The sequence below is a fragment of the Micromonospora saelicesensis genome (assembly GCF_900091575.1).
Taxonomy (GTDB): domain Bacteria; phylum Actinomycetota; class Actinomycetes; order Mycobacteriales; family Micromonosporaceae; genus Micromonospora; species Micromonospora saelicesensis.
Window position 1 is genome coordinate 1411706 of sequence record NZ_FMCR01000001.1, and the last position, 56965, is coordinate 1468670.

At 71.2% G+C, this 56965-nt stretch carries 51 protein-coding genes and 2 tRNA genes (1 of these 53 only partly in view); 17 read left to right on the top strand and 36 right to left on the bottom strand.

Annotation, left to right across the window (positions count from 1 at the left end):
- Both GA0070561_RS06690 and GA0070561_RS06695 read right to left on the bottom strand, forming a co-directional pair.
- Positions 1-181 carry the beginning of a glutamate-cysteine ligase family protein gene (locus GA0070561_RS06690; protein WP_091396391.1) on the bottom strand. Its footprint begins 1298 nt before the window's first position, so only the first 181 of its 1479 coding nucleotides appear in the window; its start codon is at positions 179-181; its stop codon lies off the left edge, out of view.
- Between the two features lie 311 nt (positions 182-492).
- The gene (locus GA0070561_RS06695; protein WP_091396394.1) at positions 493-1074 is read right to left on the bottom strand and encodes a YceI family protein; all 582 of its coding nucleotides are present in this window, start codon (positions 1072-1074) and stop codon (positions 493-495) included.
- A gap of 99 nt (positions 1075-1173) precedes the next feature.
- Between GA0070561_RS06695 and GA0070561_RS06700 the strand changes: the two genes are divergently transcribed.
- Positions 1174-1692: a MarR family winged helix-turn-helix transcriptional regulator gene (locus tag GA0070561_RS06700; protein WP_091396397.1), complete on the top strand. Its 519-nt coding sequence runs from the start codon at positions 1174-1176 to the stop codon at positions 1690-1692.
- A gap of 233 nt (positions 1693-1925) precedes the next feature.
- Here GA0070561_RS06700 and GA0070561_RS06705 read toward each other — a convergent pair whose 3' ends face one another.
- The 3 genes from GA0070561_RS06705 to GA0070561_RS06715 form a co-directional block, all read right to left on the bottom strand.
- Positions 1926-4577, bottom strand: coding sequence for an ATP-binding protein (locus GA0070561_RS06705; protein ID WP_091396400.1), 2652 nt, complete (start codon positions 4575-4577; stop codon positions 1926-1928).
- 133 nt (positions 4578-4710) lie between these two features.
- The gene (locus GA0070561_RS06710) at positions 4711-5859 is read right to left on the bottom strand and encodes an acyl-CoA dehydrogenase family protein (protein ID WP_091396403.1); all 1149 of its coding nucleotides are present in this window, start codon (positions 5857-5859) and stop codon (positions 4711-4713) included.
- A 78-nt stretch (positions 5860-5937) separates the two neighbouring features.
- Entirely contained in the window at positions 5938-7470 is a 1533-nt protein-coding gene (locus GA0070561_RS06715) for an acyl-CoA carboxylase subunit beta (RefSeq protein WP_091396407.1), read from the bottom strand.
- 168 nt (positions 7471-7638) lie between these two features.
- On the opposite strand from GA0070561_RS06715, the gene GA0070561_RS06720 reads away from it, so the two are divergent.
- Positions 7639-8199, top strand: a complete 561-nt coding sequence (locus GA0070561_RS06720) for a snapalysin family zinc-dependent metalloprotease (RefSeq protein WP_091396410.1) — start codon at positions 7639-7641, stop codon at positions 8197-8199.
- Between the two features lie 55 nt (positions 8200-8254).
- On the opposite strand, the gene GA0070561_RS06725 is transcribed toward GA0070561_RS06720, so the two are convergent.
- From GA0070561_RS06725 to GA0070561_RS06745, 5 genes are all read right to left on the bottom strand, one after another.
- Positions 8255-9175, bottom strand: coding sequence for a hydroxymethylglutaryl-CoA lyase (locus tag GA0070561_RS06725; protein ID WP_091396414.1), 921 nt, complete (start codon positions 9173-9175; stop codon positions 8255-8257).
- A 162-nt stretch (positions 9176-9337) separates the two neighbouring features.
- Positions 9338-10675 (bottom strand): acetyl-CoA carboxylase biotin carboxylase subunit, encoded by a 1338-nt coding sequence (locus GA0070561_RS06730; RefSeq protein ID WP_091396417.1) that lies wholly within the window; start codon positions 10673-10675, stop codon positions 9338-9340.
- 71 nt (positions 10676-10746) lie between these two features.
- Entirely contained in the window at positions 10747-11346 is a 600-nt protein-coding gene (locus GA0070561_RS06735) for a TetR/AcrR family transcriptional regulator (protein ID WP_030331931.1), read from the bottom strand.
- Between the two features lie 100 nt (positions 11347-11446).
- Entirely contained in the window at positions 11447-14329 is a 2883-nt protein-coding gene (locus tag GA0070561_RS06740) for a hypothetical protein (protein WP_091396421.1), read from the bottom strand.
- 2 nt (positions 14330-14331) lie between these two features.
- Positions 14332-16119: an HSP90 family protein gene (locus tag GA0070561_RS06745; RefSeq protein ID WP_091397520.1), complete on the bottom strand. Its 1788-nt coding sequence runs from the start codon at positions 16117-16119 to the stop codon at positions 14332-14334.
- Positions 16120-16239: 120 nt separating this feature from the next.
- Here GA0070561_RS06745 and GA0070561_RS06750 point away from each other — a divergent pair, with 120 nt between their 5' ends.
- Positions 16240-17463: an MFS transporter gene (locus GA0070561_RS06750; protein ID WP_091396424.1), complete on the top strand. Its 1224-nt coding sequence runs from the start codon at positions 16240-16242 to the stop codon at positions 17461-17463.
- On the opposite strand, the gene GA0070561_RS06755 is transcribed toward GA0070561_RS06750, so the two are convergent.
- Entirely contained in the window at positions 17460-18617 is a 1158-nt protein-coding gene (locus tag GA0070561_RS06755; protein WP_091397522.1) for an FAD-dependent oxidoreductase, read from the bottom strand. The genes GA0070561_RS06750 and GA0070561_RS06755 overlap by 4 nt on opposite strands.
- A 106-nt stretch (positions 18618-18723) precedes the next feature.
- Between GA0070561_RS06755 and GA0070561_RS06760 the strand changes: the two genes are divergently transcribed.
- The 3 genes from GA0070561_RS06760 (at position 18724) to GA0070561_RS06770 (ending at position 21111) form a co-directional block, all read left to right on the top strand.
- Entirely contained in the window at positions 18724-19305 is a 582-nt protein-coding gene (locus GA0070561_RS06760) for a TetR/AcrR family transcriptional regulator (protein WP_112639835.1), read from the top strand.
- Positions 19306-19375: 70 nt separating this feature from the next.
- Positions 19376-19924, top strand: coding sequence for a SigE family RNA polymerase sigma factor (locus tag GA0070561_RS06765; RefSeq protein WP_091396427.1), 549 nt, complete (start codon positions 19376-19378; stop codon positions 19922-19924).
- Positions 19921-21111 (top strand): hypothetical protein, encoded by a 1191-nt coding sequence (locus GA0070561_RS06770; protein WP_091396430.1) that lies wholly within the window; start codon positions 19921-19923, stop codon positions 21109-21111. The genes GA0070561_RS06765 and GA0070561_RS06770 overlap by 4 nt, the downstream gene beginning before the upstream one ends.
- Before the next feature lie 104 nt (positions 21112-21215).
- Here GA0070561_RS06770 and GA0070561_RS06775 read toward each other — a convergent pair whose 3' ends face one another.
- From GA0070561_RS06775 to GA0070561_RS06795, 5 genes are all read right to left on the bottom strand, one after another.
- Complete coding sequence (locus tag GA0070561_RS06775) at positions 21216-22118, bottom strand: sulfurtransferase (protein ID WP_091396434.1); 903 nt, start codon at positions 22116-22118, stop codon at positions 21216-21218.
- Between the two features lie 19 nt (positions 22119-22137).
- Positions 22138-22584 (bottom strand): imidazolonepropionase-like domain-containing protein, encoded by a 447-nt coding sequence (locus GA0070561_RS06780; RefSeq protein ID WP_091396437.1) that lies wholly within the window; start codon positions 22582-22584, stop codon positions 22138-22140.
- A 2-nt stretch (positions 22585-22586) separates the two neighbouring features.
- Positions 22587-23354, bottom strand: a complete 768-nt coding sequence (locus tag GA0070561_RS06785) for an SGNH/GDSL hydrolase family protein (RefSeq protein WP_091396442.1) — start codon at positions 23352-23354, stop codon at positions 22587-22589.
- A 158-nt stretch (positions 23355-23512) separates the two neighbouring features.
- On the bottom strand, positions 23513-24640 hold the full coding sequence (locus GA0070561_RS06790) for a hypothetical protein (RefSeq protein WP_091396446.1): 1128 nt from the start codon (positions 24638-24640) through the stop codon (positions 23513-23515).
- Complete coding sequence (locus GA0070561_RS06795; RefSeq protein ID WP_091396449.1) at positions 24637-25164, bottom strand: SigE family RNA polymerase sigma factor; 528 nt, start codon at positions 25162-25164, stop codon at positions 24637-24639. The genes GA0070561_RS06790 and GA0070561_RS06795 overlap by 4 nt, the downstream gene beginning before the upstream one ends.
- Before the next feature lie 162 nt (positions 25165-25326).
- Here GA0070561_RS06795 and GA0070561_RS06800 point away from each other — a divergent pair, with 162 nt between their 5' ends.
- From GA0070561_RS06800 to GA0070561_RS06815, 4 genes are read left to right on the top strand one after another with little or no spacing between them, the layout of a single operon-like run.
- Positions 25327-27096, top strand: coding sequence for a proline--tRNA ligase (locus tag GA0070561_RS06800; protein ID WP_091396452.1), 1770 nt, complete (start codon positions 25327-25329; stop codon positions 27094-27096).
- A gap of 57 nt (positions 27097-27153) precedes the next feature.
- Positions 27154-27579, top strand: coding sequence for a CBS domain-containing protein (locus tag GA0070561_RS06805; RefSeq protein ID WP_030487636.1), 426 nt, complete (start codon positions 27154-27156; stop codon positions 27577-27579).
- A 35-nt stretch (positions 27580-27614) separates the two neighbouring features.
- Positions 27615-28043 (top strand): SufE family protein, encoded by a 429-nt coding sequence (locus GA0070561_RS06810; protein ID WP_091396456.1) that lies wholly within the window; start codon positions 27615-27617, stop codon positions 28041-28043.
- 20 nt (positions 28044-28063) lie between these two features.
- A complete protein-coding gene (locus tag GA0070561_RS06815; RefSeq protein ID WP_091396458.1) occupies positions 28064-28705 on the top strand; it encodes a DsbA family oxidoreductase in 642 nt (213 codons plus the stop codon).
- Positions 28706-28779: 74 nt separating this feature from the next.
- Here the strand turns inward: GA0070561_RS06815 and GA0070561_RS06820 are convergent, their stop codons facing one another.
- The 6 genes from GA0070561_RS06820 to GA0070561_RS06845 form a co-directional block, all read right to left on the bottom strand.
- Positions 28780-29328, bottom strand: a complete 549-nt coding sequence (locus GA0070561_RS06820) for a YbaK/EbsC family protein (protein WP_091396461.1) — start codon at positions 29326-29328, stop codon at positions 28780-28782.
- A gap of 95 nt (positions 29329-29423) precedes the next feature.
- Positions 29424-29618: a hypothetical protein gene (locus GA0070561_RS06825; RefSeq protein WP_091396465.1), complete on the bottom strand. Its 195-nt coding sequence runs from the start codon at positions 29616-29618 to the stop codon at positions 29424-29426.
- A gap of 37 nt (positions 29619-29655) precedes the next feature.
- A complete protein-coding gene (locus GA0070561_RS06830) occupies positions 29656-30438 on the bottom strand; it encodes an SDR family oxidoreductase (RefSeq protein WP_091396468.1) in 783 nt (260 codons plus the stop codon).
- A gap of 72 nt (positions 30439-30510) precedes the next feature.
- Positions 30511-31164, bottom strand: a complete 654-nt coding sequence (locus tag GA0070561_RS06835; RefSeq protein WP_091396472.1) for a GAP family protein — start codon at positions 31162-31164, stop codon at positions 30511-30513.
- Positions 31165-31215: 51 nt separating this feature from the next.
- Complete coding sequence (locus tag GA0070561_RS06840) at positions 31216-32604, bottom strand: MFS transporter (RefSeq protein WP_091396475.1); 1389 nt, start codon at positions 32602-32604, stop codon at positions 31216-31218.
- A gap of 59 nt (positions 32605-32663) precedes the next feature.
- Positions 32664-32924 carry a hypothetical protein gene (locus tag GA0070561_RS06845; protein ID WP_091396501.1) on the bottom strand — a complete coding sequence of 87 codons (261 nt, stop codon included), beginning with the start codon at positions 32922-32924 and terminating at the stop codon, positions 32664-32666.
- A gap of 218 nt (positions 32925-33142) precedes the next feature.
- On the opposite strand from GA0070561_RS06845, the gene GA0070561_RS06850 reads away from it, so the two are divergent.
- Positions 33143-37615, top strand: coding sequence for a cation-translocating P-type ATPase (locus GA0070561_RS06850; protein WP_091396504.1), 4473 nt, complete (start codon positions 33143-33145; stop codon positions 37613-37615).
- A 98-nt stretch (positions 37616-37713) separates the two neighbouring features.
- On the opposite strand, the gene GA0070561_RS06855 is transcribed toward GA0070561_RS06850, so the two are convergent.
- Entirely contained in the window at positions 37714-38913 is a 1200-nt protein-coding gene (locus GA0070561_RS06855; RefSeq protein WP_091396507.1) for a DUF418 domain-containing protein, read from the bottom strand.
- Positions 38914-39021: 108 nt separating this feature from the next.
- On the opposite strand from GA0070561_RS06855, the gene GA0070561_RS06860 reads away from it, so the two are divergent.
- A complete protein-coding gene (locus GA0070561_RS06860) occupies positions 39022-39780 on the top strand; it encodes a TetR/AcrR family transcriptional regulator (protein WP_091396510.1) in 759 nt (252 codons plus the stop codon).
- A 97-nt stretch (positions 39781-39877) separates the two neighbouring features.
- On the top strand, positions 39878-40678 hold the full coding sequence (locus GA0070561_RS06865; RefSeq protein WP_091397524.1) for an MBL fold metallo-hydrolase: 801 nt from the start codon (positions 39878-39880) through the stop codon (positions 40676-40678).
- Positions 40679-40910: 232 nt separating this feature from the next.
- Here the strand turns inward: GA0070561_RS06865 and GA0070561_RS06870 are convergent, their stop codons facing one another.
- Entirely contained in the window at positions 40911-41330 is a 420-nt protein-coding gene (locus GA0070561_RS06870) for a CBS domain-containing protein (RefSeq protein WP_091396513.1), read from the bottom strand.
- Between the two features lie 154 nt (positions 41331-41484).
- Between GA0070561_RS06870 and GA0070561_RS06875 the strand changes: the two genes are divergently transcribed.
- Positions 41485-41790, top strand: coding sequence for a hypothetical protein (locus GA0070561_RS06875; protein ID WP_091396515.1), 306 nt, complete (start codon positions 41485-41487; stop codon positions 41788-41790).
- Between the two features lie 40 nt (positions 41791-41830).
- On the opposite strand, the gene GA0070561_RS06880 is transcribed toward GA0070561_RS06875, so the two are convergent.
- The 6 genes from GA0070561_RS06880 to gyrB form a co-directional block, all read right to left on the bottom strand.
- A tRNA-Ala gene (locus tag GA0070561_RS06880) sits at positions 41831-41906 on the bottom strand.
- A gap of 42 nt (positions 41907-41948) precedes the next feature.
- Positions 41949-42077: a DLW-39 family protein gene (locus tag GA0070561_RS34085; protein ID WP_209444550.1), complete on the bottom strand. Its 129-nt coding sequence runs from the start codon at positions 42075-42077 to the stop codon at positions 41949-41951.
- A 42-nt stretch (positions 42078-42119) separates the two neighbouring features.
- Positions 42120-42193 (bottom strand) — tRNA-Ile (locus tag GA0070561_RS06885).
- A 151-nt stretch (positions 42194-42344) separates the two neighbouring features.
- Positions 42345-43259: a DUF3566 domain-containing protein gene (locus GA0070561_RS06890; RefSeq protein ID WP_091396518.1), complete on the bottom strand. Its 915-nt coding sequence runs from the start codon at positions 43257-43259 to the stop codon at positions 42345-42347.
- A 4-nt stretch (positions 43260-43263) separates the two neighbouring features.
- Positions 43264-45786, bottom strand: coding sequence for a DNA gyrase subunit A (gyrA, locus tag GA0070561_RS06895; protein ID WP_091396521.1), 2523 nt, complete (start codon positions 45784-45786; stop codon positions 43264-43266).
- 130 nt (positions 45787-45916) lie between these two features.
- On the bottom strand, positions 45917-47863 hold the full coding sequence (gene gyrB / locus GA0070561_RS06900) for a DNA topoisomerase (ATP-hydrolyzing) subunit B (RefSeq protein WP_091396524.1): 1947 nt from the start codon (positions 47861-47863) through the stop codon (positions 45917-45919).
- A gap of 521 nt (positions 47864-48384) precedes the next feature.
- On the opposite strand from gyrB, the gene GA0070561_RS06905 reads away from it, so the two are divergent.
- A complete protein-coding gene (locus tag GA0070561_RS06905; protein WP_091396527.1) occupies positions 48385-48939 on the top strand; it encodes a hypothetical protein in 555 nt (184 codons plus the stop codon).
- On the opposite strand, the gene GA0070561_RS06910 is transcribed toward GA0070561_RS06905, so the two are convergent.
- Positions 48924-49412, bottom strand: a complete 489-nt coding sequence (locus GA0070561_RS06910; protein ID WP_091396530.1) for a MarR family winged helix-turn-helix transcriptional regulator — start codon at positions 49410-49412, stop codon at positions 48924-48926. The genes GA0070561_RS06905 and GA0070561_RS06910 overlap by 16 nt on opposite strands.
- Positions 49413-49537: 125 nt before the next feature.
- On the opposite strand from GA0070561_RS06910, the gene GA0070561_RS06915 reads away from it, so the two are divergent.
- On the top strand, positions 49538-49765 hold the full coding sequence (locus GA0070561_RS06915) for a hypothetical protein (protein WP_091396532.1): 228 nt from the start codon (positions 49538-49540) through the stop codon (positions 49763-49765).
- 9 nt (positions 49766-49774) lie between these two features.
- Here the strand turns inward: GA0070561_RS06915 and GA0070561_RS06920 are convergent, their stop codons facing one another.
- The 5 genes from GA0070561_RS06920 to dnaA form a co-directional block, all read right to left on the bottom strand.
- Positions 49775-50386, bottom strand: coding sequence for a DciA family protein (locus GA0070561_RS06920; protein ID WP_091396535.1), 612 nt, complete (start codon positions 50384-50386; stop codon positions 49775-49777).
- A complete protein-coding gene (gene recF / locus GA0070561_RS06925; protein WP_091396540.1) occupies positions 50376-51509 on the bottom strand; it encodes a DNA replication/repair protein RecF in 1134 nt (377 codons plus the stop codon). The genes GA0070561_RS06920 and recF overlap by 11 nt, the downstream gene beginning before the upstream one ends.
- A gap of 16 nt (positions 51510-51525) precedes the next feature.
- The gene (gene gnd / locus GA0070561_RS06930) at positions 51526-52398 is read right to left on the bottom strand and encodes a phosphogluconate dehydrogenase (NAD(+)-dependent, decarboxylating) (RefSeq protein WP_091396544.1); all 873 of its coding nucleotides are present in this window, start codon (positions 52396-52398) and stop codon (positions 51526-51528) included.
- 40 nt (positions 52399-52438) lie between these two features.
- Positions 52439-53572 carry a DNA polymerase III subunit beta gene (gene dnaN, locus GA0070561_RS06935; RefSeq protein WP_091396548.1) on the bottom strand — a complete coding sequence of 378 codons (1134 nt, stop codon included), beginning with the start codon at positions 53570-53572 and terminating at the stop codon, positions 52439-52441.
- 775 nt (positions 53573-54347) lie between these two features.
- Entirely contained in the window at positions 54348-56294 is a 1947-nt protein-coding gene (dnaA, locus tag GA0070561_RS06940; protein ID WP_425255882.1) for a chromosomal replication initiator protein DnaA, read from the bottom strand.
- Between the two features lie 508 nt (positions 56295-56802).
- On the opposite strand from dnaA, the gene rpmH reads away from it, so the two are divergent.
- Positions 56803-56940 carry a 50S ribosomal protein L34 gene (gene rpmH / locus GA0070561_RS06945; protein WP_007453904.1) on the top strand — a complete coding sequence of 46 codons (138 nt, stop codon included), beginning with the start codon at positions 56803-56805 and terminating at the stop codon, positions 56938-56940.
- Positions 56941-56965: the final 25 nt, after the last annotated feature.

Here is a 56965-nt window from a genome sequence, read left to right on the forward strand (position 1 = left end):
CCGGCTCGGCGGCCGAGTCGACCAGGTTGAGTTCGATCTCCAGGCCGGTCATCGGCCGGTCGGCGTCGAAGCCGAAGTCGTCCAGCATCAGGGCGAAGACGTCCAGGCACCGCCGCACCTTCTGCCGATATCGGACGCGATCATCCCGGGTGAAGGCGCCCTCTGAGACGTCCCTGCCCATGTGTCCTCCCGACGGCCGGCGCGGTCGGGATCCTGCCGTCCCGGAAGCGCTTTGTGAAGCATCCACGGTAAGAGCGCCCACCTGACCGGGGCCAGAGGGCCGACGGCGGTGATCCGACGTCGACCGGGGCGGACGCGCTCGTGGCGCCATCTGTACCCCGTCGTCGCGCGGCCGGACCCGATTGCGGTGCGAACAAGCCGTGACAATTACCACCAGTGGGAACGACGCAGGGCCCGCGCCGACGTGCGGCGCGGGCCCTGCGTACCGGATCGCCGGGAGGATTCCCCCTGCCCTCCGGCGATCCCCGGGGATCAGGCCTGGCGGACGGCCTCGCCCTCGATCTCGATCTTGATCTTGCGGCTGACCAGCACGCCCCCGGTCTCCAGGGCGACGTTCCAGGTCAGGCCGAACTCCTCGCGGTCGATCTCGGTGCTGGCGGAGAAGCCGAAGATGTCCTGGCCGAACGGGCTGCGGCCGACACCCTCGAACTCCACCTCCAGCTCGACCGGGCGGGTGACGTCCTTGATGGTCAGCTCACCGGTGAGCACGAACTCGCCGCCGCGACGGGACTTGACCCCGGTGCTGCGGAACTCGAGCGTCGGGAACTTCTCGGCGTCCAGGAACTCGGGGCTGCGCAGGTGCGCGTCCCGGTCGGCCTGGGTGGTGTCGACGCTGGCGGCCTGAATGGTCGCGACGACCGACGACTGCAGCGGGTCCTCGGCGACGGTGATGGTGGCGGTCGCCTCGTTGAACTCACCGCGAACCTTGCTCACCATCATGTGCCGGGCAACGAAGCCGACCCGCTTGTGCGCCACGTCGAGCGCATAGGTGCCGGCCGCCGGGATGGTGAGGCCGTCCCAGTCGCGGGTAACCGCATCGATGCTGCTGGTCATGCTGCTGTCCTCCAGGAGATTGTTTAGTAGCCCAACGACTGCTTGAGCAACTATAACCGCAACAACATTCCCCGTGTCAAGCACTGGTATGATGAACGGGTGACCAACGTCTTCGACGATCCCCGGATCACCGCCGTCGGCCTGCTCTTCGAGGCACACGCCGGGCTGTCAGCCCGGTTCAACGCCCAACTCGAGGAGCACGGCCTCTCCGCGGTCGAGTTCGAGGTCATCACCCGACTGGCCCGCTCGCCGGGCAACCAACTACGCATGACCGACCTTGCCGCACAGACCTCCCTGTCGACCAGCGGAGTGACCCGTGTGGTGGACCGGATGGAGCGCGACGGGTTGCTCACCCGCCGGGCCTGCCCGAACGACCGACGCAGCTCGTACGCGGTGGTCACCGCCTCCGGGATGCAGCGCCTGAACGAGACGCTGCCCGGGCATCTGCAGATGATCGAGCAGTGGTTCACCGGGCAGCTCGACCCCGAGGCGCTGGCGGCCCTCCTCGACGGGTTGCGGCGGGTCCGCGACGCCGCGCATCCGTGCGCCACCGCCGGCAGCGACGACGTCAGTCCGGAGCAGGTCGCCGCCACCGACAACGCCACCCGACGGCACTGATCAGCACCCGCCGTCGGGCGGCGGCAGCGGCAGAAAGACCGGCAGAACTGACCCAGCAAAGCTGGAGGATTCGGTCCCAAGCCGACTTTCTGCCACCGCACCGGTGGCAGGCTTCCTGCACCGGGGATCACCGGGGGGTGACGGCGCGGGCGATCAGCGAGGGGTAGCACCAAAGGGGGCTCTTCGCCCGCGCCACTCTCCCGTCGCGATCCGCTCGGGGAGAGCGCAGACCATTAAGCAGGTCCGCCTCGGGCGGCGATCAGCGCGTAGAGCAGGCCCGACTCCTGTGGCAACAGCGAGATGCCGCCCTCCGCACAGACCCGGTCCAGTCGATCGAGCACCGACGGGTCCGCAGTGCTGGCAGCCAGCCCGACCAGCGCCTCCACCACGTCGCGGCGATCCTGCCCCGCATGGTCGGCGGCGGCCGCGAACCACTCGGCAGCCAACTCCCGGTCGCCCCGGTGCAGCGCCAGGTTCCCCTCGATCAGCGCACAGAGCCCGGCCTCCGGCCCACCCCAGGCCAGCGCCGCGTCGTCCGAGCGCGGTCGCGGCACGGTCGGCTGCGCCGGCAGCGCCTCCACGCCCCCGGCGCGCAACTCGGTCAACACCTCCGTCGCCTCCGCGGCCCGCCCGTCCTGGGCGAGCGCCAGCCCGACGGTCCCGAGCACCCGACGGCGACGCCCTGGATCACCCAGCTCGGACAGGGCCGCGATCGCCCGCCGGCCACGATCGATGGCGTCCGCGTACAAGCCCTCCAGTCGGGCGACCTCGGCTCGATTGGCCCAGCCCAGCACCCGCAGTCGCTGCTCCCCACTCTCGGCGGCGAGTCGGTCCACCGCGGCTAGCCGGCGGCGGGCCGCAGCCAGATCGCCCACGCGGATCTCGTGCCAGGCGAGGCTGTTCTGGGCCACCGCCAGGTCCCGGGTCCGCCCGTTGCGGGCCGCCAACCGCAGCAGCGCCTCGGCCTGCTCGCGAGCCTCGTCCTGCCGCCCGACGGAGATCAGCAGGGTGCCGAGCACGTTTCGCGCCTCCAACTCCCCGGTGACGTCGCCGGCCTGCCGGAAGGTGTCCAACGCCGCACGGGCCGTCGACAACTCCTCGGCGCCCGCGCCGTGCTCCGCCGCCAGCCGGGCGACCCCGAGGGCCGCCCAGCCACGCAGAAGAGGATCGGCATCGGCGGTCCGCGGGTCCGCCAGCAGCCGCCGCAACCACTGCCGCCCGACGACGTCGCGTCCACGGAACCGCCACCACCGGGTCAGGCAGGCCGCCAGCCGCAGTGCGGTCAACGGGTCGTCGGTAGCCGCGTGGGCCAACGACGAGCTGATGTCACTGCTCATCTCGTCCAGCCGGTGCACCGCGTCGGGTAACCGTGGGCCGATCAGGTCGGTGGCGGTACGGGCCACGAGGCGCGCGATGACTTCCGCGTGCCGACGCCGGATGCAGGTCAGCTCACCTGCACCGGTCGCCTGCTCGACGGCGTAGTCACGGACCGCGTCGAGCAGCCGGAACCGGAACGACCCGGTTCCGCGTACGCTCAGCAGCCCCAACTCGACGAAGCGGTCCAACAGTGGAACCGGGTCGATCGCCACAGTGCCGTCCCGGTCGGCCTCGTCGGCGAGCATCTCCTCGGCCAACTCGACCGACCACCGGTTACCGAAGACGGCCAGCTGCCGCAGCGCGGCCTGTTCGTCCGACGCCAACAGGCGGTAGCTGAACGCCACCGCGTCCCGCAGGGTGACGGCGACCGAGACCGCCGCACGGGTGTCGGGTCCGCTCGTCCGGCTGCTGAGCGCCTCCGGTGCGTCCCAGGCCGGGTGGGCGGCCGCGTCGGCGGGAGTGGCCAGGTCGAGCACCCGGTCGCCGTACCGGTCGAGCAGTTCGGTGAGGTCGAGGAGACGGCCCCGGGCGGCCATCAGCTCGATGGCCAACGGCAGCCCGCCCAACCGGCGCACCAACGCGGCTAGCGCAGGCAGCTCAGCGGGGGTGGGTGGCTCCCGGCGGACCTGAGCGAGCCGGGCGGTGAACAACGCGACCGCCGGCCACGATTCGATCCCGGAGTGCTCAGCCTCCGGTGGGGGCACGTCGAGCGGCGCGACCGGCCAGACCCGCTCACCGGGCAACCCGACCGGGTGCCGCCCGGTGACCAGCACCCGCAGCGAGGGCAGTGCGCCGAGCAACCGGTGCACTGTCGCGGCCACCGGGCCCGGGGCGCGCTCCACCGCGTCCATCACCAGCAGCGTCGGCCGCCCGGCGAGCAGCGCCACGAGTTCGGACAGGCGCGCCACGCCGAGCATGGACATCGAGGCGGCGAGCACGTCCGGACCGTCCGCGCCCTCGCCCACCAGCACCCCGGCGACACCGGCCGGGTGAGCGGCGGCCACCCGGTGCGCCACCGACGTCGCCAGGGCGGTCTTGCCGACGCCGGCCAACCCGACGAGGCTCACCAACCTGGGTCCTCGCTCCGCGGTCAGCATTCCGGCCAGCTCGGTGAGGTCGCGCTCCCGGCCGATCAACGCGACCGGCGGCGGGAGCGCGACCGACGGTTGGGCGGGTGCGGCCGCCGACGTGGCGTTGCCGCCCACCGCGAACGTCGTCGAGGTGGCGTCCAGCGAGGCCGGTTCGGCGCCGGCGCCGCGGGCCGCGGCCAGGAACGCCGCCCGACTGGTGCCGGTCAGCGCCAGCGCCCCGGCGAGCAGCTCGACGGTGGTGCGTTGTGGCCGGACCGACCGGCCACGCTCCAGATCACGCACCGTCCGCACACCCACCCCGGCCCGGGACGCCAGCTCGGCCTGGGTGAGGCCGGCGGCGCGTCGATGCCCGCGGAGCAGCTCCGGCAGGGTGGTACGTCCAGCCGGGCTCCGCGACCAGTCATGATCCGGAGTCATGGGCACGAAGAGTACGGATGGACTCCGACGGTCGGCAGTCGAACGTCGGGCTACCGACGCCCGCTCGCCGAAACCCGACAGCCGTACGGACAGTCCGTCCGGGACGACCGGCCGATCAGTTCGGCTGGGCCACTCAGAGGCCCAGATCCCGAGCGATGATCATGCGCTGCACCTCACTGGTGCCCTCGCCGATCTCCAGGATCTTGGAGTCCCGCCAGAACCGGGCCACCGGGTACTCGTTCATGAAGCCGTACCCTCCGTGGATCTGGGTGGCCTCCCGGGCGTTGTCCACCGCGATCGTGCTGGCGTGGAGTTTGGCGATGGCGGCCTGCCGCTTGAACGGCTCGCCGGCCAGCATCCGCGCGGCGGCGTCGTAGTACGCCAGGCGAGCGGTGTGTGCCTTCAGCTCCATGTCGGCGATCTTGAACTGGATGGCCTGGTTGGCGCCGATCGGCCGACCGAAGGCGTGCCGCTCCTTCGCGTACTTGATCGACTCGTCGACGCAGCCCTGGGCGAGGCCGACGGCGAGCGCGGCGATGGCGATCCGCCCCTCGTCGAGGATCCGCAGGAACTGCGCGAACCCCCGACCCCGGGCACCGAGCAGGTTGGCGGCCGGCACCCGGCAGTCGTCGAAGGTCAGCTCGTGGGTGTCCGAGGCGGTCCAGCCCACCTTGGAGTAGCCGGGCGCGACGGTGAACCCGGGCGTGCCGGTCGGCACGATGATCGTCGACAACTCCTTGGAGCCGTCCGGGTTCGTGCCGGTCACCGCGGTGACCGTGACCATGGCCGTGATGTCGGTCCCCGAGTTGGTGATGAACGCCTTCGACCCGTTGATCACCCACTCGTCGCCGTCCAGCACCGCCCGGGTCTGCGTGCCGGCGGCGTCCGAGCCGGTGCCCGGCTCGGTGAGACCGAAGCCGGCCAGCGCCTCGCCGCTGAGCAGCCGGGGCAGCCAGGTCGCCTTCTGCTCCTCGGTGCCGAAGCGGTAGATCGGCATCGCGCCCAGTGAGACCGCCGCCTCCAACGTGATGGCCACGCTGGAGTCGACCCGGGCCAACTCCTCCAAGGCCAGGCAGAGGGCGAAGTAGTCGCCGCCCATGCCGCCGTGCTCCTCGGCGAAGGGCAGACCGAACAGGCCCATCTTGCCCATCTGCCGGATCACCTCGTACGGGAAGGTGTGCTGCTCGTAGTGCTCGGCGATGACCGGGGCGATCACCTCACGGGCGAATTCCCGCACGCTCTCGCGCAGCGCCGCTTGTTCGTCGGTGAGCCGGAAGTCCATCTCATCCTCCTGTAAGGACGGTCCGCCTCGGCGCTCGTGACGCCGGGGGCGGGTCGCTGTGCGGGCCTGAGTCGATGATCAGACCGGGGTGACGCCGTGCCGACGGCGGGAGAAGTGCCGATCCTTGGTACGCGCCGCCGCGAATCGACGGACCAGCTCGGTGCGCAGGTCGTGCGGCTCGACGATGGCGTCGACCACCAGCTCGCTGGCCAGCCGGACGACGTCGATGTCCTGCTCGTACTCGGCCCGCTTGGCGGCGACGAAGGCCGCCCGCTCGTCCTCGTCGGCAATCGCGGCGATCTTGTTGGCATAGACCGCGTTCACGGCAGCCTCGGCGCCCATCACGGCGATCTTCGCGGTCGGCAGCGCGATAGTGGCGTCCGGCTCGAACCCGGGGCCGGCCATCGCGTAGAGACCGGCGCCGTACGCCTTGCGGACCACCACGCAGATCTTCGGCACGGTCGCCTCGGAGATCGCGGTGATCATCTTGGCGCCGTGCCGGATGATGCCCTGCTTCTCCACCACGCTGCCGACCATGAAGCCGGGCACGTCGCTGAGGAACAGCAGCGGCACGTTGAACGCGTCGCAGAGCTGCACGAACCGGGTGGCCTTGTCGGCCGAGTCGACGAAGAGCACGCCGCCCTTGAACATCGAGTTGTTGCCGACCACGCCGACGACCTGACCGTCGAGACGGCCGAAGCCGATGGTCAACTCCTTGGCCCAGAGCGCCTGGATCTCGAAGAACGAACCCTCGTCGAGCAGGCCCTTGACGTACCGCCGCATGTCGAACGCCTGCCGCTCACTGGCCGGCACCAAGGCGGCCAGGTCGGCCTTCGCGGGCGCGGCGACCGCCGGTGCGGTCGGCGGCGCCTGCGTCCAGTTCGCCGGCAGGTACGACAGGTAGGTCTTCACGACGTCGAGCGCGTCGGCCTCGGTCTTGCAGAGGAAGTGCCCCACGCCGGATTCGGCGGTGTGCACCTTCGCCCCGCCCATCGCCTCCAGGGTGGTCTTCTCGCCGGTGACCATCTCGACCATCCGGTCGGAGCCGAGGTACATGCTGGCGTTGCCGTCGACCAGCGCCACCACGTCGCAGAACGCCGGGATGTACGCCCCACCGGCGGCGCTCGGGCCGAACAGCGCGCAGACCTGTGGGATCGAGCCCGAGGCGCGGACCTGGTTCCAGAAGATCTTGCCGGCGCCACGCCGACCGGGGAAGAGATCGACCTGGTCGGTGATCCGGGCGCCGGCCGAGTCGACCAGGTAGACCATCGGCACGCCGGCGCCGTACGCCCGCTCGATGATCCTGATGATCTTCTCGACGGTGCGGGCACCCCAGCTGCCGGCCTTGACGGTGGAGTCGTTGGCCATCAGGCAGACCTGTCGGCCGTCGATCGTGGCGGTGCCGGTCACCACGCCGTCGGCGGGCAACCCCTCGGCGAGCGCGTTGGCGTAGAGGCCGTCCTCGACGAACGAGCCCTCGTCGACCAGGAGCGCGACCCGCTCACGGGCGAAGAGCTTGCCCTTGGCCGCGTTGGCCGCGTGGTACTTGTCCGCGCCGCCGGACCGGGCCCGCTTGCGCAGCTGCTCCAGTGCCTCACCGTCGAGCGTCACGCCGACTCCTCCGCCATACTGACCTGAACGATCGTTAGGCTAGCGCATCGGCGCGGTTGTCGGCGACCTACGAGCGAACCAGACAGCGAAGCCGAGAGCAAGACATTGAAAAACGTGAATACATATCGCTAGGCTCCTGGCACCCCTCCTCCCAGATCGGAGTCAGCGATGACCTCACGACTCAACCGGCTCGCCGTCGCGTTGCTCGCGACGACACTCGCCACCCTCGGCATCACGGTCGCCAACCCGGCGCCCGCGTCCGCCGCCATGACCATCTGCTACAACACCAGCCAGGCGGGAAGCTACGCCAGCGTCGCCAACCAGGCCGCCTCGATCTGGAACAACGCCACCGTCAACCTGACGCTCTCCGCCAACTGCGGCTCCAACCTGCGCATCTACCGGATCACCGGCGGCGGCTCGTACGCCGTGCGGACCAGCCTCGGCAACGGCCGGGTCTACATCGACACCCAGCAGGCCGCCCAGTACAGCGTGCTGCGGATCATGACCCACGAGATCGGGCACATCCTCGGCCTGCCGGACAACTACAACGGAAACTGCGCCCTGCTGATGTCCGGCGGCAGCGCCGGCACCAGCTGCACCAACGCCTACCCGAGCTCCGCCGAGGCGAGCCGGGTGAGCAACCTCTTCGCCGGCACGTTCAGCGCCACCGACCGCAGCGCGGACATCTTCCGCGACAGTTGGCCGAGCGCGCTCACCTCCGTGAGCTGATCGACCTGGCACGTGGAAGGGGCCGGCGCACGCGCCGGCCCCTTTCGTCGCGCCCTCAGCCAGGCAGCGGCGTCAGCCGGGTACGCGGACCGGCCCGCAGCACACCGGACGGCAGCTTCTTGCCGAGCAACTCCTCGGCCAACTCCGCCACCTCGATGAGCGTTGGCAGGTCGATGCCGGTGTCGATGCCCATGTCGTGCAGCATGTGCACGGCCTCCTCGGTGGCCAGGTTGCCGCTCGCTCCCGGCGCGTACGGGCAGCCACCGAGGCCACCGACGCTGGCGTCGAACTCGGTCACCCCCAGCTCCAACGCGGTCAGCAGGTTGGCCAGTGCCGTACCCCGGGTGTTGTGGAAGTGCAGCAGGACCGGCACGTGCGCGTTGCGGTCACGTACCGCGGTCAGCAGCTCGCGGACCCGACGTGGGGTGCCCATGCCGGTGGTGTCGCCGAACGCGACCCGGTCCGCGCCGTCGCGGACGACCCGGTCCACGATCCCGGCCACCCGCTGCGGGTCGATGTCCCCCTCGTACGGGCAGCCAAAGCTGGTCGCCACGATCACCTCGACCCGCGCCGACGCACCGTGCAGCAGGTCGATCAGCTCGGCGATGTCGTCCAGCGACTCGTCGGTGGACCGGTTGACGTTGCGCCGGTTGTGGGTGTCGCTGGCCGAGACGACCACCTCGATCTCGGTGAATCCGGCGGCGAGGGCCCGCTGGGCGCCCCGGGTGTTCGGCACCAGCGCGGAGTACCGCACCCCGTCGGCCTTCATCGCCCGCTGCCACACCTCGTCGGCGTCGGCCATCTGCGGGATCGCCTTGGGGTGCACGAACGACACCGCCTCGATTCGGCGTACGCCGGTGCCCGAGAGGGCGTCGAGCAGCCGCACCTTGGCGTCGGTCGGGATCGGGTCCTCGTTCTGCAACCCGTCCCGGGGCCCAACCTCGCGGATCGAGACGGAATCTGGCAGGTCCGCCATAAGGGGTCACCTCACTGTGACGAAAGCAGTGCTTAGGGGGTCCTCCCAGCATGCCACCCCACTGTTGATCAAGAGGTTTGCGTCATCCGCGGCGCAAATCCTGACGCCAACCTCTTGATCAGCGGGGCGATCAACGCGGGGGCCGGGGGACGGGCTGGGTGGTCAGCGCATGCGGGAGACGATTCCCGTGTCGTAGGCACCGGAGAGGAACTCGTCGTTGGTCAGCAACTCGGCGAAGAAGGGAACGTTGTTCTTCGGACCCTCGATCTGGAAGGCCGCGACGGCTGCCTTCGCGCGATCGAGCGCCTCGTCGCGGGTCGCGCCGCTGACGATCAGCTTGGCCAGCAGGCTGTCGTAGAACGGGGTGACAGTGTTGCCCTCGGTGTAGCCGGAGTCCACCCGGACACCCTCGCCCGTCGGCTCCACCCACGTCCTGACCACACCCGGGCCGGGCAGGAAGCGCTTCGGGTCCTCGGCGTTGATCCGCATCTCGATGGCGTGCCCATTCGGGGTCAACGCGTCCGGGTCGAACGTCGGCGCCAACCCGGAGGCCACCCGCAACTGCTCCTCGACCAGGTCGATGCCGTAGACGTACTCGGTCACCGGGTGCTCCACCTGCAACCGCGTGTTCATCTCCAGGAAGAAGAACTCGCCGGTGGCTGGGTCGAGCAGGCACTCCACAGTGCCCGCGTTGCGATAGCCGACTGCCTCGCCGGCCCGCACCGCCGCCGCCAGCAGCCGGGATCGCAGCTCCGGCGAGACCGCCGGCGACGGGGACTCCTCGACCAACTTCTGGTTGCGCCGCTGCACCGAGCACTCCCGCTCGCCGAGCGCCACCACCCGGCCATCGGCCAGGCCGAGGATCTGCACCTCGACGTGCCGTACCCGGGGAAAGTACCGCTCGATCAACACCGAACCGTCGCCGAACATCCGCTCGGCGAACGCGCGCACCTTGTCGTACTCGGTGCGCAGCGCGGCCTCGTCGACCGCGACGCCCATGCCCATGCCGCCACCGCCGGCGGCGGCCTTGACCATCACCGGGTAGCCGATCTCGGCCGCGGCCGTCACCGCAGCGTCCAGGTCGGCGGCCGGGTCGGTGGTGCCCGGCGCGACCGGAACACCGGCCGCCGCCATCAGGTTCCGGGCGTTGATCTTGTCGCCCATCGCGCTGATCGCGTCCGCGTCGGGCCCGACCCAGATCAGGCCACTTGCCTCGACGGTACGGGCGAACTCGGCGTTCTCCGACAGGAAGCCGTACCCGGGGTGGATCGCCTGCGCGCCCGTCGACTTCGCGGCGGCGAGGATCGCCTCGGTGTTGCGGTAGCTCAGCGCCGGGTTCGGTGGACCGATGAGGACAGCCTCGTCCGCCTCCGCGACGAACGGCAGGTCGGCGTCGGCCTCCGAGTGCACCGCGATCACGCGGATGCCGAGCCGCTTGGCGGTCCGGATGATCCGGCGGGCGATCTCGCCCCGATTGGCGACCAGCAGTGACTCGATCATGTTTCCTCCCGGCGTCCGGATGGTGGGACGATGTCAGGGAATCATGACCGGCGCGGTTCTGACGAGTCGGCTCAGGCGAGCAGCGCGGCCAGGGTCGCGCCGCGCAGCAGCTCGGCGCGGCGTCGCCGGTCCACCTCACCACCGAGGAACGGCGTCGAGTTCATCAGGCCGAACGCGGCGTGCGCGAGCACCCGCGCCTCACCGTCGGGCATCCCCGGGTGCAGCGCGGTGAGCACTGTCACCCACTCCTCGACGTAGAGCCGTTGCAGGCGACGAATCCGACGCCGCGGCTCCTCGGGCAGGCGGTCCAGCTCGTGCAGGTGCAACGCGATCACCGCCGGGTTGGCCAGCGCGAACTCGACGTGGAAGTCGATCAGCGACTCCAGCACGCCACGCGGGTCGTCCGAGCGCCCGGCGGCGCGTTCCCGCCCACCGGCCAGCAACCCCTCACTGACCGGAATCAGCGCGGCGGCCAGCATGGCTTCCTTGCCGGCGAAGTGGTGGTAGAGCGCCGGACCGGTGACCCCGGCGGCCGCGCCGATGTCGTCCATCGACACGCCGTGATAGCCACGCGCCGCGAACAGACCTACCGCGATCTCCAGGATCTCGTCCTTGCGGGACCTGCGCCGGCCCGCACCCGCCGCACCCCGTGCCTGCTGCTCCACCGTCACCGGGCAAGCCTAGACCGCGAGGAGCCCGCGATGGTTGCCGGTCAGTTCCGTCCTCCCCGGGCCGGGCCGCCCCTGACCTGGCCAGGGGCGGCCGGCGAGGTCAGTCGTCCTCGTCCAGGTCGTGCTCCGCGCGCAACGCGGCGGCTTCCGTGGGCCGATCGAGCAGATCCAGCACCCGAGCCAGCAGCCAGGCCGTCTGGCGGACCTGCCGTGAGGCGGCCGGCAACCCACCAAGCACGCGACGCAGCAGCCGCTCCGCCTCGGCCGGCCGGTCCAGGCGCAGCAGCAACTCACCGATCAGGGCCTCCACCTGGGCGGCCTCGCCGAACGCCTCGATCGACCGCAACCGGTCCGGCACCCCGGTGAGCCGGCCCAGCGCCTCGTCCAGTCGGTCCGCCCCGGTGAGCACCCGCGCTCCGGCCTCGGCCGCCAGCGCCAGCTCGTACAGCACCGGCGGATCGGCCTGCCCGGCCAGCTTCGCCGCCAACCCGTCCACCACCTCGACGGCGCGCAACGCCGCGTCCCGGTCGTCGGCCCAGAACCAGGCGTACGTCTCCCGCCGGCGAGCACGCAGCTCGTCCAGCGGCAGGTCACCGAGCCGGTACGCCTCAGCCGCGGCGGCGAACCGCTCGCCCGCCGCCGCGTCCCGGTCGGCGTCGTAGAGGATCCCGCCGGCCTCCTCCAGCACCTGCGCCCGGTGCGGAAGGTTGTCCGGTCCGTCGAGGTTGCTGGCCAGCTGCTCCAACAGGCCCAACGCGGGATCGATCTCACCAAGTCCGGCGTAGACGCCGGCCAGCAGGTGCCGGCAGCGGTCGGCCTCCGCCTGGGCGCCCAGCCGGTCCAGACCGAGCACGGCCTCCTCGGCGACCTCGGCGGCTTCGGCGAGCCGGCCCACCATCCGGTACGCGTTCGCCAGCTCCCACCGCAGGAACGCGTCCCCCTCGGCGCCCCGCTCCACGCACAGCGTCACCGCCTCGACGAAGTCGTCCACCGCGTCCGGGGCCCGGCCGGCCGCCAGCAATGCCCGGGCCCGGGCGACCCGGACCGGCAGCTCCGCGTCCGCCGGTGCCGCCTCCAACGCCTCGTCGCAGGCGGCCACGGCGTCCGCCGGATCGTCGACCAGCCGCGCGTACGCCAGGCCGGCGCCCGTGACCACCTCGCCGACGCCCAGGTCCCGGCCGATCCGGCGTGCCTCGTCGACGGCGGCGCGTGCCTCGTCGACGCGGTCCAACTGTTCCAGCAGGTGCCCCCGGTGCAGTGCGATCCGGGCCGCCAGGTGCCGATCGCCGCCCGCGTCGGCCGGTACCCGGTCGAGCGCCGCGAGGGCGTCCGCCCAACGCTCGCGGTGCAGCAGCGCCAACGCCACCCGGTCGTGTCCGGCCGCCCGCTGCCCCGCGTCGCCGAGCCGGTCCAGGACCTCGGCCGCCTCTCGGGCCAGCAGCAGGCCTTCCTCGGTTTCCTCGTCGGACCGGGTCAACAACACGCCGAGCCGCCCGGCGACCGTCTGGGCGGCCACCTCCTCGCCCGCCTCCCGGTACAGCTCCACCGCCGCCCGATTCAGCTTGATCGCACCATCGATGTCGTCCTCGTCGCCACGCTCCGATGCGCGCAGCGCCAGCCGGTGCGCGGACGTGCGGGCGGGCAGCTCGGCGGAGCCGAACCGGTCGTCGAAGGCGACCAGCGCCGCCCGGAAGGTGGCCCGGTCGTGCCGGCCCCAGCTCTGCTCCGCGAGGTCCAGCAGATCGTCCGGGCCGGCGTCGGCGGGCACGGCCACGGCGGGTCGTTCACCCTTACCGCTTCGCACTCGCTCGGCTCGTTCGGTGGACGACGCTGGTGTGCCCGGCTCGTCCGTGACCGGACGGGTCGGGCGGGCCGGGCGGCGACGGACGCTCGCTGACAGCGGCACATGCTCCCCGCTCGCCTGCACTGCCAGCCGACGAGCGATCCACTCCGACTGCTGGCTCGTGCCGTTACGGGCGTCGAAGCGGGCGGCCAGACCGGCCGCCGTCTCGGCCAGCTCGTCCGCCAACGACGCCGCCGACACCTCGGCGGCCGGTCGGCCCTCGGCGGCCCGGCGGTACACGGTCGACGGGCCGGCCTGACGCAGCGCTGCGGAGGCCGCCGCCGCGAAGTGCATGGCGGCGGCCGGCGACGGCGGCCGGTCCAGCCAGTCCAGGTGCCGCTCGACCAGCTCGACCGCCCGCGCCTCGTTGCCGGTCAGCGTGCAGAACTCGACGTGGTCCGCGATGTCCCACAGGTCCGCGAGGTTGCCGCGCAGCCGGCGGTACGCCTCCCGGTGCGCGTCCCGCGCCTCCTCGGCCCGCCCGGTGCGCAGGTACGGCAGGAGCAGCGCGGTGAGGATCGCCTGCGGCTGCTCGGTGCAGGTGAGCCGACCGGCGAGTACCGGCTCGGCCAGCGCCACCGCCTCGGCGTCCCGGCCGGTGTCGGCGAGGTAGCTCACCTGGCTCGTCGGATCACAGCCGGCGCAGTCGGAGAGTTCGTCGCGAGGAGTGGTCTGCCAGAGCCGGTACCAGTGTGCGGCGGCCTCGACGTCGCCCACGTGCTCGGCAACCCGGAACCGGTGCTTGTGCACGGCCTGCAGGCTGTGCCCGCCGGCCCGGTAGCGCCGCTCCATGTCGTCCAGCACCGCGTACGTGCGGTCCAGTGGCACCTCGGGGAACTTCAGCAGACCGGACGCCATGTACTTGAAGTGCCACAGCAGCTGGTGCAGGTGGCGCTGATGGTAGGGCTGCGGGTCCCGGTCGAACTCGGACAGACACCAGGAGAAGGTCACGAAGGACTTGGCCGGCTCACCGCCGTAGATGTAGCCGGTGGTGGCCTGCATCCGCGTGACGAACGCGAGGTGCCGGTCGTCGGCGGCGTCCACCCGGCGGAGCAGCTGCTCCAGCGCGGCGATCTGCCCCGCCCCGTACGGCATGTCGGCGATGCCGCGCAGTACCCGCCACAGATCCTCGTCGCTCATGCTCACTCCCGTCCCGGGACAGCCCGGCCGAGCAGGCCGAGGAAGGAATCGTTCAGCAGCGCGGCGTCGGCCGCGCGGATCGGATGGTGGCCGAGCAGCAGCGCCTGCCCGTACAGCGCCTCGATGGCGAGACCGACCAGCTCCGGGTCGCTCAGCATGGTCACCCGTCGTACCAGCGGGTTGCGGTGGTTGAGCACCAACTGCGGACGGTCCGGCGGGGCGGTGGCGGCGAGAGCGTCGAGCACTCCACCCCACAGCTCGTCGGCCCGGTCCCGGCTGGCGGCGAGCTGGTCGTTGAACGCCGCCGACCGGCTGACCAGGTAGAGCGCTGGCAGCGAGACCGGGTCGTACGCCCGGATGACCACCTCGCAGCCGGAACGCTCGACGGCCCGCTGCGCCGCCGCGAGGAACGGTCGCAGCGCCAACTCCACCTGCGGGTCGAGCGCGTCGAACCGGGTGGTGAGGTCGCTCGGCTCCAGCCGCTCGATCAGCACCGAGCGGTCCACCACCGGCAGCCGCTCGATCAGTTCGGTGTCGTACGTGTAGCCGGCGTTGACCACCGCCAGGTCCTGCGCGGCGGCGACCGCGGCGAGCTGACGGAACTCGTCCAGGCTGGCCGCGTAGCGGACCACGCCGTAGCGTTCGCGGAACTCGGCGAGGGTGAGGGTGCCGACGTTGGTGTCCATGGGCCACCACCGGTCGACCAGCCGGAGCATCTCGTCGTCGTGCAGCGCCAGGGCCTTCACGCCGAGGTGGTGCACCTGGAGGAACTCGGCCAGCCGGTGCGGGTCGTGCCGGGCCAACCGGACCAGCCAGCCGCGCACCTGGTCGCCGAGCGCCTCCCGGGTCGCCGTCAGCAGGGTGTCCTCGTAGAGGGCCTCCCGGCTGGCGGTCGGGCGCAGCTCGGTCGCGTCCACCACGCAGTGCGCGAAGAACGCCCACTCCGGCAGCAGCCCGTCGGCGTTCTCGGTGAGCAGCATCCGCTTGAGGTAGACGCGATGCCCGGCCCGGGCCGCCGGGTTCACCGGCGTCGGCAGGATGACGGCGACACCGGTCAGCCCGGCCTCCGGCACGGCCAGCGGCAGGACGTCGAACGGGTCCACGCCGAGCGTCTCCCGGGCGTACCGGATCAGCGCCGCGCGGTCCAGTGGCGCACCCGGCGTGGTCGGCCAGGGCGGCTCTCCAGTGGTGGTGACGACGTCGCCGACGCGGACGGTGACCGGCAGCAGTGCGCCGAAGAGCCGGGCCAGGTCGGTGACGGTCGCTGTGGTGAACCACTGGTCCGCGTCGCGGCGGGGCACCAGCGTGACAGTGGTGCCCGGCTCGGCGCGGGCGGCCTCCGGCGGGGCCACCGTCACCGCGTAGCGGCCATCGGCGTACCCGGTCCAGCGAACCGTGGGATTGTCGCCGTGCCGGGTGAGCACCTGGATCTCGTCGGCCACCAGGAAGCAGGAGAGCAGACCGATGCCGAACTGGCCGAGGAACTCGTGCCGGGAGAAACCAAGCTCGTCGCGCTTCGAGCTGCGGCCGATGGTGGCCAGCAGCTCGTGCACCTGCGCCTCGGTCAGACCGATGCCGGTGTCGTGCACCCGTAGCGTGCCGTCGCCGGTGCTGTCCGGGGGTTCGATGCGTACCAGCGTCGGCGCGTCCGGCTCGGTCCTGCGTCGGGCGGTGATCGCGTCCACCGCGTTCTGGAGCAGCTCGCGGACGTAGACCCGCGGGCTGCCGTAGAGGTGATGACTGAGCAGGTCAACCACGCCACGTAGGTCGACCTGGAAAGTGTGATCCACGTCTGATGTCTCCCCGGTCCCGATGCCGGCGCTCACCGTACCGATGATCACCGACAGGCGCGGTCCCCTTCTGCCCGGCGGCTTGACCCTCGACCCGGTCGAACCGGCACGGTCGCCGGCATGACTTCCTCCGCTCTGGGCCGGGACTTCCAGCTCCTGTGGTCCGCGGCCGTCTCGTCCCGGTTCGGGGACGCGCTGCGTACCCCGGCACTTGCCCTGCTGGCCGCGACCGTGACCCGTGATCCGCGGATCATCGCGGCGGTCACCGTGGCCGGGCAGTTGCCGCCGCTGCTCTTCGGCCTGCTCGGCGGCGTGTACGCGGACCGCTGGGACCGCCGTCGGACGATGGCACTGGTCGACGGGATACGCGCGGCAGTGGTGGCGGCGCTGGCCGTGGTGGTCGCGCTCAACCGGGTCGGTGTCCTGGTGCTGCTGGTGGCGGCGTTTCTGCTCGCCACCCTGGGCACTCTCTTCGACTCCGCCTCGTTCGCGCTGCTCCCCGCGTTGGTGCCGCCGGACGCGCTGCCCCGGGCGAACGGCCGGCTCCAGGCGGGGTCGGCGGTGGCCGGTGGCTTCCTCGGAGCGCCCGCCGCCGGTGTCCTGTTCGCCGTCGCCCCGGCCCTCCCGTTCGCCCTCGACGCCGTCACCTTCGCGGCGGCCGCCCTGCTCGTGCTCGCCCTCAGCCCGCCTCCCGCCATCACCCCGGGGACTGCGCGGCGGCGCGGCTCGGTGTGGAGCGAGATCGTCGAGGGGTTGCGTTGGCTGCGGGCGCACCGGACCCTGTGGCGGGTCACGGTGCTCACCGCCGCGAGCAACCTGGCGATCAGCGGAATCATGGCGGTGCTGGTGCTCTACGCGCTGGACGTGCTGCGGGTGCCGCCGGCCGGGTACGGGTTGTTCGCGGCCGCCGCCATCGTCGGGGGCGTGGCGGGGGCGCTCGGGGCGGGGCGGCTCGCGGCCCGGCTCGGCACGGTGCCGGCGCTGCGTGTGGTGCTGGCCGTGGAGACCGTGGCGCTGACCGGCTTCGCGCTGGCTCGGCATCCGGTGTCGGGCGGGATCGCGCTGGCCGTCTTCGCCGCCGGCACCGTGGTGTGGAACAGCCTGTGGGCGTCGTACGGGCAGCGGCAGGTGCCGAGCGAACTGCTGGGCCGGGTCGGCGCGGCCCAGCGGATGGTCGGTCTGCTCACCGCACCGCTCGGGGCGGCGCTCGCCGGGTTGGCCGCCGCGGCGTACGGCACGGCGCCGGTGGCGGGCGCGGCGGCGGCGACGTTCGTGCTGGTGACCCTCGCCGCGTGGCGGACACTGCGACCGGCCGCGCCCGCTGTGTTGAGCCGTGCGGGCTAGCCCGGCGTCCGCTCCCGGTGCGACAGCCCGGACAGGCGCAGCGCGATGCGCCGACGGGCCGGTGGGACGGCACCGAGCAGCCGGAGCAGCACGTCCCGGGCGGGCCGACGAGCCGGGGAGACACCGGCCAACCTGGTCAGCCCGGCGGCGAAGCTCAGCACGTCCTCGGCCATCGGCCGCTGCCGGGCGGTGTAGTCGTCGAGCAGCGTCTCCGGGCCACCGTCGAGCACGTCCGCCACGGCGGTGCCGAGCGCGACCGCGTCGCAGATGCCGAGGTTCATGCCCTGCCCACCGGCCGGGCTGTGCACGTGCCCGGCGTCGCCGGCCAGCAGCACCGGTCCGAGTCGGAAGGTGTCGGCGATCCGGTGGTGCACCCGGAACCGGGAGCCCCAGAGCACCTCGGTCACCCGGTCGGGTCGTCGCGCCGGGCCGCGCTCGTCGAGCAGCGCCTGAAGGTAGGCCGCATCCGGTTCGGCCGGGGCGCTCGCCACGGCGGCGACCAACCGGACCACCCCACCGGGCAGTGGCGCCCAGACCAGCGGCCCGGGGCGGGCGAGGAAGAGCGCCGCCTCGTCGCGGGGCAGCACGCTGCGCACCCGCACGTCGGCGAGCACGAAGGACTCCTCGTCGCTGCCGCCGGTGAAGCCGATGCCGGCCAACTGCCGGACCGTGCTGTGCAGGCCGTCCGCACCAACCACGAACCGGGCCCGCAGCGCCTCGTCGTCGACCTGCGCGAGCATGCCGTCACCGGCGCGGCTCAGCCCGGTGAGCTGGCACGGCCGTCGTACCTGGACACCGAGTTCAGCCAACTTTTCGGTGAGCACGGCCTCGGTGACCGCCTGGGAGACCAGCAGCGCGTAGGGAAAACGGGACGGCAACTCGTGGAACGGCACCGACAGCAGCACCCGGTCCCGGTCGCGCACTGTGAAGCGCGGCGTTCGCACCGCCTGGGCGATCAGCGGCGCCGCGGCGTCGATCCGGTCCAGCACCTCCAGGGTGTACGCGTGCACGACGGCGGCGCGGGAGGTCGTCGGCGGCGCGGCCAACCGGTCCAGCACAGTCACCTCGATCCCGCGTCGGGCCAGCGTCAACGCGGTGGCGAGACCGGTGGGGCCAGCGCCCACCACCAGGACGTCGGTGCTCGTGGGCAGCATGGCCACCTCCAGACAACCGTTGCCAACATCTGTTGGCAAACATGTGTTGGCAACGCTAGGACCGTCCGGATTGCGTGTCAACACCTGTTGGCCTACGGTCGTTGGCATGACCCCGTCCGCGCAGTCGGCCCAACCCCGCCGCTCCGACGCCACCCGGGCGGCGATCCTGCGAGCGGCCCGGGAACGGTTCGCGGCGGACGGCTACGAGCGCGCCACTATCCGGGCCATCGCCGCCGACGCCCAGATCGACCCGTCGATGGTGATGCGCTACTACGGCAGCAAGGAAGGGCTCTTCGCGGCGGCGGCCGAGTTCGACCTGCGCCTGCCCGACCTGACCTCGGTGCCGCCCGCTCGACTCGGTGAGGTGCTGGTCCGGCACTTCCTCGCCCGCTGGGAGGGCGACGAGACCCTGGTGGCGCTGCTGCGGGCCGCCAGCACCAACCCCGGCGCGGCCGAACGCATGCGCGGCATCTTCGCCGACCAGCTCACCGCCGCCGTGGCCGCGTTCGGCACCGACCGGGCGCTGACCGCCCGACGGGCCGGCCTGGTGGCCAGTCAGGTCCTCGGCCTCGCCTTCACCCGGTACATCGTCCGCCTGCCGCCCATGGTGGACACTGCGCCGGACGAGCTGGTGGCCTGGATCGCGCCGACTCTCCAGCGCTATCTGACCGGAACGCCACCGAGCTGACCCAACCTTTTCCCACCTCCCGTGCGTCTGCCAGATGACGCGTACAGCGCGACGGCCGGGAGGGGGGCGGATGGTGCCGACGAGGGACGACGGACGCGACGGCTACCTCGCCTTCGTGGAGAACCACCAGCACCGGCTGCTCCGCGCGGCCTACCTGATCTGCGGCAACCGGCATCAGGCCGAAGACCTCCTCCAGGACGCGCTGCTGAAGCTGGCGCTGCGCTGGTCCTCGGTCCGCGACGGCGACCCCTCCGCGTACGTGCGCGCCATCCTCTACCGGGACTCCGTGTCGTGGTGGCGTCGTCGACGGCGGGAATGGCTCAGCGCCGCGCCGCCGGACCAGGTGGCCCACGACCGTGACGGCGCGCTACGGCTGACGATGCACGACGCGCTGGGCCTGCTGCCACCGCGGCAACGGGCCGTGCTGGTGTTGCGCTACTACGAGGATCTGACCGAGGTCGCCACCGCCGAGGCGCTCGGGGTGACCGTCGGCACCGTGAAGAGCCAGTGCCACGCGGCACTGCGCCGACTCCGCGAGGTGGCCCCGGACCTCGTCCGCGATGCCCGACCGAGCCAGGGCTCGGCCGATCTGGCCAGCGGCCTGGAGGTGAACCCGTGAACGAGCAGGAACTGCGTCGACTGTTGACCGTCACCGCCGAGGACGTGCTGCCCAGCCAGCCGGCCACCGCCGGATGGGAGCGGGCTCGGCGTACCCGGCGTACCCGGCGGGCCGTCGCAGTGGTCGCCGTGGCCGTGTTGCTGGCCGGTGGTGGCACGGTGGCCGCGCTGCGACCGCCCGCCGATCCAGCCCCGGTCCCTCCGGTCGGCCCGACGGTGACCCCGACCGACCCCACCCACGCGGGTCCGGTGCAGAAACCGCCCGCCGAGCTGACCTACCCGCCCGATCCGTTGGCCAAGCTCGGCGACCCGGCGACAGTGCCGCTCTCCGAGCGACCGGTCCAGCGGGCACTGGGGCTGTTCCAGCCGCTGGACGAGGAGTATCACGCGAACGGCCCGGTCCGGGTGCTCGGCAACGACGGCGTGGTGCGCAGCCTCGACGTGGTGACGCTGGCACCGACCCGGGACGCGGGCGGCAACGAGGCGCCCGCGCTGAAGCCGGGGGTGCTGTCGCCGGACGGCCGGTCGGCGGCATTCGCGCAGACCAAAGAGCTGATCATGATCGACCTCACCACGGCTGCCGTCCGCCGGATACCGCTCGACGGCTACCTGGAGCAGGTGGTGTGGGCGCACGACCGGGTGCTGGTCGGGGGCGACGACCGGACGTACGCGGTGGACCGGGCCACCGGGGCGGCCAGCACTATCGACGTGTCGACCTGGGAGTTGATCGCGCCCGACCCGGCCGCCGGGCGCGAGGCCCCGTTGATCGACATGTACGGCGAGGGGGCCAGCCTGAAGCTGCGCAGCCGGACCGCCCGGGAGGGCGAACTCCGCTCCGAACAACCGGTCAACACCTCGGGGCTGCCCTCGCCCTACCAGGTCAACGAGTTCTACGGCCGGGGCTGGCTGCACGGCGAGCGGCTGGCGCGGGCGGCCTGGATCACCAACAGCGAAATCGACGGTGCAGAGGGGGCGGCAGTGCTGGACGCGCGGACCGGCGCCGTGCTCCACCTGCTCGACCTGGGCCGGGACCGCAGCAAGGGCTGCTGTGTCGTGCTGGGCTGGGACAACAAGGGCGCGGTGCTGCTCCGGCTGGAACCGGCCGCCCTGGCGCGCTGGCACCCGGAGACCGGCGAGATCACCGGCATCGTCCGCGACCTGCGCGGCGTGTTCGCACTCGCTGGCTGACAAGGGTCTCGACGCGATCGACTCGGGTTCATTGATATCGCGGTGTCCCGGCGAGGGGGACAGCCCGACATCAGGGAACCCGAGTCGATCACACGAGGATCTGGTCAGACGGCCAGGCCGCCGGGCTGGTCACCCTTGACGACTGGTGCCCGGACCAGGTTGCCCCACTCGGTCCACGAGCCGTCGTAGTTACGCACCTGCGGGTAGCCCAACAGGTGCCGCAGCACGAACCAGGTGTGGCTGGACCGCTCGCCGATGCGGCAGTACGCGATCACGTCGTCGTCCGGGCTCAGCCCGAGCTGGTCGGCGTAGATCGCCTTCAGCTCGTCGGCGGACTTGAACGTGCCGTCCTCGTTGGCGGCGGACTTCCACGGCTTGCTGACCGCGCCCGGGATGTGCCCACCGCGCAGCGCACCCTCCTGCGGGTAGTCCGGCATGTGCAGCATCTCGCCGGTGTACTCACCCAGCGACCGGACGTCGACCAGCGGCCGGCCGGAGGCGACGTGCGCCATGACCTGCTCACGGAAGGCCCGCAGCGGCGCGTCGTCCCGCAGCGGCACCGGATAGTCGGCGCGCGGACGAGCCGGCTTGTCCCGGGTCACCTCGCGTCCCTCGGCGATCCACTTCTGCCGACCGCCGTCGAGCAGTCGCACATCGGCGTGACCGAAGAGCGTGAAGACCCAGAGGGCGTACGCGGCCCACCAGTTGAAGTTGTCGCCGTAGAAGACGACAGTGTCGCCCCGGCCGATGCCCTTCGCGGCACACATCTCGGCGAAGCTCTTGGCGTCCAGGTAGTCCCGGGTCACCTGATCGTTCAGCTCCAGGTGCCAGTCGACCTTGACCGCACCGGGAATGTGACCGGATTCGTAGAGCAGCACGTCCTCGTCGGACTCGACGACGACGAGGCCCTCATCGCCCAGATGCTCGGCCAGCCACTCGGTGGTGACCAGCCGCTGCGGGTCCGCGTACGACTGGAGGCGGGGATCGGGATCGTTCGGCACAGACATGATCCCCAAGGTACGCCGTTCAGGCGCGGCGGTGGGCGATCCGACCAGCGACCACGGTCACCAGGCAGGCCCCGTCGACGCCGTGCACCGCCAGGTCGGCCCGCCCGGCCGACCGCAGCGTGGGCGCCACGGCGGTGGCCAACACCAGCAGGTCGCCGCGCTCGGCGGCGGCCCGCAGGGCGGGGTCGGCCAGGTTTTCCGCCAGCACCGCCGTCACCCCGGTACGCAGCAGCGCGTGCACCCGCTCACGCGGGGTCGGCGCGGGCGGCAGCGGGCCGTCGTGCAGCAGACCCGGCCCCAGCGTTCCGGGCCAGCGGCGAACCCGGGCGTTGGCGTACGCCGAACTCAGCTCGGCCAGCGGGCCGACGGCCTCGATCCGGTCGCCACTGACCAGCACGGCGTGGTCGGGCAACGACTCGCCGTCGGGGTCGCGGCGCAGCAGGGCCGCCGTGTGCAGTGTGAGCATGCTCAGTCGACGAGCGGGCCGAGTTGCGGGCGCTTCGCCGTCACCGTGTCGCCGGACGACCGACCGGTCAACCGCCGCTTCACCCAGGGGGCCAGGTACTGACCGGCCCACCGCAGGTCGGAAGCGCGGGCGGCCAGCCACGGCGACGGCGCCGGGTGCGGCGGAACCATCAGCCACTCCTCGTCGCAACCAACCCCGAGGGCGTTCAACACCTGCCCGGCGACCCGTCGATGCCCGGCCGGGGAGAGGTGCAGCCGGTCGGTGCTCCAGAGCATGGGGTTGAGGAACGTGTCGTCGGCGTACAGGTCGACCATGATGGCGCCGTGCCGCTCGGCGGTCTCGCCGACCGCCTGGTTGAGTAGCTGCACCCGGGGGGCGACGAGGCGTTGGCCGGGCAGTCGGGCCATCACGTCCGCGAACCGGAAGAGGAGCACGTCCGCGCCGCCCGAGCGCAGTTGCCGGACCACCTCGTCGAAGCGGGCGACCAGCGTGTCCGGGTCGAAGGTGCGCCGCAGCACGTCGTTGCCACCGGCCGCGAAACTGATCAGGTCCGGCTTCATCGCCACGGCGGAGGGCACCTGCTCGGCGACCACGCTGGGGAAGAGCCGGCCCCGGATGGCCAGGTTCGCGTACCGGAAGTCGGGCCCCGCTTCGGCGGCGAGCCGGGTCGCGACCAGGTCCGCCCAGCCCCGGTAGGTGCCGTCCGGGTACGCGTCGTCCATACCCTCGGTGAAGCTGTCCCCGACCGCGACAAAACTGCCCCAGCGCACCCCGCGCCCCCTCACACCTTCGTTGCCTGCGGCGACCAGTCTGTCACCGGAGAGGCGACGCATGGTGCCCCGATCTGCCGACGTGTCACAGGTCATTGAGCGACGGCCGGGCGGAGCCTGGTCCAGGCTCCGCCCGGCCGTCAACGGCCGATCAGCCGTCAGGGCGCGTACGCGAGCAGCGCCAGCCCTCGGGTGTCGCGGGCCTCGACGACCTCGCCCAGCACCCCGAACCCGGCGTCGAGCACGACGATCCGATCCGCGTTCCGGACCAGGACCAACTTGTCGGAGGTGAAGAAGATGTTCCTGACTTCCCCGTTGACCGGCAGCTTCTTGACCTTGCTGGTGGCGACGTCGACGACCGCGTGGCTGTCGTCGCGACGAGACGGGTCGGTCCCCTTCCAACCCACCGCCACGTAGCGACCGTCCATGGACACGCTGCGGGCGCTCCAACCGTCGTACTTGTCGGCATCTTCGCTCGGCGGCTCGTAGGTGTAGTGGCGACGGCTTCCCGGGCCGGAGACGAACGGCCCCGACTCGTCCGCGGCAGCGAGGTAACGACCGTCGGCGGACCAGCACCGGTCCGTCTCCTGACCCGGATCACCATCAACAGGCTTACCGGTGACCACGTTCATCAGGACGGACGCCCCGTCGTTCTGCCGGACCATCAGGCGGTCACTGCCCATCCACACCAGTGCCCTGCTGCCGAGACAGCCGACCTCGGTGGCGAGCTTCCGCTTGCGCGTCCCGTCGATGGCGGCGGTCATCAGCGCACCGAAGCCCGCCGCATCGGCGTCCTCCACCCAGGCCAGCCGTTGCCCGTTCGGCGAGACGGTGATGGAGTTGCCGACGCACGGCTCACCGCCGAGCGGTATCCGGGCCACCGTGCGATCGGCTCCACGCTGGACGGCGTGGACGACTGCGTCCTTCGACGTGCGACCGAGGTAGTAGAGCGTGCCGGCCAACACCTTCGCCGTTGAATCATCCGGGCTTCCCGAAATGTCGGGAGACACGGTGGGCGACGGGTTCAGCGGGGAATCGGTCGGCGTGGGCGCCACGGTGACCGAAGGGGTGTCCGCCGGCAGCGGCGCGGGTCCGCTGGCATCCGGGCGGGTCACGAAGGCGGCACCGGTGGCAGCGCCGATCAACGCGAGGGCGGCGGCCGAGGTCGCCACCGCGCGCTGGATGCCGAGCCGGCGGGACGCTCGCAGGGTGCGGTCGCGAAGGTCGACGGGCTCGACCTCTGCAGCCAGGTCGGCCAGGTCGAGCCGGAGACGCTGGTCGTTCATCGGATGCTTCCTTCCAGGACGTACAGCTCGGCGAGCTCGGGCGCGACGGCACGTAACTTGGCCAGCGATTTGGCCGTCTGACTCTTCACCGTGCCGACGGTGACGCCGAGCAGGTCGGCGGTCTCCGCCTCGCTCCGGTCCTCGAAGAACCGCAACACCAGCACGGCACGTTGCTTCGGAGAAAGCCTCAGCAGTGCTGACTTGAGGGTGAGCCGCAGGCTGGTCTGCTGGGCGTGGTCGGACGCCGAGCCGCCTCCGCGTGGCTCGGGCAGGTCGCCCGGCATCGACTCGGGAACCCGACGGCGGCGCCACCAGGACACTTGCAGGTGGTACATGACCTTGCGGGTGTACGCCTCGGCGTTGCCGCTGCGGTGCAGGCGGTTCCACGAGCGGTGCGTACGAGCCAGGGCCGACTGGACCAGGTCTTCGGCCAGATGCTGGTCGCCGGTGAGGAGGTAGGCCGAGCGCAACAGCGCCGGCGTGCGAGTACGGACGAACGAGTCGAACTCCGTCAGAGGGTCCACACGAGCCGATCCTTCGGGTCATGGTGCGGCGAACTTGATGCCCTTCCAGACGTCGCGCTGGTCTCCGGTGGTTGCCGCCCGGTGCGCCAACTTCCGACAGTGACGCCCGCCTCGGAGCGAATTCGATCGCCGGGCCGGACGCGCCCGCTCTAGGCTGCGCGGATGCTGCTACGCATGTCGACCCTGTTGCTGCGGACCCTGCGCGAGGATCCGGCCGACGCGGAGGTGCCGAGCCACCGGCTGCTGCTGCGCGCCGGCTACATCCGTCGGGCCGCACCGGGCGGCTACACCTGGCTGCCGCTGGGCAAGCTGGTGCTGGATCGGATCACCGAGGTGGTGCGGGGCGAGCTGCTGGCGATCGGCGACCAGGAGGTGCACTTCCCGGCGCTGCTGCCCGCTGATCCGTACCGCACCAGCGGCCGGTGGACGGAGTACGGCGACGACATCTTCACCCTCGCCGACCGGCGCGGTGCCGAGCACCTGTTGGCGCCCACCCACGAGGAGATGGCGGCGCTGCTGGTCAAGGACCTGTTCAGCTCGTACCGGGACTTCCCGGTGACGCTGTTCCAGGTGCAGACGAAGTTCCGCGACGAGGCGCGGCCGCGTGCCGGCCTGCTGCGTGGCCGGGAGTTCCTGATGAAGGACGCGTACTCCTTCGACCTGGACGAGGCGGGGCTGCGGGAGGCGTACGGGCGGCATCGCGCCGCGTACCAGCGGATCTTCGACCGGTTGGGGCTGGACTACACGGTGGTGCGGGCGATGTCCGGCGCGATGGGCGGCTCCGCGTCGGAGGAGTTCCTGGCGGCGACGCCGGTCGGCGAGGACACCTTCGTCGGCTGCACCTCCTGCGACTTCGCGGCGAACACCGAGGCGGTGGCCACCCGGGTCCCGAGCGCCGGTGACCCGAGCACGCAGCCGGCCGTCGAGGTGCACGACACTCCGGAGACAGCGACGATCGCGAGCCTTGTGGAGTTGGCCAACGCGCGCCGGTTGGGCGGTCGGGACGGCTGGACCGCCGCGGACACCCTGAAGAACGTCGTGTTGTCAGTTCGTCAGCCGGGTGCCGACCGGGCCGAGCTCCTGGTCGTCGGGCTGCCCGGTGACCGGGAGGTCGACCTGAAGCGGGTCGGCGCCGCACTGCACCCGGCACAGGTGAGCGTCTTCGAGGAGTGGACCGAGCATCCGGAGCTGGTTCGCGGCTACATCGGCCCGCAACTGCTCGACAAGCTGGGCATCCGCTACCTGGTCGACCCTCGGGTGGTGACCGGGTCTGCCTGGCTGACCGGGGCGAACGAGCCGGGCCGACACGCGACCGACGTGGTGTGCGGACGGGACTTCACCCCCGACGGCACCATCGAGGCGGCCGACGTCCGCGCCGGCGACCCCTGCCCGGAATGCGAGGTGGGCGAGCTGACCATCCGGCGGGGGATCGAGATCGGGCACATCTTCCAGCTCGGCCGCCGCTTCACCGACGCCTTCGCTGTCGACGTGCTCGGGCCGGCCGGCAAGCCGGTCCGGCCGACCATGGGCTGCTACGGCATCGGGGTTTCCCGGGCGGTGGCCGCCATCGCCGAGCAGCACCACGACGACCGGGGACTGGTCTGGCCGGCGGCAGTCGCGCCGTGTGACGTACACCTGGTGGTTGCGGGCAAGGGCCCGCAGCTCGACGCGGCGCTGGAGCTCGGCGGGCGTCTCGCCGCCGCCGGCCTGCGGGTGCTGGTCGACGACCGCACGCACGTCTCGGCCGGGGTCAAGTTCACCGACGCCGAGCTGATCGGCATCCCCCGGGCCGTCGTGGTCGGCCGCCGGCTCGCCGAGGGGTACGTCGAGCTGCGCGAGCGGGCCGGCGACGGGCGCACCGAGTTGCCGCTGGACGGTCTGGTGGATCGACTCGTCCACGAGGTACGCCAGGAACGTGCGAGCCTGGTGTAGCTGTCGCGTCACAGGGTAGTGCAGTCGGATCGGGTGGAAACGTCTTCGGAGGCTCTCATGACCGGTTACCGGGTCAGTGACGTGATGACCAAGCAGGTCGTGTACCTGCCGGCCGAGACCACCCTGGACGAGGCGGCCAGGGTGATGAAGGAGGCCGACATCGGTGATGTGGTGGTCACCGACGGCGCGAGCCTCGCCGGCATGCTCACCGACCGGGACATCGTGGTGCGGGCCGTGGCGGAGAACAGCTCCCCCGCGGCCACCACCATCGGCTCGATCGTCACCCGCGAGGTCGTCATGATCGAGCAGCACTGCACGGCGGGTGAGGCGGCGGCGCTCATGCGGGATCGGGGCATCCGACGCGTGCTGGTCTGTGACAGTGACCGCAAGCTGGTGGGGATCGTCTCGCTCGGCGACCTGGCCATGCAGCTCGACCCCACCAGCGCGCTCAGCGAGATCAGCGAGCAGTCGCCCACCGTGTGACCGGGGCCCCCGCACGACGGCGGTAGCCTCGACGCATGGCTGACATGCCGGCCCGACTGGCCGAGATCGTCGACGAGTTCGCCGCCGCGCCGCGCGACCTGGTGCTGGAGCTGCTCCTGGAGTATTCGGACGTCCTCCCGGCGCTGCCGGAGGGCACCGCGGAGCGCGAGGGCATGGAACAGGTGCCCGAGTGTCAGACGGCGTTCTTCCTGCGCGCCCGGGTGACCCCGGAAGGCACCGTGGAGACGCTCTTCGACTGCCCGCCGGAGGCGCCCACCACCCGGGCGTTCGCCGGGATCCTCGCCGAGGGGCTGGCGGGGGCGAGCGCCGAGCAGGTGCTGGCCGTGCCGGACGACCTCTATCAGCGAATGGGGCTGGCCCAGGCGATCAGCCCGCTGCGGATTCGCGGCGGCACGGCGATCCTGGGCCGTCTCAAGCGGCAGATCCGGGAACAACTCGGCTGACCGCGAGGTTGGCACCGATCATGGAGATCGAGATCTACGCGGACGTCATCTGCCCGTGGTGCTACATCGGCAAGCGCCGCCTGGATCAGGCCCTCGCCAGCTACGAGGGTGAGGTGACGGTCCGCTACCGACCGTTCCAGCTCGACCCGTCGCCGGTGGCGAAGCCCCAGCCGCTGGTGGAGGCGCTGGCCGGCAAGTTCGGCGGCCCGGAGCGCGCCCGGCAGATGGTCGACCACGTGACCCAGGTCGCGGCGGCCGACGGGCTGCGGCTCGACTACGACCGCGCGGTGATCGCCAACACCTTCGAGGCGCACCGGTTGGTCTCCTGGGCGAGCGACCAGGGCAGGGCGGCCGAAATGGTGGAGGCGCTCTACCAGGCGCACTTCAACAACGGTGTCGACGTCGGCTCGCGGGAGGCGCTGGCCACCCTGGCCGGTGAGATCGGCCTGGACGCGGCCGACGCACGCCGGTTCCTCGACTCCGACGAGCGCGTCGCCGACGTCGCCGCCGACCTGGCCGCCGCCAGGGATCTGGGCATCACCAGCGTGCCGACCTTCGTGCTGGCCGGAAAGTACGCGGTCTCCGGTGCGCAGGAAGTGCAGACGCTGCTCGCCGCGTTCGCCGAGGTCGAGCAGCGCGAGTCCGCAGCGCACTCACACTGAGTCACCGACGGCCGGGCGTCCGGCATCGATGATCACGATGTTTCACGTGCAACAACATCGATGCCGATGCCTGGTCAGACAGGCCTGGCCAGCCCCTCCACCACCTGGGCGCCGGGCAGCGCGCCCAACGCCGGCCCCGGCAGCGCGATCTTGCTGTGCCGTACGCCGGACCCGACGATCACGTGCGGTGTGGCGATGACCCGCGCGTCCACCAGGATCGGCCACTGGGCCGGCAGCCCGATCGGGGTGATGCCGCCGTACTCCATGCCGGTCAACTCCACAGCGTCGTCCATCGGGGCGAAGCTCGCCTTACGGACGTCCAGCGCCCGGCGGGCCACCCCGTTCACGTCGGCCCGCGTGGTGGCCAGGATGATGCAGGCCGCGTAGCGCACCACGCCCTCGCGCTTGCCCGCCACCACGACACAGTTGGCCGACACGTCCAACCCCACCTCGTACGCCGCGCAGAACGCCGCGGTGTCGGCGAGGTCGGCGTCGATCGGCGCGACCAGCACGTCGTTGACGTCCACCGGCGCGTCGGCCGGCCACTGCGCGATGGCCTCCGCGACCGGCGGGGCGAGCAGATCCAGGCGGGCGCGGGCCGGTTCGGTCTTCAGCGTTCCCATCACGGGTGCGATCCTCGCATCCGCGACGCCGAACCGCCCAGCGGCTCCCCGACCCCCCGGCGACGCCACCGGGCCGGGCCGGATCGATCCGGCGCTCAACTGCCGGCGAGGAAAGCGTTGTCGCGCATGAAGGAGCGGTCGCGGGAGGCCGCCAACTCCTCCTCGCGCTGGGCCTTGGCCCGTTGCAGCTCCAGATCCTCGAACGCGTGCCGGACACCCAGCCGGATCACGCCGTAGAGGAAGACGAAGCCGAAGACGTAGAGGATCACAGTGGTGACGACAGCGAACATGGCGTCACGGTAAGACGAACGTGAACCGTTGTTGCTCTCATTTCCGGCTGGTTCCCCCGTACGTGTCGGCCAGGTGGTCGGCCCAGGTACGTACGCCCCGGGGCAGTGCCTCGGTGGCCAGACCACCGGCCCGCAGCTCGCGACCGAGTCGGCCGGGAATCCGCACCGGCAGCAACGGTCGGCGCGAGCCTCGGGCCGCCAGCCACGCCCGGGCGGCCTCGTCGAAGCGGAGCACCTGCGGCCCACCCAGCTCCTCGATACCGCCCAACGGGCCGGCGACCAGTCGGGCCGCCAGCCGCGCCGCCACCTCGCCCGGGTCGACCGGTTGGGCGAGCACCGCCCGGTCCCCGATCACCGGGCCCAGCCGCGCACTGGCGGTCAGCATGTCGTCCAGGAACTGGGGAAACTGGGTGGCCCGCAGCACCGACCATGGCACCGGACCGGCCGCGATCACCTGCTCGGCGGCGAGCTTGTAGCGGTAGTACGGGATCGGCACCCGATCAACCCCGACGATCGAGATGTAGACGATGTGCCGCACACCGGCCGTGCCGGCGGCCACCACCAGCCGGCGGGTGCCCAACACGTCCACCTGGTGGGTCTGCCGACCCCGAGGGGCCGACGCCAGGTGCAGCACGGCGTCCACCCCGGTCACCGCCTCGGTCAGCCCGTCCCCGGTGGCCAGGTCGGACACCACCCACTCCACGTCCGAGCCGGCGGGCGGCCGGCGGCTGGTGGCCCGGACGCTGATCCCGTCGTCGCGCAACCGGCCCAGCACCGCACGGCCCAGACTGCCGGACGCCCCGGTGACCAGAACCTTCATCTCGTCCTCCCACTCGCTTGACCTGACCTTGACGAAACGGCGCGGCATCCTGTGACAGGGTTGGGCGGCGGCTCACCCCGAGCGGATCAGGTCCAACACGGTGAGCAGCGCGAAGAACGCGATCACGATCTCGTTGACGATCCACGCGTGCCCCTCGGCCCACTCCCGCATCCGGGTCAGCACCCGCGAGGCCCTGCTCCCCAACAGCAGCAACGCCAGCAGAGGCAGCGCGAGCAGGAGCACGGTGACCAACACGAACGGCACCAGGTGCCACCACGGCAGGTCGTGTCGGGCCACGCTCGCCCCGACGGTGGCCATGGTCAGGTCGTCGGTGGGCGTCGCCACGAAGAGCAGCGCACCCAGCCGCAGCGCCTGCGGCGGACCGGCGTGCTCGATGCTCCCCAGCCAGCGCGGCGGTCCGGAGCGGTCCCGGCGTACCCAGATCAGCACGGCCAGGATCACGAGCAGGGCCAGCACCACCAGGTCGATGGCGGGGCCGCGATCGACCTTCCCGGCCACGGCGCTGGCGTCGGCGACCACTCCACCCACCAGCTTCGTCAACAACCAGGCAAACGTCACCCCGGCGGCGACCACCAGCCCCGCGCCGGCGAGGAAGCCCAGCGACGCCGCCCGGGGCCGATCCGATGAGGCCAGGAAGACCGCCACCACCAACTGCGTCCCGGCGACCATGACCACGGCGAGCGGCAGCACGGTCAGGAAGTTCATCGCCCGCCATCCTCCCGGCACGAGCGGGTGGGACGCGGCCGAATCCGCCGATCACCCGGCGGGTCGCGCACCCCCGCCCACCACGACCCGGCCGGCGAGCAGCGCCCCGAGCAGCGCCAGTCCCGCTGTCACCACCAGCGTCGTCGTGTAGCTCGCCGGGCCCGGCGCACTTCCCGCCGCCAACACGGCCCCGGTCAGGGCGAGCACCGTCGCCGCGAAGAGGGAGTCGCTCAGTTGCAGTGACGAGCTGTTGCGACCCTGCTCACCCGGCGCGGACAACTCCAGGGTGAGCACCGACAACGACGGATAGAGCAACCCCATGCCGAGACCGGCGACCGCCCAACCGACCACGGCGACGGCCACCGGCAGTTCGGGCCGTACGGCCAGCGCCACCGTGGCGGTGCCGACAGTGATGCAGCTCAGCCCGGCACGCGGCAGGCTGGCCCGCGACGCCGGCACCGGGATCCGGCCCTGCAACCAGGAGCCCGCCGACCAGGCCAGCGCGCCGACAGTGAGGACCAGCCCGGCCGCGGTCGGCGAGAGACCCCGTTCCCGGGAGAGCATCAGCGGGATGACCACCTCGGCGCCGACGAAGGCCGCCGACGCCAGGCCACGCAGCCCCACCACGGTGGCCAACCCTCGCGCGGCCCGGAGGAACCCGGCCGGCAGCAGGCGCGGGGCACAGACCAGCAGGCCGACCACGGCGAACGCGACCAGCACCACTGCGGTGGCGCCGCGCTGCTGCCCCCCGATGTGCAGCAGTGCGGCACTCACCGCGGCCCCGCACGCCCAACCGATCCGCGCGGCCGCACCCGCCGGCGGGCTCGTTGCCGCACTCCGGGCCAGCGACCGCAGGCCGGGATGGATCAGCAGCACCGCCGGCACGGCCACCGCCGGCACCGCCAGGAAAACCCACCGCCAGCCCAGGTACTCCACGATCAGGCCGGCAACCGCCGGCCCGACCAGCGACGGTACGACCCACGCCGCCGCGAACGCCGCGAAGATGCGCCGATGCAGCTCCTGCGGGTACGCCTGCCCGACGATCACGTAGAGCGCCACCGAGAGCAGCCCGGAGCCGAAACCCTGCACGACCCGCCCGACGACCAGCGCGCTCATCACGGGGGCGGTCCCGGCGATCAGCAACCCGACCACGAACCAGGCGACGCCGTGCCACATCGGCCCCCGGGGACCCCGGGCGTCGCACCAGATGCCGGAGACCACCATGGCCAGCACACCGGTGGCGAACGGGCCACCGAAGGCGATCCCGTAGAGCGCCAGCCCGTCCAGGCTGCGCGCGACGGTCGGCATCGCCGTACCGACCGCCAACGCCTCGAACGCGAGGAGTGAGATCAGCGCGACGCTGCCGACCGTCATCGCGCGCAGCCGGGGTGCGAAGAGCCCCGGTGCGGCGGGTACGGCGGTGAGGACTGTGCTCGGCATCGACCGAGCATGCGACCTCAACCCTGATTCATGTCAACCGTCCGGTGAGCCGGCTCTCATCAGGCGTCCTGCAGCGCCTCCCCGACACCGCGCACCAGTCCGGAAAAATGCTGGTCTGCCAGCAGGTGGCCAGCGGTGATCACCACAGCGATCGGCCACTCGATGACCTGTAGCGCGGCGAGCACCCCGAGCCCGGCGTAGTAGGCGACCTTGTCCGGGGGCGGCACCGCCACCTCACCCAGCATCGGCAGTTGCACCCGCCGGTTGTACATCTGGACGTTCTCCCGTGAACCGCTGAGGTGTCGCGTAAGCGTGCTCATGCCGGCCTCCCCATGTCCGGTGATAGTCGTCGGGTTCCACGGCTCACCCCGTCCATGCGCCAGCGACGGCGGAAAATTCCGCCGGTCGCGGGGCATAACGGATGGCAGGTCGGGAAGCCAGGCCGCCGGACGTGAGTGCGGTGGGAGGACGACATGGCCAAGGTCAGGACGAGCGGCAACGGGGAGCCGGGCCGGCGCCCGTCCAGCCGTACGCCTCGATGACGGCGGCGGGTCGCGCTGCCGGCCGCATCCTGCCGTCCTTCGGCGTGCCGCACCTGGTCGGCGAGGCGTCCCGGACGGTCAGCTCGGCCGCGACCCGGCTGGCCCGGTCGGCCGGGCTGACGCGGCGTCGGGTCTGGTCCCGGCCGGGCCGGCACCACATCGAGGTGCACGGTGTCTGCCAGGACGGTGGCAACCGGCTGGCCCGTCAGGTGGAGGGCGCGCTGGAGCAGATGCCCGGGGTCGCCTGGGCCCGGGTCAACGCACCATCCGGCCGGGTGGTGGTCGCCGTCCAGACCCCCGAGCCGACGTTGCGCGACCTGATCGCCACTATCGACCGCGTCGAGCGGACCTGCGACCACGAACCCGACCCGGAGATCCCACCGCCGCACCCACCGGAGGAAGGGCCGCGCACACCGCGCACCCTCGGCGCGCTCGCCTCGGACGCACTGGGCTTGACCATCTCGGCGGCCACCCGGATCCTGCCGTTCGCGCCGTTGCCCGGTGAGGTGGCCGGCCTGCTCTCCGCAGTGGATCTTCAGCCGAAGCTGCACGAGTTCATCGGTAAACGGCTGCGCTCCGACCCGCGCGCCGACATCCTGTTTCCGCTGGCCGAGGCGGTGGTGCAGGGCTTGACCGGCCGCTGGACGGGCATCGTCCTGGACGGAGTCCAACGGGTCGTGCAGTGGGGTGAGGATCGGGCCCAACTCTCCGCCTGGGAGAAGGCCGAACCACGGCTGACCGGCGACGCCGAACGCGCAACCGCCCGCTGGCCGGTGATCGAACGTCCGCGGCCGAAGCCGGACGGCCCGGTCGAGCGGTACATCAACCGCATGCTTGCCGCCGGCGCAGCCGCCGGCGCGGCGGCGGTGCCGTTCGCCGGGCCGAAGCGGGCCACCGCGCTGGGCCTGTCCGCGCTACCGAAGGCGCCGGGCAGCGGCCGCGAGGGATACGCGGCTCAGCTCGGCCGGATGCTGGCCCGGCGCGGGGTGATCGCCATGGACCGCAGTGTGCTGCGGGAGTTGGACCGCATCGACACGCTCGTGCTGGACGCAGCGGTGCTCGGCTCGGACCGGGGCGTACTGGCCGATCTGGCGCCGGCGGCCGACGCGGACGTCGACCAGGTGGCCGAGCGGGCCTTCGCATTGTTCGACCCGGACGACCCGGCCGCTTCCCGTACGGCGGACGGCTGGCGGCTCGGGCCGCTGGACCAGATGCCCGCCCGCGACCCGGACACCATTCCGGATGCCGAACGGCTGCGCTCGGCCGGCGGCCAACTCCTCGGCCTCGCCCACGGCGACCGGCTCGCCGCCCTGTTGCGGGTCGAGCCGGAACCCGCGCCCGGCGTCGACGGCCTGCCCGCCGCCGCCCGACACGCCGGCCTGCGGCTGGTCGTGGCCGGCGGCGACGAGCAGCGGTACGGCTTCGCCGATGCAATGCTGCCCGGCGGGGACCAGTTGGCCGAGTCGGTACGCGCGTTGCAGCGCGACGGCGCCGTGGTGATGCTGGTTTCCGCGGACCGGAAGGCGCTCGGCGCGTCCGACTGCGGTCTCGGGTTCGCCGCGCCGGAGGAGCTGCCGCCGTGGGGCGCGCACCTGCTGGTCGGTGCCGACCTGCGGGTGGTGGCCCTGGTGATCGAGGCGACCGGGGTGGCTCGGCGTACGGCCCAGCAGAACATCCGGCTGGCCATGGCCGGCACCGGTCTCGGGGCGCTGGGCGCGTTCACGGCCCCGCCGACCGAGCTGCCCGGCCGATCGCTCGTCGCGGTCAACGGCGCGGCCGGGCTGGCCTTCGCCAACGGGGTCTGGCAGGCCCGCCGGTTGCACGACCAGTCGGACACCCCGGCGCCGGTGGCAACCGCCTGGCACCTCATGCCGGTTGGCACCGTGCTCGACCACCTGCGCTCCGCCCCGGACGGTCTAGCCAGCGCCGAAGCCCAACGCCGACACCACGGCGCCGACGGAAACGGCAATGCCGGACCGGGGAGCGGAGGGCTGCTGCGTGCCTTCGTGGACGAGTTGTCCAACCCGCTCACCCCGGTGCTGGTGGCCGGGGCAGTGCTCTCCGCGTCGTTCGGATCGCTGGTCGACGCCGCGCTGGTGGGCAGTGTCGTCGGTGGGTCCGCCCTGATCGGGGCGGTGCACGAACGCAACACCGAACGGTCACTGGCCGAACTCCTGTCCCGTTCGGCGGTGACCGCACGGGTCCGTCGCGACGGGGCCGAGCAGGTCCTCGCCGCCGAGGACCTGGTCCTCGGAGACGTCATCACCCTCGAACCGGGCGACTCGGTGCCCGCCGACTGCCGGGTGCTCGAGTCAGTGGGCCTGGAGGCCGACGAATCGTCGCTGACCGGCGAGTCGCTGCCGGTCGCCAAGTCCAACCGACCAGTGGTGGCCGCCGCCATCGCCGACCGACACTCGATGCTCTACGAGGGCACCACCGTCGCCGCCGGGCACGGCACTGCCGTGGTGGTGGCGATCGGGTCGGACACGGAATCCGGCCGTAGCCTCGCCCTGGTCAAGCAGGACCCGCCGGCCAGTGGAGTGGAAGCTCGGCTCGGCTCGTTGACCAGCGCCGCCATCCCGTTGGCGGCCGGTTCGGCCGTGGCGGTGGCCGGCGCGGGCCTGCTTCGAGGCGTACCCCTGGCCGAAACGGCGGCGACCGCCGCGAACCTCGCCGTGGCGTCGGTGCCGGAAGGGCTGCCGTTCCTGGTCAGCGCGGCGCAACTGGCCGCGGCCCGGCGGCTGGCCGAGCACGGCGCGTTGGTCCGCAACCCGCGCACCATCGAGGCGCTGGGCCGGGTGGACGTACTCTGCTTCGACAAGACCGGCACCCTCACCGAGGGCAAGCTGCTGCTCGCCGGGGTCGGCGACAGCGTCGGCGACCGGTACGCCCCGCTGGACCGGTTGGACGACCGGCTGCGGATGACGCTGGCCGCGGCGCTGCGGGCCACCCCCGCCGCGAAGAATCCGGAGGAGCTGGCGTTGCAGACCGACCGGGCGGTCCGTCGGGGCGCCGGGGAGGCCGGAGTGGTGGAGCAGACCGGTGCCGCCGGGTGGCGAGCCGCCGGAGGGCTGCCGTTCGAGCCGTCCCGCGGCTACCACGCGAGCATCGGACAGACCGACGGTCACCTGTTGTTGAGCGTCAAGGGTGCTCCGGAGACGGTGCTGCCGCGCTGCTCGTCGCGACGGATGGACGGTCGTCAGGAGCCGCTGGACGACGCCGGCCGCGCGGAGCTGGAGCGGATGCTCGCCGACCGGGCCGGCGCGGGAAACCGGATCCTCGCCGTCGCGGAGTGCCCGGTGAACGACCCGAAGGTGACCGACTCCGACGTTCGAGGGCTGACCTTTGTGGGTTTCCTGGCCCTCGCTGACGGTGTTCGGGAGAGCGCAGCCCCGGCGGTACGCCGGATCCGGCAGGCCGGCGTGCACACCATCATGATCACTGGTGATCACCCGGCCACCGCCGAGGCGATCGCCGCCACCATCAGCGAGCACGCCGAACAGCGGGTGGTCACCGCCGCTGAACTCGACCAACTGGACGACGACGCGCTCGCCGAGCGGTTGGCCAACACCGACGTGGTGGCCCGCTGCACCCCGGCGCACAAGGTGCGGATCATCCAGGCGTTGCAGAAGTGCGGGCGGACCGTGGCGATGACCGGCGACGGTGCCAACGACGCCCCGGCGATCCGGCTGGCCGACGTCGGCATCGCCCTCGGCCAACGGGGCACCCCGGCGGCCCGCGCCGCAGCCGACCTGGTGGTCACCGACGACCGGCTGGAGACCATCATCGCCACCCTGATCGAGGGGCGGGCCATGTGGTCGTCGGTGCGGCACGCGCTCAGCATCCTGGTCGGCGGCAACCTCGGCGAGATCGCGTTCAGTGTGCTCACCGCCGCAGCGACCGGTCGCTCCGCGCTCACCGGACGACAACTCCTGCTGGTCAACCTGCTCACCGACCTGGCGCCGGCGCTGGCCATCGCGGTCCGGCCGCCCGCGTCGGACCGCACCGACGCGCTGCTCCGGGAGGGCCCGGACACGGCGCTCGGCGAGAGCCTCACCAGGGAGATCGGGTTGCGAGCGGCAGCCACCACGCTGGGCGCGACAGCGGGCTGGACGTTGGCCCGCTACACCGGACGCCGTCAGCGGGCCGGCACTGTCGCCCTGGTCTCGCTGGTCGGCACCCAACTCGGGCAGACCATCCTGGCCGGCGGCACCAGCCCGGCCGTGCTGGCCTCCACGGCGGCGTCACTGGGCGTCCTGGTCGTGGTGGTGCAGACCCCGGGGGTGAGTCAGTTCTTCGGCTGCACCCCGCTCGGGCCGGTGGGCTGGACCATCGGGGCCGGGTCGGCACTCGGCGCGACCTTCGCCAACGGCGCGCTCACCAAGCTGGTTGAACGCCTCCCGGAGGCCCGCCCCAACCGGACCGGATCCGGTGCCGAGCCTACGGCGGACGGTGGTTCCGCCGACTGACCGTCGGCGCCACCAGCGTGCCGGGAAGCTTCCCGCACTGGACCCGACTCGGCCCAGCAGTGGCCCACCAGCACCGACGCGGCTTCAGGCGGCGGCGATCACGTCCGTGGCCGGTAGGTCAGGCGGCGCAGGACGACCTCGGCAGGGCCGGGCTGCCGGCGCTTGTCGAGCTGACGGGCGATCAGGACGGTGGTGAGCCAGACGGCCACCGCGATGATCAGACCGGTCACCGTGGGGCTGCCGAACCGGTCGCCGAGGGCGAGCGTGAAGGGCGCCAGGAGGACGAGCCAGGCCACGGACTGGAACAGGTATCCCGACAGGGAACGCTGACCCAGGGCTGAGAGAGCGCCGACGACGGGACCGGATCGGCTGGCTCGCATGGCGATCAGGCCGAAGACGGCCACGTAGCCCGGTCCGGCGAACATGCCGCTGACCCCGTGGAGCAGCAGCATCAGACTGGCGGCCGACTCGTCGACGTGCAGCCATCCGGCACCGACCAGGGCAGCCGGAAGGCCACCGGCGACTGCGCCGCCGAGGCCGAGGACGGCGGTCCACGTGAGCAGGGTCCGGTGCCGGGGCAACTCTTCGAGGACGCGGCGACGAGCGGCCCACATGCCCAGCCAGGCAATCATGATGAAGGGCAGGACGGTCAGCGTGTGCACCGGCCATTCGCCGATGCGATCCAGCATGGACGCGACGTAACCGGGCGCGGCGAGAGAGTCGACGTGGCCCGACGGCAGCGGTGCCGCTCCGCCCGACCCCCCGAGGATGCCGCTCACCACCATCGCACCGATGACCAGCATCTCGACCGCCGACAGCGCCCAGAGCACCAGCACGACGCTGTGGAACCTGTCGCCGCGGCGCAGCAGCAACAGGGTCATCACGATCCCGACGATCCCGTACGCGCCGAGGAAATCGCCGTAGTACAGCAGCGCGGCGTGCGCGAACCCGAACACGACCAGCCAAAGGTTACGACGCAACAGCACGGCGCGGACCTGCTTCGGGGTGGCACCGGAGGCGTCCTGGCGGCGGGCGAGTTGGACGAGGCCGTAGCCGAACATCACGGCGAAGACCGGATAGCCGCGGGCATGGACGAGCTCGAAGAGCAGGAAGTTGAGGCCACGATCGACGCCTTCCGGGGTGGCGTCGAGGCCCGGCTCGCCGGCGAAGACGACTCCGGCGACGTTGGCCAGCGCGATGATCAGCAGCATCGCTCCCCGGGCCAGGTCCGGCGCGAGGGCGCGCTCGGCGCGCAGCACCGGCCCTCTCGAAGTCCGCGGTGCGGTGTCGATGCCCATGTCGTCTCCCCGTGACTCGGCTTTAGTTTCATGGAGAAAGTATCAGTCGTACACTAATGCTGTCTGTCATGATGTGGACGTAACCTTCCGGGGCGAACGTGGGAGCCCATGACCAGCGACGATTTCGTTCCGGCGCCGCTGCGCCGGCTGTGGGGAATGTCAGAGCCGGCGCGTCTCGGACGGCCCGCGTCCCTCGACGTCAACGTGGTCGTCGCCGCCGCGGTGAAGATCGCCGACCGGGACGGGCTCGACGGGGTGACGCTTCCCAAGGTCGCCAAGAGCCTCGGCTTCACGAGCATGTCGCTCTACCGGCACGTCGGCTCGAAGGACGAACTGCTCACTCTCATGGCCGACGTCGCACTGGGCCCACCGCCGGACATCGCCGCCCCCGACTGGCGGGAAGGGCTACGCCGTTGGGCCTTCGCGCAGCGCGCGGTGTTCCAACGTCGGCCGTGGCTGACGCGCGTGCCCGCCGCCGGACCACCCTCCGGGCCGCACCAGATCGCCTGGATGGAGGCCGCGCTGGCGGTCATGTCCGGCACCCTCCTCGACTGGGCGCACAGGATCGGTGCGATGTCACTGATCAGCGGCTACGTGGTCCAGTCGGTACGGCAGTACAGCGAACTCGCCGAGGGCAGGGCCGACGGCCAGGGCCAGGCCGACGCCGAACGCGACTACGGCCGGGCGCTGGCGCGACTCGTCAACCCCGACCGCTTCCCCGAGACAGCCCGGCTGTTCTCCTCGACGCTGTTCGAGGCGCCACCGTCCGACACCCCCGACGAGGCGATCGCCGACGCGGACTTCTCGCTCGGGCTGGAGTTGATCCTCGACGGCGTCGCCGTCCGGATCGCGCGCTCCGACCCCTGACCCACCCGCATGCTCTGGTCGGCCCGTCAGCGGCGCCGGGAGCTGAGTCGCATGCCTGCGGCTGACCGGGGTACCGGAGCCGCAGGAGGTGGACACGATGGCGGAGCAACCCCAGGTCACGTTCATCGGTACCGCGACGACTGTGCTGCGGATCGGCGGCTTCACCCTGTTGACCGACCCGAACTTCCTGCATCGGGGTCAACGGGCGTACCTGGGCAAGGGGTTGTGGTCGCGCCGACGCACGGACCCGGCGCTGCGGATCGCCCAGCTCCCAGAACTGGACGCGGTGGTCCTCTCCCACCTGCACGGCGACCACTTCGACCGGGTGGCCCGTGGGGAACTGGACCGCGAGCTGCCCATCGTCACCACCCCCGCCGCGGAACGCAAGCTGCGCCGCTGGGGCTTCCAGGCCGCCCAGGGCCTGCCGACCTGGTCGTCCCGGGAGCTGCAGCGCGACGGTACGACCCTGCGGCTGACCTCGATGCCCGGCCAGCACGGCCCGGGCGCGCTGGACCTGCTGATGCCCGACGTGATGGGCACGATGATCGACGTGGAACGCTCCGGGCGGCGGGAGTTCCGGCTCTACGTCACCGGCGACACCCTCAACCGGCCGCTACTGACCGCGATCCCGGAACGCTACCCGGACATCGACGCGATGCTGATCCACCTCGGCGGCACGAAGGTCGCCGGAATCCTGCTCACCATGGACGCCGGCCAGGGCGCGGACCTGGTGGAGCTGGTTCGGCCGAAGCTGACCGTGCCGATCCATTACGACGACTACCCGGTGTTCCGCTCACCGCTGGCGCACTTCGTTGACGAGGCCCGCCGTCGTGGCTGGGCAAAGCAGGTGCGCACCATCGCCCGCGGCGAGACCGTCCCGCTCACGCCGCCCGCCTGACCGCACTGCCGGCTCGGGCGGCTCCGGGGCTCGGCGGCCGGGGCTCGGCGGCCGCGGCTCCGGCGGCCAGATGGCAGAGAGCGGTATTCCTCAGAGTCATATTCATACCCCAGAGTCATAACGCTCGCACCGATGCTGCACCCCACCCCGACCTGCCTGCACGGGTCGCCGGAGTACGCGAATCGCCGCCTGCCGGCGAACCGGCGGCGGCGATCATTGACAGGGCGCGAAGTCAGCTGCGCTCGGAGATGGCCTCGATGAGGTCGCCGACCGGGCGCTCGGGGAGGGAACGGGCCACATCGGCCACCGCCACGATGCCCACCAGCTCGTGGCCATCGATCACCGGCAGCCGACGTACCTTGTGCTGGCCCATGGTGCGAAGGATCTCGGCGGCGTCGTCGTCCGCGCCGATGGTCACCGCCTCACCCTGGGCCAGCTCACCGGCCGTCACGTTGGCCGGGTCCCGACCCTCGGCCAGCACCTTCACCACGATGTCGCGGTCGGTCAGCATGCCCTTGAGCCGGTTGTCGTCACCGCAGATCGGCAGAGCACCGACCCCCAACTCGGCCATCCGCTTCGCGGCCGACTTCAGGTCGTCCTGCTCGCGGACACAGGTCACGTCGTTCGTCATGATCTCGCGTGCCGTAGGCATTGGTATGACACCTCACTTCCGGGGGGTTGTTGCCGTTTCTCCTACCCCGGTCGGCGCCTGGCATGCCGCCCGCTGTGTCGTCACCGCTCGTCGGAGCGGAGAGGGCCCGTCGGCTAGCGTCACTGATCTGCATCGAAGCAATGTGGAGGCGAGGATGCTCGAACCAACTCGTGCGGCCGCCCTGGCGGCGTTGACCGAGCTGTGGGAGCAGGGCTGTCCGATCGCCTCACCCGATGACCGAGATCGCCTCGTCAACATCGGCCTACGCCGATGGCACAGCTTCCATCGGCGACACCCTCGCAACCGCCAGCCTTCGCACGAGGCCAGGATTCGCGATCTGGTGCGCGGGTTGATCGAGGCAGTCGAACCCGAACCGGGCCTGGTCGGCCCGCTGGTCAAGGACTACGAGTGCGTCGCTGAAGCGATCGCCGCAGCCGCAGCCCCGCTGCGGGAGCCTTGATCGGCTGGGATTCGGGACCGAGGTCGACCGGGGAAATTGTTGGTGGAGCCCAGGGGACTCGAACCCCTAACCCCTGCCTTGCAAAGGCAGTGCTCTGCCAGTTGAGCTAGGGCCCCGCGGGTGGCCGTGGCGACGATCGCTCGTCGCCGGGCCGAGCGTCAGCGCAGGTCGGGTGCGGTGGTCGCCTCGTGCCACAGGGCACGCTCGTCGTTCGACGCCTTGATCTTGTTGAACACGACGGCGGCCACACCGACGACGCCAGCCAGAATCAGCAGCTTCTTGAACATGGGGCGACCCCTCGCGCTCGACTACCGTCGGACGACATGCGGTGGGGCTAGATGGAATCGAACCATCGACCTCAGAGTTATCAGCTCTGCGCTCTAACCGACTGAGCTATAGCCCCGCGTTGCGACGAGCAAGATTAACCCATCCGCTCCGCTGGCCCCAAATCGGGGTCCGCGCCTGCGAGCCAGGCCCGTCGCGGCCTGCAAAACCTACCCGAGTACGGGACGCCGGAGCGACCGCATTCCGCGGTGCCCCGGCGTCCCGGTCACTCAGTCCCGCTCGGCGAGCGTCAGCTCGATCCCGCCGACCAGGTCGGCGCAGACGTTGTAGACGAACGCGCCCAGGGTGGCCAGCGCGGTGAACAGCACCACGTTGACCAGGCCGATCAGCGCCGAGCTGAGAATCACGCCCTTGGCGGTGATCTGGAAGCCGCTGGTGCTCTGGCCGCCGCCGGCGTTGACCAGGTCACTCAGGCTCTCGTTGACGCTCTGGAACACACCCATCGCGTCGAGCGCCAGGTAGAGCACCGAGGTGGCCACCACCACGACGATGAAGAGCACCACCGACACCGCGAATGCGAACTTCATCACGGACCACGGGTCGATCCGCTTGAGGTTCAGCCGGGCCCGACGCGGCCCGCGGGAGGCGGCCGAGCTGACCGACGTACGCGCCGCACGCACCGCGTCACCGACGCGGGCTGCGCCGACAGCGGACGCGTTGCCGATCCCCGGTGGCAGGCCACCGCCGCTGGCCGGGCGGCCGGCAGTGGCGGCCGTACGTGCCGCTTCCGGCTGCGGCTGGGTCATCCCGGGTGTGATCCGCGGCTGGGTGCCGGTGGACCCGGTGGACGCCGCCTGACCGGGCCGGACACCGATCGGCTGGGTGGTGGCCGGACGCGCCGAGGGTGCCGCCGCCGGACCCGGAGGATTGGCGGCGGCCGACGTCGGCGCCTCGGCGCTGGGCGCCTCGGTCTTGTCGCCGGACTCGCCATCTTCGCCCGGCTGCTCCGGCGGGGGTGTCATACCTGGAGCCCTGGTGAACTTCGGGGCAGGCGCGTCGGCGGGGACCGTCGCCCGGCCCACGGCCGCGCGGCCGGTCGCTGGTGTGCCGCCCTTGGCGGCCTCCTCGTCGACCGGTTTGGCCGAGGTCCCCGTGTTCCCCGACTTCGCCTGTGTCTCCGTCATTCAACTAGTCCTGTTCGTCAGGCTCGTCGGCATTGCGAGCAATCGCCACGATAGTCACGCCGTCCGGGAGGTCCATCAGCTTGACCCCCATTGTGTTCCGGTCACGCGTACGCCGTACAGGCTTCACCGGAGTCCGAATGACACCACCGTTGCTGGTGATCGCGAACAGCTCGTCGTCCGGATCGATCACCACCGCGCCAACCAGACCACCGCGCCGTTCGGTGATCTTTGCAGTCAACACGCCCTTACCTCCCCGGCCCTGCACCGGGTATTCCTCGATCGGGGTGCGCTTCGCATATCCCCCGTTCGTGGCCACCAGAACGTCCAAACCTTCCCGCACGACTTCCATGGCGAGCAGGACGTCGTCGTCCGTGAAGCGCATGCCGATCACGCCCGAGGTGGCCCGGCCCATCGGCCGCAACGCCTCGTCCGAGGCGTTGAACCGGATCGCCTGTGCCTTCTTCGAGACCAGCAGCAGGTCGTTCTCCGGCGCAACCAGCGCAGCACCGACCAGCTCGTCCTCATCGCGCAGGTTGATCGCGATGATGCCGCCGGAACGGTTGGAGTCGAACTCCTCGAGCCGCGTCTTCTTCACCAGGCCGTTCTTCGTGGCCAGTACCAGATAGGGGGCTACCTGGTAGTTCGGGATCTCAATGATCTGCGCGATCTGCTCGTCGGGTAGGAAGGCGAGCAGATTGGCCACGTGTTGGCCCTTGGCTACCCTACTGGCCTCCGGCAACTCGTACGCCTTGGCCCGGTAGACGCGGCCCTTGTTCGTCAAGAACAGGATCCAGTCGTGGGTCGAGCAGACGAAGAAGTGGCTGACGATGTCGTCCTGCCGCAGCGTGGCGCCACTGACGCCCTTACCGCCGCGCCGCTGCGAGCGGTAGAGATCGACCTTGGTCCGCTTGGCGTACCCGGTGCGGGTGATCGTGACGACCACGTCCTCGCGGGCGATGAGGTCCTCCATCGAGACCTCGCCGTCGAACGGGATGATCTGCGTCCGCCGCTCGTCGCCCCACTTGGTGACGATCTCGCCCAGCTCCTCCGAGACGATCTTCCGCTGCCGCTCCGGCTTGGCGAGGATGTCCTTGAGGTCGGCGATCTCGATCTCGAGCTTCGCCAGGTCGTCGATGATCCGCTGCCGCTCCAGGGCGGCGAGCCGGCGCAGCTGCATGTCCAGGATCGCGGTCGCCTGGATCTCGTCGATCTCCAGCAGCCGGATCAGGCCCTGCCGGGCGTCGTCCACGGTCGGCGAGCGCCGGATCAGGGCGATCACCTCGTCCAGTGCGTCCAGCGCCTTGCCCAGGCCGCGCAGGATGTGTGCCCGCTCCTCGGCCTTGCGCAGCCGGTACGCGGTCCGCCGGCGGATCACGTCGATCTGGTGCTCGACGTAGTAGCGGAGGAACTGGGCCAGGTTGAGCGTGCGCGGCACCCCGTCGACCAGGGCCAGCATGTTGGCGCCGAAGGTCTCCTGGAGCTGGGTGTGCTTGTAGAGGTTGTTCAGCACGACCTTCGCGACCGCGTCGCGCTTGAGCACCAGGACGATCCGCATGCCGGTACGACCGGAGGACTCGTCGCGGATGTCGGCGATCCCGGCGAGCTTGCCCTCCTTGATCAGCTCAGCGATCCGCTCGGCGAGGTTGTCCGGGTTGACCTGGTAGGGCAGCTCGCTGACGACCAGGCAGGGGCGGCCCCGCTTGTCCTCCTCGACCTCCACCACGGCGCGCATCCGGATCGAGCCGCGACCGGTGCGGTACGCGTCCTGGATCGCGGTGGTGCCGACGATCAGGCCGTGGGTCGGGAAGTCCGGGCCCTTGACGATGCCGAGCAGGGCTTCGAGGGTGGTCTCCTCGTCCTCCTCCGGGTGCTCCAGGCACCACTGCACCGCCGCGCCGATCTCCCGCAGGTTGTGCGGCGGGATCTTGGTGGCCATGCCGACCGCGATGCCCTCGGAGCCGTTCACCAGGAGGTTGGGGATCCGCGACGGCAGGATGGTGGGCTCCTTGGCCCGGCCGTCGTAGTTGTCCTGCAGGTCGACGGTGTCCTCGTCGATGTCCCGCAGCATCTCCATGGCGAGGGGGTCGAGCTTGCACTCGGTGTATCGCATGGCGGCGGCCGGGTCGTTACCCGGCGAACCGAAGTTGCCGTTGCCGTCGACCAGCGGGTAGCGCAGCGACCAGGACTGCGCCATCCGGACCAGCGCGTCGTAGATCGCCGAGTCGCCGTGCGGGTGGAACTGACCCATCACGTCACCGACGACGCGGGAGCACTTCACGTAGCCGCGGTCCGGACGGTAGCCGGAGTCGAACATCGCGTAGAGGATCTTGCGGTGGACCGGCTTGAGGCCGTCCCGGACGTCCGGCAGCGCGCGACCGACGATGACGCTCATCGCGTAGTCGAGGTAGGAGCGCTGCATCTCCACCTCGAGCCCGACCGGTTCGATCCGGTCGTGCGCGACCACCGCGGCGATGGCCTCGGCGGGGACCTCGGGCTCGTTCGGTGTGGACTCGGGAGAATCGGTCACTGTATACCCTTATCAGACTCAGAGTCGTTTTCGTGCTGTGGATAACGGCTGTGGATACCGGCCAAGCTGTGGATAACTCTGTGGACTGCCGGATCGGCCGGGCAGAGCCCGGCCGATCCGGCGCAGTCCGTCAGATATCCAGGAACCGCACGTCCTTGGCGTTGCGCTGAATGAACGACCGGCGCGCCTCGACGTCCTCACCCATCAGCACACTGAACAACTCGTCGGCGGTCGCCGCGTCGTCGAGAGTGACCTGACGCAGGGTACGCGTCGCCGGGTTCATCGTGGTTTCCCACAGCTCGGGATAGTTCATCTCGCCGAGGCCCTTGAAGCGCTGAATGTCGTCCGGCTTGGCGTTCGGCTTCTTCTGCTGGCGCAGCACGATCAGACCGTCCCGCTCGCGGTCGGAGTACGCGTACTGGGCGTCGTCGCCCTTCTTGTTCCACTTGATCTTGTAGAGCGGCGGGGCGGCCAGGTAGACGTGCCCCATCTCGACCAGCGGACGCATGAAGCGGAACAGCAGGGTGAGCAGCAGCGTCTGGATGTGCTGGCCGTCCACGTCCGCGTCGGCCATCAGCACCACCTTGTGGTACCGCAGCTTCTCCATGTCGAAGTCGTCGTGGATGCCGGTGCCCAGCGCGGTGATCAGCGCCTGGACCTCGTTGTTCTTCAGCACCCGGTCGATCCGGGCCTTCTCCACGTTGAGGATCTTGCCGCGGATCGGCAGGATCGCCTGGGTCCGTGGGTCGCGACCCTGCTTGGCCGAGCCGCCGGCCGAGTCACCCTCGACGATGAACACCTCGGACTCGCGGGGGTCGGTCGACTGGCAGTCGGCCAACTTGCCCGGCATCGAGCCGGACTCCAGCAGCGACTTGCGCCGGGCCAGCTTGCGCGCCTGCTGGGCGGCGATCCGGGCGCGGGCCGCCTGGGACGCCTTCGTGATGATCATCTTGGCCTCGGCCGGGTTCCGGTCGAACCAGTCGACCAGCCGGTCGTTGCAGACCCGCTGCACGAAGCTCTTCACCGGGGTGTTGCCCAGCTTGGTCTTGGTCTGACCCTCGAACTGCGGGTTGGCCAGCTTGACCGAGATGATCGCCGCGAGCCCTTCGCGGATGTCCTCGCCGGAGAGCTTCTCGTCGCCCTTGAGCAGCTTCTTGTCGGTGCCGTACCGGTTGACCACGCTGGTCAGCGCGGACCGGAAGCCCTCCTCGTGGGTGCCGCCCTCGTGAGTGTTGATCGTGTTGGCGAAGGTGTAGACCGACTCGCCGTACGACTCGTTCCACTGCATGGCGATCTCGAGGGACATGCCCTCCTCTTCGGCCTCGAACTCGACCACGGTCTTGTGGATCGGGCTCTTGGAGGCGTTGAGGTGCCGGACGAAGTCCGCGATGCCGCCCTCGTAGTAGAAGGTGACCTCGCGCTGCCGGCCGTCCTCCTCCTCGGCCACCCGCTCGTCGAGCAGGTGGATGCGCAGGGCGCGGTTGAGGAAGGCCATCTCCTGCAGGCGCCGGTAGATGGTCTGGAAGTCGAAGTCGACGGTCTCGAAGACGTCGGGGTCGGGCCAGAAGGAGACCGCCGAGCCGGTGCTGTCGGTGGCCTCGCCCTTCTCCAGCGCGCTCGGCTTGGAGTTGGTGTAGTGCTGCCGCCACACGGAACCGGACTTGTGGATCTCGACGAACATCTTGGTGGAGAGCGCGTTCACCACGGAGACACCGACGCCGTGCAGACCGCCGGAGACCGCGTACGCCTTGCCGTCGAACTTGCCACCCGCGTGCAGGATGGTCAACGCGACCTCGACACCGGGCTTCTTGAGCTTCGGGTGAAGGTCGACGGGGAAACCACGGCCGTTGTCGGTGACCCGGACGCCGCCGTCGGCGAGCAGCACCACGTCGATGGTGTCGCAGTATCCGGCCAGCGCCTCGTCGACCGCGTTGTCGACGACCTCCCAGACGAGGTGGTGCAGACCGCGCTCGCCGGTGGACCCGATGTACATACCGGGCCGCTTGCGAACCGCCTCCAGTCCCTCGAGAACGGTGATCGACTCTGCGCCGTACTCCTGCTTGTCCTGCGCTGCCACCCTCGGCCACTTTCTCGCGTCAGCCGCGCCGGTAGGGCGCGTCGGGCGCGGGTTCGGCGGACAGGACGCGACGTCGGCGCGTGGACCGGCGCCGGAGACCTCCGGACAGCGGGTCGAACGCGCCGGTCGCCGCGGTTGCCCGCGGATCGCGATCGGCTCGACCCGACGTGGAGAATGAATCTGGGGCCACCGGCCCCGTCCCACTCCCGCACCGGGTCTTCGTCTCACTGTCAATCCTACTGTGCGTGGGGGACAGAACCACCACTCGGCACCCTCAGAGAGGCGGCTGAGAAGTCCATAGCCGGCAGAACCCCGTCGCCCACGACTCCCCCCACACGCCATGCCCCCATCGCACGCGCCGCCCCGGAACGGGTTGACCCGCGGTCGGGCGGGTCGGGGGTCGCGGCCAAAGCGTCCGTGCCGTACGTTTGCGGCGCCCCGGAACCAGCCTTGATCTTTACCGGTTGGAACCGGGACGATCGACCCGATCGACCCGACACGTGCTCTTTAAGAGGTGACAGATGGGGCTGGACAACGTCGCGGTGCACTGGCCGCGGACCGGCCGCTTCTACGATCCGGTCGCGCCGGCCGAGTTCGTCGACTTCGGCGAGATCGTCGACCTGCCGCGCATCTCCGCGCCGACCGCGGCGCTGGCCGAGTTGATCGCGAAGACCGGCACCATCCGGGCGACCGCGTACACCGAGTTGGTGGATCTGCTGCTCGGCCTCGAAGGTGTGTTGTACGCCACAGACGCCGCCGCCGAGGACGAGGACCCGGTGATCGACCCGGACGGCTGCTCCTGGATCGCGAGCGGCATCGAACGGTTCGTGGCCGCGCACCGCGCGACCGGCGAGGCGGTCACCTTCGAGTCGGTGAGCACCGTGCTGCGCTCCCTGCTCGGCGACGGTCGGCTGGCCGAGCAGCAGCTGCGCTGGCTGGAGAGCCGGCTCGACGCGCTGCGCGACGAGCGCGGTGACCCGCCGCAGTGGAACTTCACCTGCGCCGAGCTGGGCGTGCTGGCCGCGTTCTACCGGCGCTGCGCCGAGCGCGGGTTCGCCGTCTACGCCGACGCCTGAGCCGCCGCGTCGGCCTCTGGGGCGGCCGGTCGGTTGGCGGCCGAGATCAGCTGTGTGAGCACCGCGTGCAGGTGTTGCAGGTCCTCGACGGGCAGCCCGAGCCGCTGCACGATCGCGGCCGGGATCAGCTCGGCCTGACTCCGCAGCGCGGCACCGCTGGCGGTGAGGGTGACCGCGAGGCTGCGCTCGTCGTTCGGGTCGCGTTCCCGGCGCAGGTAGCCGGCCGCCTCCAGCCGCTTGAGCAGGGGTGACAGCGTGCCCGGGTCGAGCTGGAGCAGGCGACTGAGGTCGCGGCCGGACAGCGGCGCGTGCTGCCAGAGCGCCAACATCACCAGGTACTGCGGGTGGGTCAGCCCCATCGGCTCCAGCAGCGGCCGGTAGACGGCCACCACGCTGCGCGCGGCGACCGAGAGGGCGAAGCAGACCTGCTGCTCCAGGGCCAGCGGGTCGACGCCGTCCGGTCGTTCGCTCATCGGTTGCCCTCTCTCCGCACGGTGACTATCGTACCGATCATTGGCACACCAACCATTGGTGCCCCAAAGGTAAGCTCGTGCGACGGACGAGAACCGGCGAGGCGACGCGGGGAAGAGGGCGGCAGATGAGCGAGGACGGCGCGATCACCAGGGCCCCCGGCGAGGGCGGCCGATTGATGCGTTGGGCCTTCCGGCACCTCGCCGGCCCGGCCGAGGGTGTGCAGGGCGCGGTGCAGGGCGGCTCGGCCGAGGCCCGCGAGGCGTGGAAACGCGACCTGGCCGAGCGCAAGCGCTTCACCCGGGAGCAGCGGGAACGCAAGCGGGCAGCCCGCGAGGCCGACCGGCGCGGCTGATCGGCCGGCTCAGCCGTACGTGTCGCGCGGACCCCGGCCACGTACCCGGCGTGGGCCCTTCCCCCAGGAGGGCGCGGCCGGGCCGTGAATGTGCAGCTTGCGCACCACGTTGTGCCCGACCTCGCTGGCGATCTGCTTGAGCAGCGAGCCGGCGAGCAGCCGCAGCTGGGTGGCCCAGGCGGTCGAGCGCGCCTCCACGGTCAGCTCGCCGTTCTCCAACTTCACCGGGCGACTGTTCTGCGCGACCTCCGCGCCGACGACCCGCTCCCAGGCGCCGAACACGGTGGCCTCGGCGGCCGGCTGCTGCCAGCCGCGCGCCTTCACCAGCCGGTTCAGCACAGCGCTGAGCGGCTGCGGATCGCGCGGGTCCGGGCCGGGGCCGGAGTAGCCGCGCAACCGCCGCCCCGAACCGCCGGCAGCGTCGCCGCCGCCGGGGGTGCGCCGGGCGCGGGCCGCCGCCTGCCGTCGGGACAGCGCCGCGTCGAGCACCGCCCGGGCCAGCTCCGGCCCGCTGGCGGCCGCCGCCGGCTCACCGCCCGCCGATCCCTCCGCCGCCTTCGGGGTACGCGCAGCCGGGCCGTCGCCGGCCGCTGGTCGATCGGTGCCTGGCTTATCCGACACGGCGTACCGTCCCTTCGCCGACCTGGTAGCGGGTGCCGCGCAGGGCAGCCGGCACATCGTCGTCCACCGCGCAGGTGACCAGCAGCTGACTCGCCCCGCCGACCAGCTCCGCCAACCGCTCCCGGCGGCCGGTGTCCAACTCCGCGAAGACGTCGTCGAGCACCAGCACCGGCTCGATGCCGTCGGCGCGCAACAGGTCGTACCCGGCCAGCCGCAACGCGAGGGCGAACGACCACGACTCGCCGTGGCTGGCGTACCCCTTCGCGGGCAGTGGGCCGAGGCTCAGCGCCAACTCGTCGCGGTGTGGGCCGACCAGGGTGGTGCCCCGCTCGATCTCGGCCGAGCGGGACGCGGCCAGCGCCGCCGTCAGCGCCTCGGCCAGCGCGGCCCGGTCGGTGGTCGGCTCGGCCAGCTCGATCGAGGGCCGATAGGTGATGCTCGCCGCACCCCGACCGGCGGCCACCGCGTCGTACGCCTTGGCCACGTGCGGGGTGAGCGCGGCCACCAGCTCCAGACGGCCGGCGAGCAGCTCCGCCCCGTGCTGGGCCAGGTGGGTGTCCCAGACCGCGAGGGTGCCGAGGTCGCCACCCCTGGACCCACCGGTCTTGCGGGCCAGGTACGCGGTGCGCAGCAGGGCGTTGCGCTGCTTGACGACCCGCTCGTAGTCGGCCCGCACGCCCGCGAACCGGGGCTGCCGGTTGACCAGCAGGTCGTCCAGGTAGCGGCGGCGCTCGGCCGGGTCACCCCGGACCAGCTCAAGATCTTCCGGGGCGAAGAGCACCAGCCGGAGCGCCCCGAGCACGTCCCGGGCCCGCCGTGCCGGTGAGCGGCCCAGCCGGGCCCGGTTGGCCTTGCCGGGCACGATCTCCAGCTCGACCAGGAGTTCGCGGCCGTCGTGCACCACGGCGCAACGAATCACCGCGGACGTGGCGCCCATCCGGACCAGAGGCGCGTCGGTGGCGACCCGGTGCGAGTCCAGGGTCGCCACGTACCCCAGCGCCTCGACGAGGTTGGTCTTGCCGACGCCGTTGGCGCCGATCAGGACGTTCGCTCCCGGCTGGAGGTCGACGGCAACCCGCTCGTACGAGCGGAAGTCGACCAGTTCCAGCCGGTAAACGTACACAGGTTGTGGATACCGCTCAGCGCTTGTGGACGGCGTGGCCACCGAACTGCTGACGCAGCGCGGAGACGGCCTTCATGGCGGGCGAGTCGTCCTGCCGCGAGGCGAACCGGGCGAACAGCGAAGCGGTGATGACGTTCAGCGGCACCGCCAGCCGGACCGCCTCGTCGACCGTCCACCGGCCCTCGCCGGTGTCCTCCGTGTAACCGCTCAGGTCGGCCAGCTCCGGGTCCTCGTCGAGCGCCCGGTCGAGCAGGTCGAGCAGCCAGGAACGGACGACGGTGCCCTCCCGCCAGGACTTGATGACGCCCGGCACGTTGGTCACCAGCTCCGAGGCGGCCATCAGCTCGTAACCCTCGGCGTAGGCGTGCATCAGGCCGTACTCGATGCCGTTGTGCACCATCTTCGAGTAGTGCCCGGCACCGACGGGGCCGGCGTGCACGAAGCCGAACTCACCCTCCGGCTTGAGCGCGTTGAAGATCGGCATCAGGCGGTCAACGTGCTCCTGGGCGCCACCGACCATCAGCCCGTAGCCGTTCTGCCGGCCCCAGACGCCGCCGGAGACCCCGACGTCCATGTAGCCGATGCCCCGCTGGTTGAGCCGCTCCGCGCGGGGCGCGTCGTCGCTGAAGCGCGAGTTGCCGCCGTCGATGATGATGTCGCCCTCGCCGAGGACCTCGGCGAGCTCGTCGATCGTGGCGTCGGTGACACCGGCGGGCACCATGACCCAGACCGCCCGCGGCGACTCAAGCTTCTCCGCCAGGCCGGCGATGGTCGTGACGTCGCTGATCTGCGCGTTGTGGTCGAAGCCGACCACCTCGTGCCCGGCCGAACGCAACCGCTCCCGCATGTTGCCGCCCATACGGCCGAGTCCTACCAGGCCGAGCTGCATGTGTTTCTACCTCCGTGGATCTGGGTGTTGCTGGGCGCGATCAGCGCGAGACGCGGATCGGCATGATGAGGTACCGGTACCCCGGAATGACCTCGCCATCCTCACCAGCGGGAGAGATCACCGCGGGCTTGAAGGCGTCGACGAACGAGAGCACGGCCGTCTGAGCGCCCAGGTTTGCCAGACCGTCGATGAGGTACTGCGGGTTGAAGCCGATGGTCAGTGCTTCACCGGTGAAGGTGGCCTCCATCGCCTCGCTGGCCCGTGCCTCCTCGGAACCGCCAGCCTCGACCACCAGGCCGTCGGTGCTGAAGCTGAGCAGCACCGGGGTGGTCCGTTCGGCGACCAGCGCGACCCGCTTGACCACCTCGATCAGCGTGCTGACCGACACCCGGGCCGCGGCGTTGTGCGTGGCCGGGAAGAGCGACCGAACCGGCGGGTAGTTGGCGCCGTCGAGCAGGCGGCTGGTGGTACGTCGGGTGCCGCCGGCGAGGCCGACCATGCCCTCGCCCGCAGCGCCCTGGGCGAGGGCGAGAGTGACCTCGCCGCCCAGCGGGCCGAGGGCCTTGGCGGTGTCGTTCAGGGTGCGGGCGGGCACCAGTGCGTTGATGCTCACCTCGGGGTCGTCCGGCCGCCACTGGATCTCGCGCAGCGCCAACCGGTAACGGTCGGTCGCGAGCATCGACAGGGTGTCACCCGACAGCTCGACGCGGACGCCGGTCATCATCGGCAGCGTCTCGTCGCGACCGGCGGCGATGGCCACCTGGGCCACCGCGGTGGCGAACGCCGCGGCGTCGACGGTGCCGGCGCTCTGCGGCATCTCGGGCAGCGCGGGGTAGTCCTCCACCGGCATGGTGGGCAGCGTGAACCGGGCGCTGCCACAGACCAACTCGAGATGCGCGCCGACCGCGGCGATGTCGACCGGCTTGGCCGGCAACGCCTTGGTGATCTCGGCGAGCAGGCGGCCGGAGACGAGCGCGGCGCCGTCGGCGTCGCCCTGCACCTCGACGGTCACCTGGCTGGAGACCTCGTAGTCGAACCCGGAGACCCGCAGGTTGCCGTCGGTGACGCGGAGCATCACCCCGGCGAGCACCGGTACGGATGGCCGGCTTGGCAGGCTCTTCGCGGTCCACGCCACAGCCTCGGCGAGCGCGTCGCGCTCCACTCGGAACTTCATCAATGCCTCCGCGTCGACGTCAGCGACAACTCTCTCATGCCGACCGCTGCCTACCGTCCCGCCCGACCGTGCGGGTACCCATCGCACCTTAGGGCGCGGGGACATCGGCTGTGCGCCCGACCCCATGGATCGTGTCGATGCTGACCGGCTGATCCGACAGCGTTCGGCCCGATCCACAGAAAGCCCAACGGTGATGATTGGTTTTTGTTCTCTTAGAAGAGATAACTCATCGTCTTCATCGCACCTGTGCAAACTGTGGAAAACCGGGGTCTGCGCAGGTCAGACAGGTTATCCACCGGTGATTTAGCTGTGGAGAACCCCGGGTACAACCGGCCCGTGTGTCCACAGCCCGGCGACGACGGCCGGTTGTCCACCGTTGTCCACCGGTTGTCCACCGGTAATCCACCGACTTTCTCCCCAAGCCTGTGGATCGCGGGGAAGATCACCATTGCCGTCATCCCCAGAACCTTCAACAGCCCGTACACAGGTTGATGATGATCGGTGGATAACCTGACGGTCGTCCCCAGGCGTCCACAGCTTCGTACACAGGGTTTCTCCACAGCCTGTGGGTAACTGGCGGAGGACGGACCGTAGTTATCCACCGACGGTGGATAACGAGCTGTGGACAACGAGTGGGGATCGAGGCGGTCACGGCCTCAATGCTGTGGTCTCCACCATGTCGAGAGTCCAGCTGACTGACCCAAAAGAACGCCCGACCGGAGATCCGGTCGGGCGTGTCCTGCTGCTGTGCGCCGCGTGACGGCTGGCGTACGCCTCAGCTGTTCTGCTTGATGCGGTTGGTCAGCTCGGCGATCTGGTTGTACAGCGAGCGGCGCTCCGCCATCTGCTGACGAATCTTGCGGTCGGCGTGCATCACAGTGGTGTGGTCCCGGCCACCGAACGCCTGCCCGATCCGGGGCAGCGACAGCTCGGTCAACTCGCGACACAGGTACATGGCCACCTGACGGGCGTTGACCAGCACCCGGGACCTGGACTGGCCGCGCAGATCCTCCAGGCTCACCCCGAAGTAGTCAGCGGTCGAGGCCATGATCTGGTCCGCGTTGATCTCCGGACCGGCACCGTCGGGCATGAAGTCCCGAAGCACCTCCTCGGCCAGCGACAGCTCGACCGTCGACCGGGTCAGGCTGGCGAACGCGGTCACCCGGATCAGCGCGCCCTCCAGCTCCCGGATCGAGTTCGACACCCGCGAGGCGATGAACTCCAACACGTCCGGCGGGGCGTACATCCGCTCCTGCGCCGCCTTCTTCTGCAGGATCGCGATCCGGGTCTCCAGATCCGGTGGCTGGATGTCAGCCAGCAGCCCCCACTCGAACCGGGTTCGCATCCGGTCCTCAAGGGTCGCGAGCTGGCGCGGCGACCGGTCGGAGGTGATCACGATCTGCTTGTTGGCGTTGTGCAGCGTGTTGAAGGTGTGGAAGAACTCCTCCTGGGTGCGCTCGCGGTTCTCCAGGAACTGGATGTCGTCGATCAACAGGATGTCGACGTCGCGGTAGCGCCGCTGGAACGCGCTGGTCTTGTCGTCCCGGAGCGAGTTGATGAAGTCGTTGGTGAATTCCTCGGTCGAGACGTACCGGACCGAGCGGGCGTTGCCGAGTGTCGTGGCGTAATGCCCGATGGCGTGCAACAGGTGCGTCTTGCCCAACCCGGAGTGCCCGTAGATGAACAGCGGGTTGTACGCCTTGGCCGGCGACTCCGCCACCGCCACGCTCGCCGCGTGGGCGAAGCGGTTGGACGAGCCGATGACGAACGTCTCAAACATGTACTTCGGATTGAGCCGGTTGCCGCCGGTGTCGGCACCGGGCAACCGACGGTCGTCGCGGCCACCGGTCCGATGGTCCACCGCGCTGCGACCCGGGCCGCTGTCCGTTCCGCTGTCCCGGGGAAGCGAGCGGATCACGTGCTGGTCGCGCGGCGACGCCGAGTCGTCCCGGTAGCGGGGCTCGTACGGCCGGGTGTCCGGGCCGGACGGATCCAGGCGGGCGGCCTGCTCGTCGTAGCCGCGCCGGTCCGGGCCCGGCCTGGAGGTCCGCAGGGGCTCCGCGAAGGCGGCGCTGAACAGCGCCTCCTGTCCGTCCCTGCTGGCCGGGATCAAACCCGCGCGATGCCCCTCCACGGGAGGCGCGAGCGGCGGACCCGCCGGCGCGGGCGGCGGACCCGGATCAGGCGTACGCGGCGCGGGTGACTGCTCAGGGATCATCGCGTCGGCCGGCGGCCGAGCGCCCTGGTCGTCGTCGAACGGCGCCATACCCGGGCCGTCGATGTCGAGCTGCCCGGTCTCCGGGGCGCTGCGGTAGACGGTGCCGGCCGGTCGGCCGGTGGCGTCCTCGGCCACCCGGACGGTGACCGCGACCTGGATCGGTCGGCCGAGCCTGCGGGTGAGCGCCTCGGTGATCGCCGGGCGCAGCCGTGACTCGATCACGTCGCGGGTGAACGCGTCCGGAACGGAGAGCAGTGCGGTGTCCTCGACGATCGCTCGCAGCCGGGTCAGTCGGAGATAGGCACGCTGCTGGGCGGAGATGATCTCGTCGGCGAGCTCGTCGGTCGCCGCTAACCACACTGCGGCAAGGTCGGTCGTACCGGCCACCGTCGTGCCACCCCCTCGCTTCTGCTCCCGGCCGCCGCTGTCTGCCAGCCGGCCGTCCCGGGCCCGCCGCGTTCGCGGGTGGAACAACACCCACCCGGACGGTCGACCGGTGGTCATCCACAAGTTATCCACAGCCTGTGTACCGACCGATTGTGGCCGCCTCCGGACGCGGGTGGGACCTGCCCCTGCCTGAACGGGCGCTGAAGCGGGTTCACCGTGCCGAACGATTCACTGCCATGTCCGGTCTTGCCTGCGCGACGACCGGAGCTTCCGACGCTCACCGCAATCGGGCACGGTAACAGCGTTGTCCCTGCGCCATCAACCGGCGACGCGGCGGCGCCCTTGTCGGCATCAGCGAAAACCGCCCTTCGGCCTCGGGCGCGTCCCGTTGTCCCCTGCTCGGGGTGTTTGACGGTCATTGCCCCCCTGCGTAGGCTGGAACGGTTGCTTTCTCGCCCTCTGCTAGGGTGATGGGTGCTTGCTGTCCGCGGTCGCATCCCCGCATCGCCGAGGTCCCGCTCCGCCGGACAGCACCGATCGTGGGCCACCGTCGAGGTGGCCTGGACCACCACACGACCCCGGCGATCCCGTCGCGCGGGGCGCGTACGAAAACGGAGAGCCTGACGTGAGCAAGCGCACCTACCAGCCGAACAACCGCCGGCGCGCGAAGACCCACGGCTTCCGGCTGCGCATGCGCACCCGTGCCGGCCGTGCCATCCTGTCGAGCCGTCGCGCCAAGGGTCGCACCACCCTGTCGGCCTGAGCCGACCGGGCCGGTCCAGGGGACG

Excerpts from the sequence above, each read along its gene's own strand:
- GA0070561_RS06905 (WP_091396527.1), top strand. The coding sequence starts at position 48,385 with ATGGGGCTGGACAACGTCGCGGTGCACTGGCCGCGGACCGGCCGCTTC.
- GA0070561_RS06875 (WP_091396515.1), top strand. The coding sequence starts at position 41,485 with ATGCTCGAACCAACTCGTGCGGCCGCCCTGGCGGCGTTGACCGAGCTG.
- GA0070561_RS06810 (WP_091396456.1), top strand. The coding sequence starts at position 27,615 with ATGGCTGACATGCCGGCCCGACTGGCCGAGATCGTCGACGAGTTCGCC.
- GA0070561_RS34085 (WP_209444550.1), bottom strand. The coding sequence starts at position 42,077 with ATGTTCAAGAAGCTGCTGATTCTGGCTGGCGTCGTCGGTGTGGCCGCC.
- GA0070561_RS06760 (WP_112639835.1), top strand. The coding sequence starts at position 18,724 with ATGACCCCGTCCGCGCAGTCGGCCCAACCCCGCCGCTCCGACGCCACC.
- GA0070561_RS06825 (WP_091396465.1), bottom strand. The coding sequence starts at position 29,618 with ATGTTCGCTGTCGTCACCACTGTGATCCTCTACGTCTTCGGCTTCGTC.
- GA0070561_RS06755 (WP_091397522.1), bottom strand. The coding sequence starts at position 18,617 with ATGCTGCCCACGAGCACCGACGTCCTGGTGGTGGGCGCTGGCCCCACC.
- GA0070561_RS06865 (WP_091397524.1), top strand. The coding sequence starts at position 39,878 with ATGGCGGAGCAACCCCAGGTCACGTTCATCGGTACCGCGACGACTGTG.
- GA0070561_RS06800 (WP_091396452.1), top strand. The coding sequence starts at position 25,327 with ATGCTGCTACGCATGTCGACCCTGTTGCTGCGGACCCTGCGCGAGGAT.
- GA0070561_RS06790 (WP_091396446.1), bottom strand. The coding sequence starts at position 24,640 with ATGAACGACCAGCGTCTCCGGCTCGACCTGGCCGACCTGGCTGCAGAG.
- GA0070561_RS06830 (WP_091396468.1), bottom strand. The coding sequence starts at position 30,438 with ATGAAGGTTCTGGTCACCGGGGCGTCCGGCAGTCTGGGCCGTGCGGTG.
- GA0070561_RS06750 (WP_091396424.1), top strand. The coding sequence starts at position 16,240 with ATGACTTCCTCCGCTCTGGGCCGGGACTTCCAGCTCCTGTGGTCCGCG.
- GA0070561_RS06890 (WP_091396518.1), bottom strand. The coding sequence starts at position 43,259 with ATGACGGAGACACAGGCGAAGTCGGGGAACACGGGGACCTCGGCCAAA.
- GA0070561_RS06695 (WP_091396394.1), bottom strand. The coding sequence starts at position 1,074 with ATGACCAGCAGCATCGATGCGGTTACCCGCGACTGGGACGGCCTCACC.
- GA0070561_RS06820 (WP_091396461.1), bottom strand. The coding sequence starts at position 29,328 with ATGGGAACGCTGAAGACCGAACCGGCCCGCGCCCGCCTGGATCTGCTC.
- GA0070561_RS06705 (WP_091396400.1), bottom strand. The coding sequence starts at position 4,577 with ATGACTCCGGATCATGACTGGTCGCGGAGCCCGGCTGGACGTACCACC.
- GA0070561_RS06870 (WP_091396513.1), bottom strand. The coding sequence starts at position 41,330 with ATGCCTACGGCACGCGAGATCATGACGAACGACGTGACCTGTGTCCGC.
- GA0070561_RS06910 (WP_091396530.1), bottom strand. The coding sequence starts at position 49,412 with ATGAGCGAACGACCGGACGGCGTCGACCCGCTGGCCCTGGAGCAGCAG.
- GA0070561_RS06765 (WP_091396427.1), top strand. The coding sequence starts at position 19,376 with ATGGTGCCGACGAGGGACGACGGACGCGACGGCTACCTCGCCTTCGTG.
- GA0070561_RS06775 (WP_091396434.1), bottom strand. The coding sequence starts at position 22,118 with ATGTCTGTGCCGAACGATCCCGATCCCCGCCTCCAGTCGTACGCGGAC.
- gnd (WP_091396544.1), bottom strand. The coding sequence starts at position 52,398 with ATGCAGCTCGGCCTGGTAGGACTCGGCCGTATGGGCGGCAACATGCGG.
- GA0070561_RS06805 (WP_030487636.1), top strand. The coding sequence starts at position 27,154 with ATGACCGGTTACCGGGTCAGTGACGTGATGACCAAGCAGGTCGTGTAC.
- GA0070561_RS06835 (WP_091396472.1), bottom strand. The coding sequence starts at position 31,164 with ATGAACTTCCTGACCGTGCTGCCGCTCGCCGTGGTCATGGTCGCCGGG.
- GA0070561_RS06855 (WP_091396507.1), bottom strand. The coding sequence starts at position 38,913 with ATGGGCATCGACACCGCACCGCGGACTTCGAGAGGGCCGGTGCTGCGC.
- GA0070561_RS06780 (WP_091396437.1), bottom strand. The coding sequence starts at position 22,584 with ATGCTCACACTGCACACGGCGGCCCTGCTGCGCCGCGACCCCGACGGC.
- GA0070561_RS06720 (WP_091396410.1), top strand. The coding sequence starts at position 7,639 with ATGACCTCACGACTCAACCGGCTCGCCGTCGCGTTGCTCGCGACGACA.
- GA0070561_RS06815 (WP_091396458.1), top strand. The coding sequence starts at position 28,064 with ATGGAGATCGAGATCTACGCGGACGTCATCTGCCCGTGGTGCTACATC.
- GA0070561_RS06710 (WP_091396403.1), bottom strand. The coding sequence starts at position 5,859 with ATGGACTTCCGGCTCACCGACGAACAAGCGGCGCTGCGCGAGAGCGTG.
- GA0070561_RS06915 (WP_091396532.1), top strand. The coding sequence starts at position 49,538 with ATGAGCGAGGACGGCGCGATCACCAGGGCCCCCGGCGAGGGCGGCCGA.
- dnaN (WP_091396548.1), bottom strand. The coding sequence starts at position 53,572 with ATGAAGTTCCGAGTGGAGCGCGACGCGCTCGCCGAGGCTGTGGCGTGG.
- GA0070561_RS06730 (WP_091396417.1), bottom strand. The coding sequence starts at position 10,675 with ATGATCGAGTCACTGCTGGTCGCCAATCGGGGCGAGATCGCCCGCCGG.
- GA0070561_RS06840 (WP_091396475.1), bottom strand. The coding sequence starts at position 32,604 with ATGCCGAGCACAGTCCTCACCGCCGTACCCGCCGCACCGGGGCTCTTC.
- GA0070561_RS06725 (WP_091396414.1), bottom strand. The coding sequence starts at position 9,175 with ATGGCGGACCTGCCAGATTCCGTCTCGATCCGCGAGGTTGGGCCCCGG.
- GA0070561_RS06740 (WP_091396421.1), bottom strand. The coding sequence starts at position 14,329 with ATGAGCGACGAGGATCTGTGGCGGGTACTGCGCGGCATCGCCGACATG.
- GA0070561_RS06860 (WP_091396510.1), top strand. The coding sequence starts at position 39,022 with ATGACCAGCGACGATTTCGTTCCGGCGCCGCTGCGCCGGCTGTGGGGA.
- dnaA (WP_425255882.1), bottom strand. The coding sequence starts at position 56,294 with ATGACCACCGGTCGACCGTCCGGGTGGGTGTTGTTCCACCCGCGAACG.
- GA0070561_RS06850 (WP_091396504.1), top strand. The coding sequence starts at position 33,143 with ATGACGGCGGCGGGTCGCGCTGCCGGCCGCATCCTGCCGTCCTTCGGC.
- GA0070561_RS06845 (WP_091396501.1), bottom strand. The coding sequence starts at position 32,924 with ATGAGCACGCTTACGCGACACCTCAGCGGTTCACGGGAGAACGTCCAG.